This window comes from Flavobacterium sp. P3_A6 (assembly GCF_056403035.1).
In genome coordinates this window covers 115,344-173,014 of sequence record NZ_JBFUGG010000010.1, presented here as the reverse complement: position 1 = coordinate 173,014, position 57,671 = coordinate 115,344, and the positions used below count along the sequence as shown (strand labels likewise).

Genomic DNA, 57,671 nt, shown 5'->3' with positions numbered 1-57,671 from the left:
TATCATACTATTTTTCAAAAAAAAGTCACGCCAAAAAGCGTGACAAATATAAGTTATAATATACAATTCTGCTATACTGAACCTATAACATGTTTTAGATCCGAAATTTGGTTTTCCCACAATTGAGTAGCTTCTTCAATTTCTTCTTTACTAGCAAAATCAACAACCATTAAGGAAACGTCTTTAGTTAATTCGTCTACTAAAATATTCAATTCAAAAAAATATTCTGTATCCTTATTATTTTCGTCTACCCATTTAAATTTTACTTTTTCTMCAGACTTTTTTGATGCCAGTCTGGCTTTTTCCTGCGAATCATTCCAAATAAAAGTAAAAAACTCACCACGAGAATTTACGTTATCTGCAAACCATTCAGATAGGCCTGAGGGTGTTGAAATATACTGATACAACAATTGGGGGGAAGAATTTATGGGGAATTCGATTTCGTAACGGACTTTTAAATTCATTGAATACGTTTTTTTATTTGCGAAATATATAGATTATTACTCCAAAAAAAAAACCTTTTCAAAAAAAAATTTTTTATTGCTTTTTGCTTGGAAACTCTAATTATTGTTTTATATTTGCACCCGCATTCAGGGATAGGAAATATCCAGAATATGGCGAGGTAGCTCAGTTGGTTAGAGCGCAGGATTCATAACCCTGAGGTCACGGGTTCAACTCCCGTCTTCGCTACAAAAACAAACCCTTAAACAGCAATTGTTTAAGGGTTTTTTATTAGAAATGTGTCTAGTCCTAAAAAGCAATACACAAAAGGAAAACCATCAAGAAAGTCGCTACTTAAAGCGCGCCCAAAAGACTATTCGATGTCTGTCTAGTCCTGAAATATCGACTTCAAAACAGATCAAGAGTAAAAGAGATTCATTATACCATAATTTAATGGTTCTTTTAAGAGATTTTCATCACTATACAAATTAACAGTTCTATCTTTTTAACAATTACGCTATAATTCAAATTATACAAGTCTAACTTGCATTTTTTAGGACAATATCATTGATTAAATTATTTTATCCAAAAACTTCAAGTATATACTGTTGTATATTTCCACTCCAGATATTTTTTATTTATACGATTTTTTTTTTAGTTTTACTCTACACAAAATTGATTCACATATTAAGGACGTTTTTTTTGTCCTTTTGAAAGTCAAAAATTGCCTTATTTTGCATTTTTAATATACGTTCTTACACAAATCGTTCCATGTATCCATTGATCAAACTAACGATTAGATTACTATCCTTTTGGAATGCTCGTGCCGAACAGGCACAGCTCAAGTAATTCCTACCGTTACGGGTTCCAAGGACAGGAGAAAGATGACGAACTGAAAGGGGAAGGGAATTCTTTGAATTATACTTTTAGGATGCATGACCCGAGGATTGGTAGGTTTTTTGCAACTGATCCATTAGAAAAAAAATATCCTTTTTACTCTCCTTATCAATTTAGTGCAAACTCTCCTATTTTTACCGTAGAATTAGAAGGTTTAGAATCAGCAGAGCAAATTAATGAAACGGAAAAAGTAATAGCCGAACATAATCATTTTATTCTTCGAGCAATGGCAAGTTCTCCAAACTTTAGACCAAAACATTTGTGGCAGTTGGCCTTTGGACTTTCTGGTCGATATTCAGCTGGGCTTGGAGCAGTTGGAGAAGGTTTAGTAGCTCAAGGTTTAGAAGGTGCAGCAGTTGCGAAACATTCTTCGTGGGCTATTCCGTTTGTGAGTTTTAATGTGGGTAATGTAAAAGCTAATCCTACTGGAACTTGGGATGTCAAATTAACATTAAAAGCTAGACCGACAAATAGAAATGTTGCTAACGGAAGTAATCAAGGAGCATTAGTGTTAAATTTCGATGATTATAATGGAGATACTAGTTTTTTTGGAATAAGTTTACAGGATGGTCCAGTTAAGGAAATTGAGTTTGGAGGTAATCAGACAATAAATGTATTATATGAAACAGAGGCATTAGTGGAAGTTAAAACACTGGGGCAAAATAAGGCGACATTAACTAATTTTAAAAAAGGAGTAGACCAAGCTGTTAAAACAGCAATGTTGAATAAAAGTAATACAAATACTGTTAGTGTTTTGGCGATGGATTATGATTCTTATATGAAAATATATAAAGAGAATAAAACATCAGTTGAGAAACTATATAATACATTAACATCAAATGGGGCTTATCTATTGTTATTGAAAGATTTAACAAAAGATGCTAGACAAAATCTTAATACTCTTATTACCAAAGTAAAAAGTGAAGTTGATGGTTCGAAACCTGAAACACAAACTAAATAAATTATGAGTAAAAAAGTAATTTGGTTTTTTATACTGTTTGTAATATTAACAATAGGTATTTATAAATTGTTTAATTTTAATAAAATGAAAGCTGAATATATATATGTTATCGAAGATAATCCATCATTCATTGTTTTAAATTCTTCAAAAGTTAAAGATTTTGAGGAAATATTAAAAGAATCCAAAGAAATTGAGAAAAATATTTTTATAAAAAAATATTTAAACTTACTTAAGAGTAATATTAATCGAAACTGGGTTCTCACTCATTCTAAAACAATTAAAAGAAGATATGAATTAATAGGGTTAGATTCGTTTAATGAAGAAGAAGAGTTTTATTATGAACAATACGAAAGTATTGTTAAACGGGCTGAAAAGGTTATTAAGCTTAATGAAAAGATAGATGACGATGAGTTTGATTCATTTTTAGAATATATTCTTTTTCTTAAAAGTAATGGTATAGAAGAACATACTTGGTATATGAAACCAAGTTTCGATTATTCTATAAAATTCTATAATATGCTAATTCCAAAATCATATGATTATTTAATTAGCGAAGATTTTATTGATGATGATTCGAAATTGTCACTATACAATTTATTTAACGAAAATATTCCTGATGTTAGAGATTATATAAAAAATAATGATTTAGAAAATTTTGATTATCAACCCAAAAAACAATATTACTTATTGAAAAAGGGCTTCATTGATGAGACAATAAAAGAAATGGAGAAAAATTTTCATAAAATTAGTCTTATTGAAAATAAAGAAGAAAAAAAAATATTCGAGGATGATTACTATGAGTTTTTGAATATATTAAAAGCGGCATCTGGAGGAAAATTAATCGTATTAAATATTTTGTAAAGAATGGTATCCCCAGCTGGCTTGAGCATTAGGTAACACAGGCGCTAGCGCGATGCGTCCCGCTCGTGCACACAAACCCACTCTCCGAAGAGTCAATAAGTTGTCGTGTGGGCTACGCAAATGTCTCTGACTTTGCTTTTTTTTAAAAGTTCTTGAAAACGCCAAATAAAAGTCTCTCATTTTTCCGTGATGGTCTTTTATAGAAGTCGCTTGTGTTCTCAAAATAATAAAACACTAATAACAAAAAACAACAACTGGAATTCATTTTCTGGTTGTTGTTTAATTTTAATAACTTTCTAATTTACTATGTACTTTCTCGATTTCTTTATCCATGTAAGCTTGTGCGTAATGTACGTATCGATTAAATGAAGTGCTGGCACTGCTATGTCCGCTTATTTTTCGAACAAGGTGTTCTGGCATTCCCAAAATTAATAAGGTCGTTATAGCTGTTCTACGCATCATGTGAGAGCTCATTTTGTCACAAAATCGGTTTTTAGATGTGTCTGTCTTTTTGGTAAGACGTTGCGTTTTCCCCTGTTTTTCACGAGAAACCTCAATAGGAGTCGTGTATCCTGCCTGCTCACCTATTTGTTTTAGGCTTTTGTTAAAATTAAATAAACTGGTATTACCAAATAGTGTAACCTTATTGTTCTGAGATTGATACCGCTGAAAAATGGTGACTGCATAAGCTGAGAGTTTGATAAAACTGAATGTTTTTGTTTTTTTGGATTTGAGTTTCAAATACCATTCTCCCTCCATTTGTTCAAAATTTTTATTGGTTAGCAAAAAAATATCGGAATAACGCAATCCAGTGGTACAGCCAAAAACAAAAATATCCTTTATACGTTTGTGACTTGGTATCAATGAAGATTCAAACTCTTTATCGTGAATTAAGAACTTGAGCTGTTCAGGGGAAAGTACAAAAATCTCAATTTCTTCTTTGCGAACATAAAACAATCGTTGAAAATCTCCTGTAAAGATGTCCTTGTCATTTTTTAAGTAATTAAAAAACACTCGAATCACTTTTATATTTGCGCCCACATAATTGTCATGACATCCTTTTTTATATAGGAATTCCGTAAATTTTTGGTAGAATTTTTTCCAATAACTTTTTTCAGACTGCAGTTCTCGTCTGTCTAGTTTGGAAGCATCACAAATGCGCAATTCAAACTTAGTATCACTAGAAAACTGAATGAGATTGTTCATCACATAATAATAATTCTGTATGGAGTCTGGTTTTATCTTTTCACCGTTTTTTTTGAGCCGTTTCCCAGTTTCGGTTTCTTTTATAAATTGTTTGAACAAAGGAATTATAAGACTCGTTTTTTTCATGAAATGGTTTTGTTTCAAAAATACAATTTTAGTTGAGAAATGGTAGTTTTTATAATAGATAAACTACAACTTTTTAAATTTGTAGTTTTTGTTTTAAACATACACTATGTTGCTTATCGTTGCGACGACATATCCTCTCCATCTGTGTTTTTAACGGTTCTATAATTGAATTTGGCAAAAATGCTACGATGGGTGGATAAGGTGCTGAAAATCTATGATAAGTAGAATCCAGAAGCCTGTTATGTGTCCGAAAGCTTTATAAAGAGTGCTGAGTCATGATAAAAAAAATATTTTTGACATTTAAACATAAAAAAACGGCAACTAGAATTTATGTTCTAGTTGCCGTTTTTGTTTTATAGATTAGCTGGGTGGCTCTACTTTGCGGGCACAGATTGCAAATCTGCGCTATCGTTGTGCAGACATATCCGAGCCATCGGGGGCAAATGAAAAAAGAAGATAAAAACGTAGTTACCAAATTAATAGATGCTTTCATTTTAAAAGCTAATTTGCAACAGCAACTTTCTTAAAAACAAAAAAACAGGCAAATTGCCTGTTTTTTTATAACCTTTATTTTATTTGTTAAAATTTTCTAATAAACTTGTATTCCTTTTTTAAACTAGACTTTAAATCATATTTTAATAAAATAGAATCTAGTTTAATTTCATTAAGTTTATTTTTATCAAGCTCATATTTATGCAAAACATATTTATAAGTTGTGTCTGTGATTTCAGGAGTATCTGACATAATAATCTCTAATTTTTTTTTCTTTCTAATCCATAAAAGACTCAATGAAGTTCTAACATCATCAGCTAAAATATTTTCGTTTTTTAGATCGATAACATATGTTGAAAGTGTATTATTAACTCCTAAAATAGGCAAAACTAATATGCTATCATTATAGATATAATATCTCTCTAATTTAAGTTTTTTAGAGTCTAAAACACCAATCCCTTTTTCTGGAAAAACAATATCAGAATCATTAAAATATCTTACTGTAAAAGAATGCTCTTTTTCTTCAATTTTTAACTTATAATTCAATTTTAAAAAGTCATCCCCTGTTTTTTGTATTTTTAAATATGAGTTCAACTCTTTTTTGAAAATTGTATCAGATTCTAAATAAGGAGTCGAATTGTTAATTGTTTTTACAGTTGAATTGTTAATTGTTTTCACAGTTGAATTCGATTTGCCTTCAGTATTTTTTTGTTTACCATCACCACAACAATACAATGACAATAATAAAACAAAACCAAAATTATACACTCTCATAATTATTTATTTAGTTATATCCTTTTTTACTTCAATTAACCTATTATTCTCATTTTGTAATGTTTCTATTCTTAAATCATTAAAACTTTTAATTTGAGGTGATAATACTGAAGTTGAATTATTTTCAGGTTTCAGGTCTTTTTTTAATGTTGTAATCTCATTTTTGTTTTTCTCAATTTGATAGTCTATACTCGCTATTAATCTCTTTTTAAAAGAATTCATCTGACTAACTAGACCTTCTCCATATTTATTATTATTTACGGATTCATCAGCAGAAACATCATCAAAATTATATGCCCCGTGTCCTGTCTTATTTCTAGTTTTTTTATCTTCAATATATTTACCTGTATAGAAAGCTTTATTTATATCATCAGCTGTAAAATCTTCTTTTGTAATTAAATCAGCAATCCCTGTCCATTTCTTTAACTTTTTGCTAAAATAATCTTTAATTGATGCCTCATATCCTCCTGTACTAGAAAAATCTTTAATTCTACCATGATCGTTTTTAACTTTAAAATCAGAACAGGTGCTACAGGTCATCGTTCCAAATAGGTTATAATCTCCTCTTCTTATAGCGTCTTTACCATAGCCAGATTCAATACTTGCTTGAGCCATTATTAATAAGGCACCTTTGCCAGTAGCACCTTTTGATTTTGCAGCATCATAAATACTAAGAGCAGTTGTTGTCAAAAATTGATGATGCATAGGGTCGCCTGGTCCTTCACCATCAACGTCAATCAATCTAATAGGATTGTCAAATGCGTAAACATATGGTGACCATTCAGGAAATTGTTGCCATTTAGTATCCATTTTAAAAAATCTACCAATTCTTGGGTCGTACATTCTAGCACCAAAATCATAGCTGTTTCCCTCACCCTTTAATTCATTGTCAAGCTCCTGTCCTTGGAAGCCGTATCTATAGCTTTCTGAACTACCGTGTCTATTCGGTACGAGCATTCCAAAAGGGAAACCGCCTATACACTCTTTTGAATCAGGTTTTATTTTAAGAACGTGAGGCAAACATATACAAAAAAACCATCTGGATTATCTCCAAACGGTCATTTTTTTATAAGAATAAGGTTTTTTTCTGAAATATCAATTACAGCCAAATTTTTCCATTGGGTGATTGTATTCCAATTTCAATTTTAAATCATCGATACTTTTAAAATCATATCGTTGCACACTGGTTACATATCGGTAGCCTCCCAAATATTGCGCTTGTCTTAGTCCTAATTCCTTAATCCAAATTGACATTCTTGACTGTTTGAACTGTTTAAAGTCTTTGATATAGTGGAATTCCCTTTTTAGCCGTTTCATCATTCTGGACATTACAGCTTCCAATCCCGATGCATCGCCACAGCTGAAAAACAATCGATTGGTTTCAATTCCGTATTCAGATGCCAGTTTTGGTCTGACATCATAAAAGTATTGGGATAGATGCATCATTTGTTTAGGATTTAGGTTGATATACCGCTCGTTGGTGGTTAGCGTTTGACCAACATACAATCTGGCTTCCTCCAGTTTCAAATCTTCTAAATCCAGTATCTCAAATTCATTGCGCTGTAATCCTAAAAAGAGCATCATCCCCAGAATACATCTGTCTCGTTTCTGAACCAAAGTGTTGGCTGAGGTGTCCCGATAGATTGTTTCCAAAAATTCTTCATCAAGTAACTGCGTTGGAGTCTTACGCTCGTTTTTAGCTAAATGAACCAATAAAGCGGGGTTCGATTTCATCCCGATGGCTTGATTGAAATGAGTGATTGACGTTTTGTAAATCGCAATATTTTTACTGGAATCACCTTTTAATCTTCGATAGTTCAGAAAATCATAGGTTTGATTTAAAGACATCTTTTTGGCTTCGATGTTATTTGCTGAGAGCCAATCCAAATAACTGTTTATACAAGTCCTGTAACCTTTGAATGTGGTCAGAGTGTAGCCTAATTCGCTTACGATGTAGTTTTTAAACTTGACTATCAATTTTTCTTTATCCATAATATTCATTTTTTAAGTGGGTGTAAATCATTGTTGAATCGAGACATCTATGACCTAGAAACTTTGCCACGTCTTCAATTGTCATGTTTCGATGCAGGTGCGTAGCTATCGAGTGCCTGAGCAAATGACAGGTGACCGTTTTACCAAGGTTTGCTTTTTCCGATAGTCGTTCCATTACCTTGCCTATTGTACCGTTCCCCATTTGAGTGCCTCGCTCGGTAATAAGAAAACTTGTTAGTTCGCTGGTGGTATCGAGCATCATGTTTCGAACATTGAACAAATACTCTTCGATATTCTGCTGGACTCTCATTGACATTGGAATGTCTCTGGCTTGTTTAGTTTTGGATTTATCAATATGGATTCTGCCTTTATTCAAATCGATTTCGGATATTTCAAGCCCAAGCGCTTCTTTTCTTCGAAGTCCACATCCGTACAACAAACTAAGAACTGCTTTGTCCCGTATCCCCAGCAAACTGGAATCGCAGACATTGAACAGTACTTCAACTTCATTTTCCAGCAGGATTTCTTTGGGTTGCTTATCCGTGTTTTCAATCTTGATTTGGATACAGCTTTGACCGTGACCGATTTCATTGTGCTGGCTCATAACAAACTCAATAAACCTCAATACCGCTTCCCGATGTTTGAGTAGGTACGCTGGTGACATTGTTCCATCCTTGGTTTCCAGCGGTCTGTTTTTCAGATACTCAAAATACTCGTTTACCATTTTTTGATTAATCTGGCTGAGCTTCGTGATGCTGTTCTGTTCCAGATAATGCAGGAACTCGTTTATGCTGTTGGATTTGTTGTACACTTGGCTCTGTGATGCTCCCTGAGTCTGTAATCGGATGGTGAAGCGTTCCAAAGCTTCAATGAATGTGACAGTATGCAATTCAAGTTTTCTCATATTTTCTTTATATACATTATTTGAGTTTCTCAATATTTGACCTGAGTCCAGCAATCACAAGGCTTTAGCTAGTGAGAAACTTGTGATTTGCTTCTGGGATACTTGACTTACAATGCCAGTATCTCATTTTTGAACGTTTCGTACTGCTGTACCGTATGGCTCATATCATTCCAGCTGGTTACTTTATAGCTGTACCCGTCTCTTTGGTTTCCTCCTGTACGCTCCAACTTGCCATAATCGTACAGGATGTTGATGTGCCTTGCCAGACTTGACGGGCTGACCTTTAGTTTGGCTCGCATATCCTTGACCAGAAAATCAGCTTCTTTGTGGCTATCTGGAAAATCTTTGACCAGCCTTTTCTGGATTCTCCCCAGTGTACCCGCTACGTTGAAAGACAGTTCCTTTTCCTGTTTGAACCAGATTTCCCTGAACAGTTCCAAAGCCTGTAACATGTGTCGGGGCTGGACTTCAATCTGGCTTGCTCCATTTTTCTGGGTAACTGGTAACTGTTTTTGATGCAGTAGGGCGATGAGGTTCGTGATTCTTAAAAACTGGGTTATCAGTCTGGTATCATTGTTGAAAGTGGCTGAAACATTGAGTTGTTCCAGAAAAGGATTAACTACCGTCAAGCTCTTTATCTCTCTGAATACGCTCTGCAATTGCCTTTGACTGCTTAGTATCTCGTTTTCATCCAAAAGTCCCGCAAATCGCTTTATTTGGTTTGTCACGATGGCTTCTTTGATTTCGTGGGAGTTGGATATTGGCAAAGCCATCACTGTATCGCAGTTCATCAATTCGTGATAGCCTTTGGCGGTGGAACTGATAAAACTCAGGTTTCCGTTTACGGACTTATTGCTGGCTCTGTACGTTCCCTGCTCCGTGTTTTCCGTGACCAGCCTGTTAACTTTTCCTTGCAGAATCAATTCTGTAATGGCGGTGTTCTTTTTGCCCAGCGTGTCGATGCTCGGCAACAATAGTACTTTGTTTTTCCAGTAATTCTCGTTAGGGGCATAGTACAGCACGCTGTCCGATATTGACGTTTTGAATCGGGCTGTCTCTAGTGGCAGAATACTGGAAAAGCTTTTGATTATCTCGCTGGTCAGTTCCGCATTGCCCTGCAAGATTCCGTGCATTACACTTGGCTGTTTACTGCTTAGCGCAATTAGGAACAGTTCCACCGCTATTTTACCGCAGGGGATTCCTGCATCCTGCACAAGACTTTGAATGTCTTCCAATAACGTTTCGCTTTTGAGAATGCCGTCCACTTTCTTGATTTCCTTGGCTGGCAAAGCCGTTATCAGTGGTTTTTCTTCTCTATTGGTGATTTTGTCCTTGCGGTAGGTTTCCAATCTTTCAGTCAAATCATAGATAAAATCGGATATTTTGGTGGATTCCAATTTTAGTTTGATGCTTGCCTGCTTAACAAAATATTGAAGGTTGTTCTCATTGTATAAATCCACATTGTTGCGGTACACGTCCCCTGCACTCAGTTGAGGTCTTCTCGATACCTTCAACATCACTTGAAAACGGGTCAGGGCTAGGGTGTTGATACCTCCGATTACTTCGGCTTCGAGGTTTCCGTTTTGGTATTTGATAAAATCAGGGTTGGTCAAATCCAATCCGTAACCGTTCAGTAGGGGTTCTTCACCCTTAATTGTTGTTTTTGGGTCAAAATTGATTTTTATAAATCCTGTTTTTGAAGGTAATGCGTTGTTGCTTATGGCGTTATTGGTATTTTTCATGTTGTTTACTGCTTTAAAATTAGACATAGGAATAACTGTTCGGGTTTTATACCGAATTGATAATCTGAAAATATGTATTTGATATTTTGAGCTTGTTGTTTAGCTTTACAACCTGCCCTTTGTCCATTCTTTAGCTATTAGAATGGCGGAAAGATTCTTGCAATAATCTATTCCTTTTCTTTTGTTTGACAAAGGTAAGTGATATTTTCGAGACTTTTTTTTTGGTAACTTAATCACGTTATGTAAAACGACTTAACCTAAATGACTTAAGTCTTTCTGAAAAATAAAACGCTGGTTTTAAACTAGTTGACTTTTCGTGATTTTTTTAATTTGTTAAAATAATTAAAAATATTTAACATATTTTAATAAATAATTAACACAATTTCCTGCTTTGATTTTCAATTTTAATGCGTATGACATAACTCAATTAAGTTATGTAAAAATATTTGATAACTAAATCTATTTATGCAACCATTGCCGTTGCTCTGTTATATAATTGAAGAACTGTAGGAGCATAAAACTTATTACCGTGTCTAGTCTTGAAGTTCAGCTGGTTAAGATAGTCGGCAATTTGTCTGTAGCTCATTTCTTTCTCCTTGCAGTTGAGGATTATAGACTGAGCCTGACGATTTCGGTCATTATTCACTGCATTGTCTTTAATACGCTGTAAACCTTTGGCTCTGGCTTCACTGGTCAGATTTTGCGGATTACCCAATTTTACTCCTTTTTTCTTAAGTTCCGCAAGCGCAACCTTAGTTCTCAAACTGATGAGCTTAGCTTCCTGCTCCGCTAAGGCACTAAATATGTGTATGGTAAAATTGTTGGCTGATGGCATGTCGACCGCCAAAAATTCAATACCTGCATCCATAAGGGAGCTCACAAAGCTCACATTACGAGCTAAACGGTCTAATTTAGCTATGACCAATATTGCTCCCTCAGTTTTAGCTAATTCAATTGCTTTATGTATTTCAACACGCTCACGTTTATTTGTACCCGTTTCAATTTCGGTAAAACTCTTTACGATAGTTCCATCCTGTGAGGTCACATATTTTTCAACTGAACTTTTTTGTGCTGATAATCCTAATCCAGAGATTCCTTGCTCTTTTCTGCTAACCCTGAAATACGCTACAAATTTTTTCATGATAATATCGATTTTAAACCTTAAACGGTCGTTTGTGATTTATTACATGTCAAAAGTCCAGGTCTATTTTGAATTATCCTAGAAAAATCCTGGTTTTCCTGGGCTCACAGCTTTTTTGGGTCATTTTTTGGTCAAAAAAGCGAAGTGCCAGCCATTGTGTGTCTAATTTGGTCATAATGTTTATATTGCTTTGGTTTACAGGTACAAAAGTATTTTAAAGATTTTTTTTATTAACTATTGTGCATTTTAAAAGAAATGCAATAACACACACGCACCAACTGCATTTTTATGGTTTATGCGTGCGAAATATCTTATTTTTAATAAAATTACTTTCGTTCTTTGGATTGTATCAATCGTGAAAACTCTTCAAGTTCCTTATCGGTGAAGTTCTCCGCTCTGAATGTTAACGGGTATCTGACATTTTGGGTCTTAAGTACTTGTTTTAGTTGGGATAAGGTGATTCTGATTCTCATGTTCTCTTTTACTATAAATATCCGCTAAGAATGGAATCAGTTTTTTTGTCAGAAATATTTTCGGAAATATTTTACTCCATTTTTTAAACAGAATTTTTTTTCTTCAATTTTGGTAGCGCAGTTTACGGACATATCAGAGCTACGGGGAAGCAATGTGTACATTTTTGGGTATATAAGGCGGAGGTAACTAAGCTCGTGAGAATTAGTGTTTACAGGGGGTACGGGGGTCTGCGTGACCATGGAGAGGTCTATTGAAGTAGATTGCTCCGTTTTTAGACCCTCCACTTTTACAGGAGCATCTGTAGCCTTAGAGGAACACGATTAGGGGGTTAAGGTACTATAAGGTGCAGATAGGGGAAATCTCTCTCTCTTCCTTTCTCTATCATATATGTTACTTAATATGTGATAGAAGAATTAGGCCATAATCCTAGTACTATCAAGGGTTAACAGCATATTGTATCATGTTGGTTTATGCACAGTTTGCGCTATTGACCATGTTGATGAGGTTTAATCTTATCTCTCTATTCCCTCTATCATATATGTTACTTATTATAGATATGCAATAATACCAGTAATAGCAAGGGCTAAAGACGTATTTTGACCATGACGTTATGCGCAGTTTGCGCTATTGAAAAATGTGGGTCTGCAAAATAATATCAAATATCTTAAAAAATAGTTGTCCAAAACTATTGATTGTTATTCTAATTAGGATTATAATTGATAATAAGCAATAACTGAGAGAAAACTCACTAAATCCTTGGTTGCTGGCAGATAGCTTCTGTCAGCTTCTCTTACCAAGCCAATCCAAGAGAGACCATAATCTATCCATGTGATGGAACGAGAATAAGAGAATACCAAAATGACCCTTACAAATGATTACATTGCCTTTACTGGTGATACAGGAGACTTAGACGTGCTCCTAAACGATTACAAGCTGTCAGAATCAGCAATGCGTTTCCCAAACGTAAATTCTATCCTAATACCAAAGAAAGCCCAGTACAACCTACGAAAATACGTTTCTAAAGACTTGCTCAAAACGATTGATAGCGATATTGACATAGCAGTTGAAAAGTGTCTGGTGTTCCTATCCAACCTAGCCAGTACCTACTACACGGATTCCAAGTGGAAAGCCCTTAACGCTACGATACTGCACGACCAGACCAAAAATGCCGACAATACCTATATCTATTCGAAGATAATCAACGTGCTGACCACTGGAACAAGCACAGGAGCGTTTATTGAAGTTGATGGGAACTATCAGAAAGGTTTCGAGTCCAAAAAATTCCGATTAACCCAAACCTACCTAAAAGCTGGACTCGTTGAGTATATCATCAAGGATACTGGAATCATCCAAAACCGCAATAAGATATACTATAAGCAGTTCTGTGAAGCCTTGGCACATCCAATCTGTTCCAACCTCATTAGGATGTATGCTAAGATTGATTTGCCTACCAGCGAAGAGTTGTTGGTTATCGGCAAAAAACTGGTCAAGGAAGGTCGCACTACCAAAAAGGGCAAAATACTGACCGTACGTAACAAACACAAAGACCACTACTGGCTAGATGTAAAAAACAGAAGCTTTGTTGAGGATAATATCGAACTGTTTGAGTTCTTGACGGGTCGTGGCTTCATGATTCCCAGTGCTGGCGATATGCGTAGCGGTGGTCGTGTGGTGGACAGCTTTAGCCTTATGCCAGCTTGGATACGTGAGCAGATTACCATTGATGGAAAGAAACTCCCTGAGTTCGATTTTATCTGTTTACATCCAAATGAAATCATCAAGTTATATGATGGTTCTGCAAGCTACCTCACACATGAATCCGTGGCGGAATATACAGGTGTCGACCTAAAAACCGTTAAGATTAGACATCTAAGCTTTTTCAACATGAAATGGGATGACATGAGAAAATCTCAGCTATTTGGATACTATGCAACCAATGAACCTGATATGCTGGCTCGAATCTATAAGGACAAGAACGWACATGGTCATAAGATTACCTCTCAAAAAATGTTCAAGGTTGAAGTCGATATTATGAGCGCAGTTATCAGGGATTTGAACGCTAAAGGCATTTATGTGTTGTACGTGTATGATGCGCTGATGTGTGAAGAAAAAGATAGCAAATTGGTAGCTGAGACCATGAACCGAATAATCTTGGAGCATGGAGTTAAGACAAGCGTTAAAAATGATTGTTTAATAAATAATGTTGATTTGATTGAATCAAGGCATGAGCCGGCAACGGCTCAAGTTTCAAAATACACTCTTGATGAAATTGTAAGCTTATATGAAGTATTACCGTTATTATCTTTTGAAGTTGATGACACTTTGAAAATCATTTCTGGAATTGATAACTCCAACGTAGAAATGGCTGAGCTTGTGGATTATTTCAACAAACAGCATACTCAACAAAAGTATAATGATTATGATGGAGTACCGATAACAACATCAATAATTTCAAAATTAAATAGTTTGATAAAACCTTAAATAATCAAAATAAGCGTTAATCCTGCTCCGCAGGATCGACGCTTATTTATTTATATGATTGATTATTGCTTTCTTTTAGAATTAGGAATATCAATTCCTTTGAAGAACTCTTCTAAACTAACATCCAGTAGTTTGCAAACTTTTATTAGAGTTTTCAGCTCAAAGTTGGCTCCAGTTTCAAGTCTCCAATATGCGGAACGACTCATTTCTAATGCGAATGCGATGTGTTCGTAGTTAGAGTATCCTTTAGCTTTTCTTAGCTCTTTTAACCGCAATGCGATAGCTTGCAATTCTTCTATGCTTTCTTTTGGAGTTGAATCTTTCATACTCCAAATCTCAATATTTTGTCTGTTTTGAGGTACTCTATAGTAAAGTACACTATATATTAGAATTTTTATTTATGTTTGTGTAAATTTTAAAACAGATAACATGAAAAAAAAATTATTCTTTCTTCTTTTCCTAGCTATTGGACTAACAAACTGTGACAAAGCCATTGAATCACCAGAACAAGTTAAGGACTTCATTCAAGGAAAATGGCATGATGAAACTGTTCGCACGGGCGGTCTGATAACCTATTACAGATTTGAAATAACAGATACAGAAATAAGATGCTGGAAATCAAACCTGATTCTGTCTGATAATGGACGTGCATCAGATAACATAACAATCGATTGGGCTGAACAGACTCCTGTTCCTTTATCAATTGGAAGTGTCCAAATGCAAGCGGGAAGCTCAAGTAAATATGATAAAACAATCAGAACACTGGGAAATTGCAGTTACGGAACATATACTTTTGAATATAGCGAAGGTTTAGGAAATATGCTAGTTTTTAAGGATATTAATGCTGATGAAGATGATTACCATTCAGGTAAACTAGACAGAGGTTGGGAATATTGATTAAACAGCTAAACATTTTAATATTAAATTTAAACTCTTATGAAAAAAGTTTTATCGCTATTCTTAGCCAGCTTTCTATTTATCAATTGCTCAAATTCTGATGACTCTAATGATGATACCAACAACTCCGAAAAAACATCAGCAATAAATTTCAAATTAAACCAAATCGAGTACGAACAAAACTACTTGATGTCTGAAGTAAATTGGATAAAAAACGATAATACAACAACAAGTGCTAATGAGTTTGAAATAACTGCATCCCCAAAAGTAAAAGGAAAGGCTTTTGATATCTTAGAAATATTTAGTTTGACAATCAGGACAACTGATAATGTCTTAGTTGTAAATAAAACATACAATTTATACACAAAAAATATCTATTATTATTTACCTCTAAATGACTCCTCACTTTGTTATAAAGAAGTTGGTCTTTGGGATACAGATGAAACATCTGGAACAATAAAAATCACTAGTTTTGATGGGAAAACCTTAAAAGGGGAATTCAATATTAGTAACTTAACCAATGATAATGGTTTTCCATTAGGTTACTGTGACGGTACTAAAATAGTAGAAAAAAGATTCAATATCACAACAGGTACATTTACGGCTATTCCGTAATAATATCATTTCTTATTAACCAAAAGCCACTCCGTAATTGAAGTGGCTTTTTGGTTTGCTTTTGATTGTGGGTGCAAAATCAGTGTCAAAGCCCAGATTTTGGAAAGAATGAAAAATGGTGAGGAACTGATTTTTGTTGATGCGGTCATTGAATTTGACAAAAACGATACGATGCTGGATAAGGTGCTGAAAATATGCGATAAGCAGAATCCAGATGCCTGTTATGTGTCCGAAAGCTTTATAAAGAGTGCATGAACGTAGTGAGAGAGTACTAAAAATAAAAAACCACTCCGTTGATGGAATGGCTTTTGGCTTATTTTTATCATACTACAAAATGTCCTATCTAATTCAATTATTTTCGGAGAGAAGAGATGTTAATCATAACTGATTAATCCCCAAAGTTCAGATGTTTCACGATTTACAATTAAAACAGTGTTTTTATTTTTAAGAATCTGTAAATCTTTACCAAATATTTTCTCTTTTGGGCTAAAACTATTTTCAATATCATTTATCAAATATTTATCAGTTGATGTTTTATGAAATTCATTTGTTTTTAAAGTGTCAGCTTGTCTAAAATTGTATTTTTTTAAAAAGTAGTTGACATCCTTCTTTTTAAGAAGAATCTTGAAAACTAATTGAACTTCATAATCATCATAATACTCAAGAATTGTTGAATTAATTGGTATATTAATTTTAGAAATTTTATTGATTTCATCTAAATCAGCTTTTTTGTTTGTGCAACTGAAAGATAAAAGTGTAATTACTATATAAATATATATATTTGTTTTTTTCATATATAGATACAATTTTTATTTTTTTGATTAGTCTAATTTTTTAAGGAAATCAATAATCGGAGCAGATATTTTACGAGTATCAATTGTAGATTTATCTTTTCCTTCAAACCAGTCTATACTTTGGTCTGAGCTTTTTTCATTAACATCAAATGTAGGGCTTTCTATTTTAAATGACTTTCCAACAAGATATTTTCTACCTATTTCAGTTGCAGTTTCGCCACTTTTTGTTCTTCCTCCAGCAACTTTTTTATCAAAATTCCAAGTGTCCTTAAATTGCATTGTCCCATTAAATTCCCAGTCCCCTCCTTCTCCTCTTTTTAAGACACCTTCAAAAGTAACTGTAAACTGACCTAAAGTACCTTTGTTATTTGCTTTATCTAAGACACTAAGTTTTACTTGTTTTGACTCTCCCTTTTTTAAACTATTAAACTCTTGAGCAAAATTAGCAAATTCTTTATCATGGGTTTTTGGGTCTGTACCACCTGTTATTGAAACGGGAGACACGTGTAAATCTATTGCTTCTTGTGTAGAAAGATGTAATGTACCTCCATCTAATCCAGTATAAATATCAATAAATTTTTTAGGTAAATAATGCTTAAAGCCTAATTTAAAAGCAGCTCCAGATGCTTGAGCTTCCATAACTTTACTATCATTAGTAGCATGCAAGTATCCTGGGAAATATCCCCCTTTTGTATCAATTATTTTTCTGACTAATGCAGATTCTAATCCTTCTAATTCAACTGCATCAATAACCCTATTTTCGCTAAAGGCATACGGAGAATTCCATGGATATTTACTTTCAAGTGGGTCAGGTGCGAAGAAACGCCCAATCCTCGGGTCGTGCATCCTAAACGTATAATTCAGAGAGTTCCCTTCGCCTTTAAGCTCGTTGTCCATCTCCTGTCCTTGGAAGCCGTATCTATAGCTTTCTGAACTACCGTGTCTATTCGGCACGAGCATTCCAAAAGGATAGTAATCTGAATAGCTAAAAACGTCAGGTACAAAAGTACTAAAAGCAACCGTATTATTTGCTGACTCAACGGCTGTTGTAACATTGTCGAGAGTAAATACTTCTTCTAAACCATCTTTCTTTCTATTTCGTACCCATTGTATAGTACTCACAACACCTGCAGCTGTAAAAGTTATACTATTCCTGCCTGAAATTTTATCCGTTTTTTCATTGAGTATAGTCCCAAAATTGGATACTCTTACATTAATTTCTGGAGAAGTTATCAATTCCAAATCATAGCTTACTGTGTACTTCTTACCAGATTCAGTAAGCATTGCATACGACATTCCTTCTTGTATGTCGTCAACAGCCATTACTAATTTGTCTGTGTTAGTTGTAACTTTTGCTCCCGAGTTTGGGTTCCAACTATTGTCTACCCTGATGTTTTCCCAGCCTGTAAAGTCATACTGATTAAGTGTCGTTAGACTTGGTGCATTACCTTCGCCAACTAGTTTCCTGTCACTAATCACACTTAATACATTTCCTAAATGATTGGACAGCTCATAACGTTTGTCTCCTACAAAACGATAATACTCTTTAAATTCTCCAATTGCTGCTACCGTTCCTGAGCCTTGATCCAGTCCTTCGCAAAGATCCCCAACTCCATTATGATTTGCATCCGCTTGATCTGCATTTGAAATTGTACTGCAATTGTCGCACACATCTCCTATACCATCTTTATCAACATCACTTTGATCAAAATTAGCATTTAGTTTACAATTGTCACAACCCAAATCGCCTATTTTATCTCCATCACCCATACCATCATGATCTGCATCTACCTGCAATGGATTAGGATACTTACAATTGTCGCATACATCTCCAACTCCATCTCCATCTGTATCTTTTTGATCAGGATTATATGTGTTTCGACAATTATCATTCAAATCTTTTACGCCATCCAAATCTTTATCCCCTTCAGCAGAGCCACAATAGGTTTTAGCATATATTACGGTTCCTAATGCCATTTCGATACCCGTAGTAGCTTTCGCTTTTGTACCAGAACCTTCATCAAACAAGAAATTATTAACTTTAATATCTTCTGGTTCTTCTCCATTGTCAATCGTATATGAGAAATCACACATTTCTGCAGGAACTCCTAAAACTGATGCACCTAATTCATTTACTGATTTAGGCAAATCATTCCCTTTTTGGAAATCTTCATGTTTTGTATATGTTGGAAGTGCTATTTCCTTTAAATTATTATAAACATTCCCATTTATAATCAAACTAGGCACATATTTTTTAGTTGATGAATTTAAAGAAACCGTATATTTTATGTCCCATTCTTTTTCTGGAATAGAAGAATTTACATTACTCAAGATATATTGAGTAGTAACAATAGAAATATCCTTTATATAATGGTTCCTTTTCTTATTTCTATAGGAAACCCTATGTGTTTTTAGTTCGAAAATTGGTTTATAATTGTCTTTATCTGTTTTTACCACTTTAATACTGGCAGTACTTTGAGAATAGGAACCCCAAGCATGTTTTGCTCCAGGTATTTTCTCATATTGAGTTTGTATCTGGACAATTTTTCTTTCTTCTTTGTCTTTAAAAATTGCATCCTCAATTTTAAGATGTGTCGCAATTTCTATTTTTTGAGTTCTTTGAGGTACATCCGAAAATAAATTCAACTTCGAATTATCAGCTTTCCAGTTCGTACTATTTGCACCATTAAACTTCAAACCTGAAATTTCAGTCGACACTATTGCTTCTTTCTCCGAAATGCCACGAGCTGTACTGGCACTTAATTGATCTGCATTTCTGGCAAATGCAGCAAAAACGTCTTTTGAGATTACTTTACGGCCTTGTTCAATCCCCAAACGACTGCTGCCGTAGATATCTTGTTCAACAAGCGAATAGATGGAAGGCTGTCCTTTTGGTGTTTCCATTTCGTAAGTACTTAATACATTACCTTGGGCATCACGCTCATAATACGTTATTTTTGTATTCGTAGGAGTTACCACTGTTTTTGCGGTTCTGTTTCCTAAACCATCATATTCGAAACTAATCGTTGCATCCTTTTTAGTGACTTTATTTACTTTTCCGTCCACACGCCAATCAATCACTAAACCTTCTTTTATATCTTTGGTCAACTGCCCTATTTCATCATAAACATAATTATTAGGGGATTGATCATCAATATCCAGAGAGGTGTCATTAACATTATTGGAATCATTAGTAAATGTCCCATTTGGCACGGTATCATCTACATTTCCTAATCTATTTGATTGTAATCCATTTACCTTTAAATACTTATAGGATAGATTATCCATATCAACAATAGAACCATCTTTTTTAGGAGCAGTGCTTTGCAATGTCAGCAGATTGCCATTTCTATCGTAACTATAGTTTGATTTGTATGATGGAGTTGAACTTGCTAGCGATATAGCTTCACTATTCATGCTCTTAATACGATTGAGCTGATCGTAAGTATAATGATTAAACTGCGTTGCTAATGGTTTCATTTCTGTGTCTAACAATGAAGTAACCATCTCCTTGATATTTCCATTGTACAGGTTGGCATTACCTTCTTTTTTTCCTTCTTTACTAAGACTGAATACATTTGCAGTATTCGTAGCTGTAACTCTGGATTTATAATCTCCTGTATAATAATTTAAGGCAAAACCAAACGCATCTTTGGCCACGTTCAGTCCATCTTTACCAGCATCATAATTGGTATTCAATTGTTCTGAATTGACCCCTTTGAGCCAACCTTGCAAAGTATAAATGTAATCGAGTCCTTGTACTTTTTTGTCTCCAATTTCCACGCGTGCCAATGGCCCATGGTCATAATACAAATAATTGGCCTCTTTTTCCCAAATTATGTTGTCTTTACTGGTGTATACCTGATTAATTCTATTATCGGCATCATACTCATAACGGTGTATAAATTGATCTGTTTTAGTAGGCTGGTAGCTTACTTTGTTAACATTTCCGCTTATTAAATCATAATCATAAACTACTTTTTTCAGTTGTTGGTTTAAGGCGGTTAAATCTTTGTTATTATTGGTATGGTGAAGCAATTCTTTTACGTTTCCATGCACATCATAATCGTATAAAATAGCATTATCATAAGCAGACAAAAGCGTCTTGCTGGTCATTGCAGAAAAATACATCACTGCAGTAACTCTTTTCTGATTGTTATCAGATCCATAAGAGGTGAACCAACTCGTTGTATTGGCTAAAGGAGTATCATAAAGCGTTTTTGTTACTTGTTGAGCATTAGTTCCAATATTGTATGGAAATTTGTCTGCAATAGCATCAACAGGAACCTCTTTTGCATCAACAGGAACTGGTACAACATTACCATATACCAATCTTCCATTATCATTAATGCTTACAGCTGCAGTCGCTTTTATTTGACCTGCTTCGGTAATTCGACCTAACTCATCATAACGGGTATAACTGAATTGAGTCCCTGCTTTTTGTTTTGCATTTTGAGACGCTACAATTCTTCCCAAAGCATCATACGCAAATTGTGTCTCTCCACCATCTGGTGTTTTTTGCCATACCAACTGATTCAACGAGTTATAACGGTATTGTGTTTGTAAAGTATTTGCTGGAACAACAGCGACCCCATCAACCAGAGTCAAATCGTCTTTCTCAGCATTATTTGCTCGAACCGTATTTATAGTAGCATCAGAGTTGGGAGCTAATCTATGAACTCCTTCCGGGGGAACTGTTTGTATTAAATTCCCCGCTTGATCATAATAATACAAAGTATATTGATACTCTTTGTCTAAAGCCGTTTCTGTCAACGTTTCAGTTATTCCTTCTAGTGCTTCTTTCAAATAATTTTGAATAAATTCTTCTTTTTTATTTGCATAAAATGAATCTTCCAATTGTTGTTTATTGGATGCTTTTACTGAAGCGGCATATAATTCACAAGGAGTTAATGTACTAGGATTTTCAACCTCTAAACTAAAACTTGGAATCATCATAGATGGCACACATTCTTTATTCTCTAAAACATATTTATCTGCAAATTGTGACCAAGTCAAAGCTTCTTCAGTTGGTGTTTTAGTCTGAGTCTCCAGATAATTAAAATAATAATTAACTACTAATTGAGTTTTGCTGTTTCCATAATGCAGCTTAGTAGAACCAAATTCGCTAATGGTTAAAAATAATGGGTTTTTAATACTTGAAATTCCCAACTTGTTCAAATAATAATTATAATCATCGCTGATGTATCCATAATTAGCTTCACAGAAAAAGATTCCGTCTTTTTCTAAATTAGTCGGAATTTCATAATCAGAAACCTGTGCTTTCATATTTAACTTGAAAGCTGCCCATTTATCACCACATACAATAGGAGCGACTGTTGGCGGAATACAAATATCTGAACAACTAGACGTCGCCTTTGAAGTTGGTGTCACATTACGCAAAGTAAGTAACTTCCCAGAAGCAGATTTTTTGCTCATAAAAGAAGAAGGAGAAATATTATCCTGATAATCTATTTTTCCATCTTGAGAAATAGCAACATAAATATCCCCAGATCCAGCCAAAGCATTCTTAGCTGTTAATTTTGGAGGATAAACTTCCGAGGCAAATTGACAGTAAGGCACAGCAATAGCTCTTGCTTCATATTTATTTATTTCTACAAAAGTATAGTGTGATATTGCACTACCTGTTTGATTTACAATTTTGCCTTGGTTATCAGTAAAATTAATAACAAAACTTAAATCACTTATTACATCAATATAATTAATTTTTTTTGCGTTCTTTAAATTCACATCATAAAAATTGATGAAATTTTTATTGTTCACACTTCCTGAATTTTCATCAAAAGTAATACTCATTAAACCATTTTCTATAACTACAGAATAGCGATCCACAACAACGCTTTTCAAATTATTCACTCTATAACGAGTTCTTTCTGCTTGAAAATGAGATACTAACCTAGATTGGTCGACAAAATTTTTGATTGGAGAATAATCTGAAATAGAACCTGCTTTATAGAAATCCCCATCTTCATTTATCGTGTAATTTTGATTCCCTAAAACGTCATTCAAAATATCCTTAACTCTATCTTCATACGCAAGCTCTTCATTTGCCACTACATCACATGAAATAATGCGCGTGTAAGGAGGATTTGCATCACATGGTTCATTATTTGGATTTGGAATTGTAGGACAAGTGTCGCACAAATCAAAAATACCATCACCGTCAGTATCTACAGTACCACAATTTCCTGGATTTCCTGAGCCTCCTGGACCACAAATATCTCCATATCCATCTCCATTATAATCTGTTTCACCACAAGGCGAACAACAAGTGAAATACAATGGCATATTTCCATTACCCGAATTTATAATACCCGTTTTTTGGCTATTTCTAAAAAAAGATGTTTTAATTTTTATACTGAGCAGAGTATTATTATTCCCAGATTCTAACCCATTAATAAATACACTTTTTATTATATCTCTTCCTAAACTGTATGATCCAAGATTGATTGAAACTCGTTTAACATCATTTACTGTAATAGAAACTCCTTCAGCAGTGTTATGCCATTTTACTATATCTCCTTGTTTAATTCCAAAATATTCATACAAATACCCATTTACAAAAGTATCATCGCTTGAAATATTCAAATCTGCACTTTTCAAAGTAGTGTTGGATTGTAAATGAAGTACTAATTGATTGAATGCATCACTGAATTTTTGCTTTTTATCACATGGAGCAACTACTAGTGAAGAACAGTCTGAAATATTTGCTTTTGTAATTCCATCAATAAGTATTTCTTCGGGAGTAGTACAACTTGACACGCTTCCTTTTCTATTTATAATAGCAACAATTCGAAATCTATATGTTTTTAGAGTACTATTATAAGAGCCTGGTACTGCATAGAAATTTTTAAATCCTATGACATCAGCCCATTTGGGAGCAGTAACATTTACTCCGCAGGGGTTTTGATAGTTAGACAAATTTTTGGCAAAACTTAATTCAATCGGGCTAGAAATATCATTTCCATTCTGAGTAAAAACAATATTCAGTTTACCGCCAACTTCACGTGTTGCAATTTGTGGGATATTTACCGATGATTCTAAATTAAAACCTGGGTTTAATTGAGCATTAAATATACTTTGAGTTAAAAAGGGCATACTCGATGTATTAAAACCAGTAATCAACAACCCTTTATCCTGAATAGAAGTATCTACCAAACCTTTTAGGAAATTTTCCAAATCGAATGCTATAGGACATCTTCCTGTTTCAATATACATTTTGGACTCCATGCTTGCTTTAGTTTCAGCCAAGAATTCCATGTCGCCTATAGATGAATCATATCCAAAATCTGCAGGGACAAAACGTTTTACTTTATCAATATACAAACCTGATGTTACATTAGAACATGCCAATTCTATACCTGTACTCGCAGGGATTGTAGCCGGTACGGTTGGATTCTCGGGAATTAAATCAATAAGTGCTGTCAGTCTCTCATAATTGTTTGGAGAACCTACCGCAGTATATTTTTTGAATAAGGTAACAAAAGTATCTTTACTCTCTGCGTTCCCAATACAATCATTATAATTATTATTTTTACTGGCATAAATATGAGCAAAAACAGTGCGGGTTTTTTCTTTTAAAGCTGTATAATAGGATCTGAAATTAGACCATATTCTTTGTTTTATATTTAAATCGGCATTATTTCCATTCTGCCCAAGTTGGTTAATTATATCTAACAATTGAGGATTTGTTGCATTAGAAAAAGCAACATACGCGGATTGTGGAGCAATTCCATTAGAAAAAACAGCAAAATAATAAGCAGCCTGCAGCATATTTAGTTTTTTCCCAGAAGGAAGAGCCATGCCGTCAAAATTAACTTCTAATGCTTCTTTCATTAAAGCTTTTCGAACAGCATAATCTGCTAATGTTTCTTTGTCGTTTTTAGAATTATAAAATGGATCGCTGTTGTTGGCGTTGCTATCAATATTTAGCAGTTGAGCTATTGTACCTCCATTTTTATTAAATATAGTATTATCAATAGCTTTTGTATTATCATCATAAAACTCTTTATTACGCAATTGCTCATCAAATCCATCAGAATTTAATCCATCACCATTTGATTTATCACATAAACTCGAATTGTAAACATAATATTGATACTCTGGATGATACTGCACTAGTGATTTAGCCCAATCAGAATCAGGCCCCCATCTAGCAATAAATTGAGCAACGTCCCGCAAATATTTTGGTTCTACCTTATAATCATTAGGGTCATCACTCTCTGGATCATGATCCAATGCTGTCAAAATAACGCCATCCAGAGCAGGCTCATAAACATTCAATTCAGGATGATCAACATTTTCGCTGATTAGTTTTACTCTAATTTTTGAGACAGAGCCATCTTTTTCTTTATATGATGTATCAAAAGGTTTTTTCCAATTATAATTAGAAATAATTTCTGTTACATTTTGTTTTGTATCCTCATCGAAATAGGTATTTGTTGTATAACCTCCATACAGCAGTTGATTGTTTTCGTTAAAAAGACTTAAAGGATCTATAATTTTCTCTGTAGTAACATCGGTATCACCAACTTGATCTCCATCTTCAGTTTCAATCCCTTCCACAGAACCATACTGACCATGCGGGCTAACATCTCCTAACAACATATCCAAATTAAGATTACAGACATTTATGGGTTGCTCGCATAAATCTCTACAGTCTGTTAGTAAGCTTCTGAATTCAGCTTTGAAATGTTTTTCATAATTAGGGCGTTCCGAATTTTCTAGTTCAAAAACCGTCAGCATATTTTTTTCAACATATCTAGCTTCTGCTTTCACAATATAAGATTCTCTTGCTGCAGTATTTCCAAGTTTATTTACTTCGGCAGAAAGCAACAATTGAAAAGCAGTGCAGTCTTCTGGAGTTAGATTATTACAAACCAACGATTGTTCACAACTTTTACAAGTTACGTTACAATCTGTCATAGTTATATCTGATTCAAGTGAAGATAAATCCGGCAAACATTTTGTGTCTTTTTTTAATTCCACAATATAATCCTCCGCATACTTCTCTAAAACATCATGGTCAACACGAAGATCTTTGCTCAAAGGATATGAACCAACCTTTAAAAAATTCGCTCCGTCTTTGGCATTAAACACTTTATTTTTAAAACTTAATTCAGCTGCACTAGTACCACTTAAACTAAAAGCTCCAATTTTTGAAAGCAATGGATTATTGCCTGTGAGCAACTCCAAAGCACAATCATTTTTTAAACTGATAGACCAGTCATATACGAAAGGATAAAACTTACTGTTTAGACAAGTATCTGTATAAGCCCCCTTAGTTTTTACAAAAGAATATTCAAATTTAATATCCCCTTCTTTAACCACTGTAATAGGAGTACTTAACTTTATCCCATCTTCAACAACACCATTATCTCCAGACACATACCTATCATTATTCGATAATAAGTCAGTAGTCGTCATGACGTGCAAGGTTTGATTCTTTTCATCATCAAGTGACACCAAACTCCCTTTAATATTATTGTCACCAGCAAGAGCTGTTGCAATAGTTCTTCCTTGTGGATCAAGATAACTCACACTCACTTGTCCATTAGGATCAATCACCGTATTTTTTTTGTAATGTGAATAATCACCTACTTTATAACCAAAAAGACGGTTTAATTCTTCCTGTTTAGGATGAGCATAAAAATATTGCATTTCATGTCCTGACCCAATTTGATGATCTGGCCCTACCCCTCCCTTGCTTTTAATTCTTCCTGTATTATCAGGTGTGTAAACAACTTGAGAAAATGGATATCCGATAGCATCTGGAACAAAATCCTGGTAATTATCAAGTTTACTATTGTTGGGAGAATAATATTTACCCGCCCCTGCTGCATTAGACATTTTAGGAACTGGAATTGGATTACAATCTTTTACACTCGCATTATCCCAGTCAAAATCTTTATGAGAATATATTGAACCCGCTTCATTGGTATTTAAATCATTATAAAAACGTATTGCAGAAGATTCAATAGGCGCTGGCAATACTTCAATAGCAGCTCTACCTTGATTATCATAGATTACCTCTCCTACAATTGCTTTATTGTTTGAATTTACTTTGGTAACCGTTTGACGATTGCGCAAAGACCCGTCAAAATAACTTACCACTTCTTTTTTCTTTCCATCTTCGGCAAAAGAAGCTTGATATTGCCAATTCTTATTGCCTCCTTCGTGGGCTTTGTCAATTTCTACACTATATGGCCAATCACTAACTAAAGTGTATTTATCTGAAATTCCAGACGACCAAACTCCATAATAATTCTTTGATGAATCATCTAGAAATCGTCCAACGGGCCTAATTCTATAAACCAAATAACCATTAGAATAAACTAAAGGAATTCTATAGGTAGTTCCTTTAGTTTGTATTCTTGTACTGTTTTGCTTAAAATCCTGATCCGTTAAGGCAATTTCATTGGGCAATAATTTACCCCCTTCTTTTTTATAATTATCTATCCAAGTCCATTCCAATTCATACTCAACTGCAGGAGCTTTGGTATCTTTTGTCCAATTAATCACTAATTCTTCGGCTCCGTCACTAACTTTAGACACAACAACTTCATTAGTGCCACTATACTTTACCAGTTTATAACTTATAGGCAATACAGATGAGTTTGAACCGCTCAATTGTAAATTATAATAGCGTTCCGTATTAAATTTTAATGCCAAATAGGCCGTTGAAACTGGTACTGACTTCGAATATGTTATGGATACTACTTTAACATCTGCTTTATGAATTCCAGGAAGTTTATAGACAACATAATCATTGAGCTCTAGACTTTTTGTACTATTGTTATGTTCAATGGTTAGTATAACTGATTTTGACCCTAAGCCATTCCCACTATTATCATAAGAAGTGACACTTAATTCTACTTTACAAGAATAAATATCACTATAACCTGGCGCTTTTATATCAATATCATTAAATCCAAAATGAATCGTCACTGCTGGATTAACAGAGGTAAATGTTTTTTGATCGTTTAAATTCGAAAATTTAGGATCTTTTATATGTAAAACTGGTAAGCTAATAAGTTGAGCCCCCTCTTTTCGATCTCCCAAAAATTCTTCTTGTTGTCCAAAAGCAAACAATGAAAAAAATGTAAATACAAATACTACTAAACGTTTGTTGATATACATATATCTATCTTTTATTTTAATTATTGGAATTATTTCTTTGGTCGACAATCTCATACTTCTTTAACCGTTGAGACAAAACAATTCCGTCTTTTCCTAAAGCGGTAAAATAGGTGCTATTTTTAAAAACCGAAGCATTTATAGCATTTCTATTATAATTTGCATAAACTATCTCTAATCGAGGATAGTGCACATCTGGCTTTCTAAAATCCTGCGAAAAATTAGTAGCTGTATTGTAATAAAAAACTTGTTTTTGTAAAAAATAAGTTTTAGACACCCTGACAATGATTTTCGAATAGGGAAGACTCGAAAAAGGCTTTGCTGCCATTGTTATTTCCCAATATGACTTGTAATCAATGAATTTTTCAATTTTGCACAATTCCAGTAAAGGCTTCATATCAAAATCGCCATAATAAGTGGGGATAGGTTTAGAAATTTCTATAGCTTTTTCTGAATGACTAATCTTAAGATTTACCGATTTTGAATTCAGTATTTCTGTGTCTCCAATTTTCATATAGATTTCATTTTGGCTGTTTTTATAAAAACTTCCTTTATAGCTTTCCTCAATTTTTTTAGAATCAAAATCTTTATACAAAACATATTTTGATTGATACTGAAGCGGTTTGGCCACGCTGTATTGCTGTCCTAATTTTTTAAAAACGGCACTCACTGTTTGTGAATGGCCAAAACAACAATGAAATATCAGCCAAACGAAGATCATTTTTTTGCAAAACATACCCTTACTCTTTTGTGTTAATAAAGTTTCCTGAACGTGTTTCCTGAATTGTCTTAATACCTTTGGCAGTCTCTTTTTTCACACGAACTAACCCGCCTTCATTATCATACTCATAAAAAGTACTGTAATTATTTTCGTCCAGTTCCGACATTAGTTTAAAAGTTTCAGGATCGTAAACAAATGATTTAACACTTCCTTTTAGTGGATGAATTCTAATATCATCAAAATACACTGGTATACTAGCGCTTTTATTTTCCAAAGTGAAACCAATTGTAATCGCATTGGTTGGAACTTTAATTTTTTTCACAATTCTTTGCCATCCATCTATAATCTCTCCTGACGGAACAGCAATTTCTGTAGCAATAATTTGCGCTGGCACATCTAATGCTTCTTTTTGTCTATAAAACACAATATTAATTGCAGAATTCATATAAGACTTAACTTGAACAAAGGATTCCTCTTTAACCCATGCACTCAACAAGTATTCATGATCAGGCTCTGGCTTAAAAGAGAAACAATCATCACAAAAATCCTTAATAGCCGAATCACCACAAACAATATCACTATCGGCTAGTTTGTCTGAAATATAGGTTTCATCCGAAGCCAATAAATTAAAATTATCATGACCAAAATAAGTCGCCGTTTTAAAATCACTTATACTTGATACCGGAAATTCAGTCTCAGTAAATCCTAATAGATATTGTAAAGACTTGGTCAATCTGGCGGCTACTTTTGCAGTCAAACTTCTTTTTTGCAATGCAGTATTATAATTAGGATCTTCATTACGATCCATAATCTTAGCAGTTGATGGCTTGTCTACATAAAACCCATTTTCAATACCAACAACATACAAATGAGGTAAATCAGAACTGCTGCCTTTAGCATTGTTAAATTTCTTCATAGTTGCTTGAAGAGTTCCTGCATTTGCTGATTGACAACCATCAGTAATCATAATAACTGCATTGGGTTTCAGCGTATAACTTAATGCCTTATCCAATCCGCTATTCCAATAGTCTGATCCAGCACTAACCCCTGTTTGTCCATTTCGCATGCCCAAATCGTCAATCCATGTATATAATCTGTTCAACACTAATGGATCGGTAGAAGCTTTAATTGGCTCAATAAAATCGGCCCTCGTATTAGCATCACTATCAGACATTCCTGTTAACGAAATGTATATATTAGACCCAATTTTCTCATTAGTAATGGCTTGTTGATACACAAATCCTTTTAATTGTTTCTTTATTTTATTCATTTCTTTCAAATCTATAGAACCAGATTCGTCAAGAACAAGTGCCACATGAGATACACAAGATAATTCCTTAACACAGAAATCAATATTCCTTACAAATCCATTAGTAAGGTCAATTTTCCCATCGCTAAAAAAAGTACTAATTGGTGTTTTTGTACCTGCATCTGTATACTGGCTTAAATCAATATCTACAATAGAGCCTGAAACTGGTTTTGGTAATTGTACATCATTTTCTAAACTAGTCTCTGAAAATGAAAAACTTATTGTGCTGCTCGTATTGATAAAATTATAGATCATTGGTTTTAAATCTATCGTATAAGGAGCTAATGCCGCTAGCTCTTTTTGCGCATACGTATTAGCATCACTTCCAGCAGGAATGTCTTTTAATTTATTAACCAAAGTCAAAAACAGTTTTTTTAGTACTGGAGTATTTATATTTTTCTTTGTACAAGATTCAACGTCTTCACAATTTGACGATACATCATCATACCCTTTTTGCAAGAAATCACTAAGCACTTTTTTAAACCCTGCATTGGCAATATCCGCTTTCGAAAATTGAACAAAATCAGAATTTAAAATCGAATTTGTCGCTGCATAATTAATAGGTGTTGAACCCATAATTTCAGTTAAAAATTCTATTGGTGAAATGTTTACTTTTCTATTGACTAACCCAACTCGTTTTACATAGCTGAACTTTCCTTCGTTCACCAAAACAAAAAATACTTTTTTGGCTTTACCGGAAGACAATAAATCTTTATAAGCGCTTTTAGCTCCATCTAATGAAGATGTATTGTTATCTTCGGAAATAATGAAGAACGAAACATCAAGATCATCTTTTTTTAGTGAACTGTTTTTCAAAATACCACTGTTAATCAAAGTGGAAAAAGTATTACTGTAACTGTTATCTTGAATTCTTATAACTGTTGGTGTATTATTCGAAATCTCATTGGCAGTTCCTACTTTGTACACATCACCTGGACTAACTGTAATTTCCTTATTGACCATAACTGCATTTACCCCTTTATTGGTCATGTCAAATGTGGTAGCAAACAATTTCTTATTGCTATTGGCTTTCAAGAAATCTACTACGCCATTGGCGATATTCATTCTGGAATCTAAGTTTAAAACTAAGCCGCCGAAACCTTTGCCAATATCTGGAATTTTAAAATTGAAATTGAAATGAACCATACAATTCGTAGGAGCACAAGATTCTATAGTTACGTTTTTGGTAAATGTTTCAAAACATTGCGTAACAGTATCCGTAGCGACCATCTTAATGACATAATCACCGGGCATAGCAAACGACACATTGTAAAGACTCGAAGCACTGGCCGTTGAAGAATTTACAACAACACCGGAAGCATTGGTACTAGTCCAAACATAACTTAAGTTGGGAGCTGTTGTTTCGAATGAAAAAGAAATGTTTTCATTTAAACATTTTTTTTCTGGTACTATGGTCATTTCCTGAGTGAACGTAGCCTCACAACCATCAGCACCAGTAACAACTAAGTTTACAGTATATTTACCATCTGTAGAAAAAACAAACGAATGTGTTCCAACAGTAGTAGTGGTACTGTTCACTGTTTGACCTGCCGTATCTATGATTGTCCATTTATATTTTACCGCTTCACCAGTGACCACGGTCCCAGCTGTCTGCTCAAACGAAAATTTTGCGGTTTCACCAACAACAACTTGCACAGCAGGCACTTGTAATGTCCCGGTTTTTGGAGTGCAATTGGGCACTGTTAAATGGATTGGGTTTCTTTCTAATATAAGCGCTATTTGTGGATTAGTGGAAACACAATAATAATCCCCTGCATTTATAGCTGATAAATTGGAAATAGTATATTGTCTAGCTGTTGCTCCAGTAATTATTTGTCCGTTCTTATACCACTGAAAAGTATCAACATTTGGAATATATCTGTCATCCTCACACATTGTTAATGTTACAGTGCTTCCTGAAACTCCAGCAACTGTTTTTTCTAAATCTGTTTTTCCCTGAGGAGAATAATAAAAGGTAGAAATTTGTGATTTATATAAAGGATATTCCGCAGCAAAATCTATAAAACGGAATTTATTATTATTTAAAAGTAATTGACTTAATGAAGTTGCTTTTGTTAAATCGGGAACATCCCCTTCGAATTGATTTCCATTACACCATAAAACCTTAAGATTTGTTAATTTACTTATTGTTATAGGAATACTTTCCAAATGATTATTACTAACCAAAAATTGCTCAAGGTTTAGCAAACTCCCTAATTCAACAGGAATAGATCCATTTAAATAATTATCATTTAACCATATATCACGTAAATTAGGTAAACTAAATAAGCCTAAAGGCAATTTACCCGTAATTTTATTTGACATCAATAACAAACTTGTTAATTTTGTTAATTTTGATAAATCGGGGATTTCGCCAGTAATATTACAATTATAAAGAGCAATAGTTTCTAAATTAACTGAATTGCTGATCCAGGAAGGCATACTAGAACTATTAAAAAAATTACCTCCTAAATATAAAGTTTTTAGATTGGTTAATTCTGACAAGTCTGGAATAATTCCATTTAAATTTGAAAAAGGTATAGATATATATTGCAAACTTTTCATTTGACTAAAAGAAGAAGGAATAGCTGTATTACTAAAATTGTTATAATTCAAACTTATCCCTAATAAACCAGTTAGAGCCGATAGATCAGGAATATTTCCGATTAATCCATTATTATTAAGATTTATTGAAACTACTTTTCCATTACTTACCGTTATCCCAAACCATGTTGAAACATCTGAATCGGGATTATTAATATCCCAACCCGTTTTATTAATCCAATCAGCTCCACCTGTACTGTTATATAAAGCTATTAGTGAATTCCTTTCAGCCGATGGAATATCAATACGATTTGTTGAATTTTTTACACTTTTATTTGATTTTAATTTTTGCAAAAAATCATCTTCATTTTTTTTTATTTTAAAGTATTGCGTTTTGTATAAATCGCGCATCAACATTATCTCATGCAAAATATCTTGATCAGCAACACCATGTTCTCTAAATGATTTAGTCACACGAGCAACATCAAAACCTATTTCTTGATCGCTCAAATTCTGTGCAAAAGTTACCAATGAACAAAGTACCATACAAAAAGTAAGGATCCAGTATTTCTTTATTTTAAAACCGTTTACCATAATTAATTTCTCTTTATAGGTATGTTATTTTTTATATTATAAATTTTAACAGATACTAATTTCTGTTTATGCAATTTTATGTTAATCCATTTTGGTTCCAAAAATCATAATTAAAGCAGACTTCAACAGTGATGCTGCTTAATTTTATTCTGCCAAAAAAATACATTCTCCTTTTTAGACAATACCTCTTTTTATTCAGAAACACAAGGTGTCGCACCTGAATGATTGAATATACTGGATGCTATAATTTCGACACACGGAGCATTATAACCAGACTCTGTTCTAGTTAAAGTGTATGTTTGTTTAACTCCATTACCATCAATATAAATTACATAATCAGTACCTGAATGACCAAGCGGATGCACCGCTTGATACCAATACGATTTTGTTGGAATTGGCGTAGGGTTTGGTGATGGCGTTGGTGTAGCTCCAGAACCTATTTTAATAACTCCCGTTATAGGAGTACAGGCTGGGAGTACTGTTGTGAAAGTCTCAAAAGGAGTTACACAGCCTTTATCATCTTTAACGTTCAATATTATTCGATATCTTCCTGCAGCAGTAAAGGATTGTGTTGGTATAGCAGTTGTAGCTCTAGCTAATTCTGTAGTATTGTCTAAATTATAAAAAATCCAATCGTAAGTTACATTTGTTGCAGCTGTTTCTAGAGAGAAACTCGCATTTACATTTGCGTTTAGAACTTGTGGAGTAGATTTTAGGATTCCATCTATAGGAGTACAATCTGTTGGACAAAAATCGATATATCTAACTTCTGATTCTTGGCGACATTCCTTTGGACTAACTGCTGCTGTCGCATTTTTCCCACCATTATCTACCCTACAGGAAATAAAATAATCATTAGCCGATATATATTGACTCAAATCAATAAAAATATCATAATCCAATCTATTCAATATTTCCTCATCAGTTAGATTAGCATAACCAGATATACCCCAATAAAAGTCAAGATGAATATCCGATAATCTATCTGAGGAAAAAGAAAAATCAATTGTTTCCGAATAAGGCCGAGCAGAATTTCCTATATTTTTTGAATAATTATAATTATAAATATTATCCCCTATAACTTTTGTTATATATGGTTTGAGTGCTAAAAACTCAGGAGAAGTTGGACTTGTATTGATTTGCGTATCTGTTTCACCTTTTATAGATCTTATAAGAAGACTTTTTATTAAATTATTCAGTAAAGTTTTAACCTCTGCTGATTTTGGATTCAATTCTGTACAACTATTGCCAATTAGACAACCTACCTCTTTTGTGTAATTTATTTTGCATCCTGTAATAGTATTTGTAGTTTCTAATTCTACTCTATAATAACCAGGAATCGTAAAAACTGAGGAAAATGTGGCATTTGTCCCTGTGAGTATCAATTCCCCGCTAGGATTTAATAAACGCCACTTATAGGTAAGATTCGCACTAAAATCCTGTCCACCGAAAGTAAGATTAAAGTCTTTTGATTCGTTTATTTTTACAAAATAAGTAGCACTTCCATTATATTCCTCTGATGCTCCAATCCAACCTACTTCATTCTCAGTAAAAACACATATATCAACAACTTTATAGTCTCTTATGTAATTTGTAGTACAACCGTTAGGATCCTTGATTTCCAAATTAATTGTATAATCTCCTATTTCAGTTGGTGTCACAGCAAAATTCTCTTCATTACCAGAAAAAACTATACCTCCGTTTAATTTAACTAAATCCCATTTGTAAGTAAAACCAGTAGTAGTATAAGATGAACCACGATTAAGAGAAAGAACTGTTGCAGTATTAACTAAGAGTTTTTCACTATTAGTAGGGTTTCTTATATACCCATCACGATCTGAAATAGGAACGATACAAGGAGTAGCCTCTCTGGTTTTTAAATCTCTTTCAAAAGAAGAACACCCCATAGCGTCTGTAACGCGCAAAGTCACTTTATAATCTCCAGCAATTGTGACTGTAATAGGAAATATGACCTGATTACCAGAAGCAACTAATAAATTATTGAAGTCAAATAAATTCCATTGATAGGATAAACTTGTATTTCCTGACGAACTGTAAAATGACAAATTGGTCACTTTATTAAGTACGACACCTGATATATCACCATAAGGATATGGAGTATTTATACTGCCATTACGGTTTGGGGAATAGGAGTCAACACAATTATTAATCACATTCACCACTTTATCAAACTTCGTTGTACATCCATTAGCCTCGGTAACCTCTAATCTTGCTAAATAACTTCCAGCTACACTATACGATTGTGATGCCACTGCAGTAGTTTGAGCGTCATCTTTTACAGTAGTCCCGCTTGCATCGTTATAGAATGTCCATTTATAAGTTAAACCTGTAGCTGTAGTCTCTAGAGAAAATACAGTACTGGCACTGACAGCTGGACTCTCAGCTGATGCTTTAAGAGTTCCTGTTACTGGAGTGCAATTAATTACCTCTAAATGTATAGGGTTTCTTTCTAAAATTAGATTTCGATTAGCTCCATAATAACCATTTACCGATGGATCTGTTATTTGAGGATTTTTTGATAAACAATAATAGTCGCCAGCATCAAGTGTGGCAGGGTTTGATATCAAAAATCTACGTGAAGTAGCTCCTGAAATAATTTTCCCTAGTGGATAAACACCTTTATACCATTGAAATGTATCATTATTTGTAAATCTATCATCAGTACACATAGTCAAAGTTACAGAGACACCTGAATAAGCTTTTACAGTTACTTCACTATCAATTTTTGCCTGAGGAGCATACTCAAAAAAAGTAGTGAATTTAGATTTAAATGTAGCATAATGATCGGCAAAATCAATGAACCGAAACTTATTATTACTAAATGAAAAATTTGATAAGGATCGTAGTAAAGTTAAATCTGGGAATTTACCTTCTAATAGATTATTATTTATACCAAAATTAGTCATACTTGATAGGTTAACTAATTCCGAAGGAATAGATCCAGTTAATTGGTTATCTGATAATATCAAAAAAGCAATTTTAGACAGTTGTCCCATTTCAGGAGGAATAGTGCCTGTTAACTGATTATTATTTAGATGCAACTTTGTAATATTTACTAATTGTCCAATTTCATTTGGTATACTACCAGTTAATTGGTTTCTCTGAAGGTCTAATTCCGTTAGATTTACTAATTTTCCTATTTGAATGGGTATACCCCCAGATAATTTATTTTGACTTAGTGATAAAGATGTTAAATTTAGTAATTGACATATTTCTATTGGCAAAGGTCCGCTAAGTTGATTCGAATATAAACTTAAAGCTTTTAGTTTCGACAACTGTCCAAGTTGAGAAGGAATACTACCCGATAAATATTGATTATAACCCAAACTAATATTTTCTATATTAGTTAATTGACCAAACTCTAAAGGTATATTTCCACTTAGTTGATTACCATTTAAACCTAAAGATTTAAGACTTATTAATTGACCTAGTTGAGCTGGTATCGAACCAATTAATTTATTATAGCTCAACATTAGTGTCTCTAATTTATTCAATTGACCAACCTCTAAAGGTATATTTCCTGTTAATTGATTGAAATATAAATATAAACTCTTTAAATCAGGTAATTGTCCAATTTGAAATGGAATTTTTCCAGATAGTTGATTATTATCTAGATAAATAAATTGCAATTTACTTAAATTACCAATTTCTGATGGGATTTCATTACTCAAAGTATTATTTCGTATCCCTAAAGAATTCAGTTTTAACAATTGACCTATTTCAACAGGAATACCACCTGTTAAAAAATTAGAAGATAATTGCAAAGAAACTAAATCAGATAATAATCCAATTTCAACAGGCATACTACCCGTTAGCTTGTTATTATTTAAATCGAGCGAAACAAGTTTTGTTAATTGACCAATTTGTGGAGGTATTGTACCCGTTAAATTGTTAGAATAAAAATTAATTTGAGAAACATGTCCATTAGTTACAGAAACCCCAAACCATGTTGACACGTCAGAGCTAGGATTGGTAACATCCCAAACTTTATTATTACCAATAGTATTCGTCCAATTTGCTCCCCCTGTACTATTATAAAAAGCAATAAGTGCATCCCGCTCTGTTTGCGGTATATCAACAAATGCCACTTTTTCAGTATTTGAAACATGCTTTTTATTCATTTTAGCAATTTGCTCAGCTGTAATTTTTTGCAAAATACCATCTTCAATTTTCTTAATCTCTACATACTGCTGAGCCTGCATCACCCGCATCATAGCAATCTCACGAGCGAGGTCTTGGTCTTTTACCCCATGTTCTTTTAGCATAACAGTGGTGCGAGTAACATCAAACCCTATCTCTCTATCATTAAGTTCCTGAGAAAATCCAGCCGTGGTAATAAAAAAACTTATAATACTAAAAACTAATGTATATTTTAATTTCATCTTGGTCTTATTCTTATTTAGTGGTTACTCCTGCTGTGCTGCAGCTAACAACCTGTTTTTTTAGTACTGCTTTTTTGCTCGGTTCTATTTTTAAGCTTTTCCTTCCGGTGTGGGATTGCTTGTTAGAGACACTTACTTCATTGACTTTTAGCTGCGCTTTAAAGTCAAAATGAGAATCCTTCAAACATGCAATGGAGTCATAATCCTCAAAACCATCAGAAGCTAATTCACTGTATTTGGTGTTGGAAGCAACAGCTACTGGGAAGCGATTGTTGTACCCATACAAAGCAGACGAATAGCGGTTCAAAGCATCCTTATTTTCTACCTCTTGCCCGTAAGGATTGTATTGGGTAACTTGAGAAGCAAACGTCCATCGTTTATAATTATCAACCGTAATTCCCCATTTGCCTCCCGTAAGTATATAAAATGGCGCAAAATCGGCAAAATATCCTGTTTTACGAGGTGTCGGATCAACAGTGTAGTTTCTTCCTGTTAKGTATGCATAGGACTTATTGGCTCTCCAGTTCCCTAGTATGTTATAGAGATACGGGTTATAGGAACGTGCGATAATATCCTCCTGCTCGTCCAGACTGTTGTCTTTTTCGTATTCAAATTGCAGTTTACCATCTTTTCCAAAAAACATTCTAGGCAAATTACATTCGCATTGTGAAGGCCACATATCATTATATTCTATCGCAGAAGCATTCACGATTCTATCGCTTGCAGAAGTAGAAAAGAAAGGATTCCCTCCTATATTTTCTTTTACTTTGGTTATTTTATTATTGGCATCATAATCATATAAAGGATTTCGCATAGAAGTTACGCTCGCCATAGAAGCCATTTGCATGTTGCGGTGTCCAGAACGAATAACTTTTATTGTTCCTGTATTAATACTATTCCACTTAACCAGTAATCCATCTTTGTCCAACAACTGGAAATTTGATTCTTTTACTTTTACAACCCACGCTTTAAATGCATTTTTGGTTCTGCCATCAGCCCCAATTCCGCTTATATACACTTCGTCTCCATCGATCAAATAATCAGAAGCCTTGTAGATTCCAGTAAATTGATATTGATTGTTTCCCGTTTTGGCAACAGCCCACTCCAAACCACTGTTCTTAGCTGCCTGACTCATTCCATCATAGCTCCAATAAGCAGGGAAATTAAAATTAAAGTATTTGTCATTGTATTCATTCACCGTTTCGGTCAACAATACATCACCCGTTTCAGCATCCCAAGCCAGGTTTTTGGTAGATACTTTTGATCCCAGATCATAAGCTATTTTCTCCGAAAGAATGCCTGAAGTGTGAATAACCTTTGTGGTCACTGCAGTACGTATCTCACTTTCGTCACTAGAATAACTTGGTAAGGGTATAGGAATTACCACAATTATAAAAGTAAAAGGTAAAATTGCAGTATTATAATGGATTCCGAGAGTAGAACTATTGGACTTACAATCTCTAAAATCATTAATCACATCATAGTCAACACCTACCAATTTAGACTCTATAACGCCTTTAGAATTTACAGTTTGTATAGTATTGTTTAACAATCCATTGTTTTTACTTTCTGTGTTAGAAATCTTATTATAATTATAGACAACTCCAGATATTGCATCTTTTTGTCCTTCACCATACACCCATTGGTTTTTCATTTTACCATCCATATCATTGGTATGAATAGAAAATCCTTGTGAATATGTCAAATTACTTTTTACCTTTAATTTTAAAAAATTAGACAAAGCACTAGATTGTTTAAAACCTCCAGACAAAATTGTTCTATCAACAATCGTTGGAAAATCATCCGCCGTATAAAATTCGGTCACAACTGTACCTGTCGCATGTTTTTTTATAATTAATGGATTTGTAGCATTTTCAACATTATTTCTTGGTAAATTACTAACTGTTACCCTACTATAAGTGATTTTTGGTGAAGGAAAAAACGATTCCCCAAACGGTTCCTCCACATAATTATCATTTTCTGGACCTAACAATAAATCTCTTTTCTTTTTTTCATAAAAGGGTTTTACAAAAGGGTTTTCTTTACAACCTAAAGGTTCATAGGTTGCAACTCCTGAAGAATTTTCTGTAGGATTTCCTTCTTTATCAACTGTATTATACGAATACTTTTGTCCATAAAATTGTTTGTAATTGGTATTATTCTCATGACCTGTCATCACATCCCATTGGTCATGAATGCTTATGTCTTTTACTCTACTGCCACCTCCCAGTTTCTTGGAATCTGGTTGCATTAAACGAATCCATGACTTACCGCTTATAAATCTACTGGCAATTCCTGTTTGTTTTAATTTACCATTTGGACTCTTAAAAATATCGAGTAAAGTAGGTAACCAACCAACCATTTGAACAACAATTCCTTTTAAATTATTAGTATCTTCTTGGTTGTCCATACTATAAACAAGTCTGTTTAAATTATGCCTTCCAAAATTCCACCCCGCTTTGGATATTGGATTTTCTTCTGCTTTACCATTAAAACCATCTTCTTTCGGTACATATTCAAGAGGTATAGCCACATATTGTTTTCCATTTATTTCACTAAAAACATAATCCTCCATTTTTTTATTAATCTTCATATACCCCGTAACATAATCGTATTTATCGGTTCCATCAATCCCTGGCAAAGGATTTGGATTTGTCATATTGAGTAAAAACCTAAAATAAAGAAGATTACCATCATCCCCTATCGTTTTCAAATACTGATCGTAAAAAATGTCTGCAATAGAACGGTTGCTATTAGATGACTTATCTACAATTTTATGATCTAATTCTACATAAACATAATTACCTAATTTTTTTATAACACTATTATTTGCATCACTAATGTTAGCTGCGACAAGTCCATTTTTATCACCACTACCTACAACTTTAAACATTTGCATAGCGTCTTTATTCTGCACCTTTCCATAATCATCCGATTCATAATTTAATTCCATTTGTCCACCCGATGGTAAATGAATGGATTTTAAAAGCCAAGCTGAAGAATATTGATCTGCTTTTACTCTATCTTTTTGGTCTACAAAAGGATATTCTGTATTCGTTAATGCAGCCGTAGTAGCGGAACCTGTTTCAGGATTTACTGGTTTGTAATTTCCCCAAACATCATAAGCCTTCATGTCATAATCAGGATTGAATCCGTAATTAAAAACATAAGGAGTGAATTTCCCCATGTTCGAATTTTTATAGGTAAAATAAACTTTACTAAGAGTTAATTTTCCTTGTTGTCCTTTAAATTCAACATTCTTTCCTTTATTTATATTATTATCAATCCCTTGACATAAACTGTAATTGTATTCAAAATGTGCTACTTTTATTGGAGTAGCTTTATCTCCTTTAGACAAATACTCTGGTTTTGAATACAATGAGATGCTGTCTAGTTTATACATTTTTGAATCGTCTCCTCTTCCCCCATTTTCATCTTTCACACCATAACCATCATTTCTTTCTGAAAGATGAAAAACAGCAATATGGGTTTTGGTGACAATCTTTTTGATGTATAACATCTCTTTTTCACCATATAAATAATTTCCTTTATTGTCTTTTTTACTGGAACGCAATCCTTCATCATAATTAGCAGAATCTTTAACGAAAGGGATTCTCCATTTATAAATATTAGTCTTTGTCTTATTATCATATTCAAACTTGGTATAGGTTCCCAAATCATCATCTGAGGGTCCATCACCTTTTAAATCCTGGTAATCTGATGATAAAACTGAAGTCAATAAATAAGTATGAGCATATGCAGGAGTAGTAACCCTATTGAAATATTGGTCTCCCTCTTGACTATTTTTAATCGAATTATCTTTTTCAGGGTTATATTTCACCAATCCCTTTTTATAATCTACAACAGGTGTACTTCCTACATCAAAAGTTGCTTCTTTTTTTATCGAATTATAAGCGGCTCTGCCATAAATATAGCGTTCGCCGCCTTCTTTTGTGATTCGTATTTCGGCAGTATGATTGTCTTTGGCAAAATCACTAAACTGTGTTTTAAAACCATACTTTTTAGCTTCAGCTTTTGTTAATTTTTCTATAGATTGATTTCTTGACAATCTTTCCTTTCTAACTATCTGGCGTTCATTTGCAATAACCGCTTGATTTGTAGAATAATTTGAATTTGTTTGGGTATCAAATCCACTGCCAACTATACCAAGCTTAATAGGATTATAATTCCCTAATTCTTTATTAAATAAACTTAATTCCTTATCCGTATGAAAACCTCCAATGTTCTTAAAAAAAACTTTTTCATAATCAGGTCTATTATCTTTTCTTTTTTCTTTAAATCGTCCTAGTGCAGGATTAGAGTTTTCCCATAGTTTAGTATAACTTTTACCAATTGTTGCCGTTGCATCAAAGCCATTATGGGATCCGGTTCCGATACCAATCTCAATTCCAAGAGTTCCGCCAGAACTCCCATCAGTTACCTCATTGTCATACACATATCCTACTTGTGATTTATAAGGACGAAACATCCCTGAAACTCCTTGCCCTTGTATGCTGTATATATCATACGTGTTATTTGTAATTGGCAAAGAAGTAGTATTTTTATTGAATGACCTGTCTTTTTCTCTATTAAAATCTAATATATCCGACTTCCCAGCATTATAGGTGTTTTCAAAACCATAGCCTTTTTCTATTTTGTATTTCTCAGAGTCCTTAATTCCTTGGCTAGTCCTAAATCCTGAAAAATTAAAACTCGGTTCAATTCCCCAAATTTGTCCGCCAAATGAAAGGCTAAACATATAATTATTTGAGACCATACCTACCCGCTTTGTTGGAGTAAATGAGGCATCTAAAAAGGATAAAGATCCAGACATGCCAGAAACTCCACTTTTATCTGCTTCCCACTTTGACTTGACGGATCCGCCTGCGTCCTTCTTTTTAACAGTATAAGACAAAGTCATACTTTCAACGCCTTTTCTACTATTGTAACTTACGCCTGTACTAATACCTAAATCGTTATTTCGGGTAGTATTTTTATTGTTCTTATTACTAAAAGACAAAGTAGGAGAAACGGTAACCCCTTCTGCAGCAGAAGATTCAAGATCCATCCCTACTCTTAAACTATTTCCAATCTGAGCACTTAAACCACCATTTACGGCAGCCGTAAAACCATCATAGTTATTATATTTAATCCCCATTCCAATATTAGCTTTTAACTCTTTTAGACCCGTAAAACCAACATAAAAACTCGTATTAGATCCAACGGTCACATTAGGCTTCATGTTATTTTCATAAATCATTTCATCACCATTAAAATCATCCGGTAATCCTCTAAGCTGTCTTGAAATTTGACCCACGTTAAGATCCCATCCCAATCCTACCCATGAAGCTTCTTGATCCATAGATACACCAGAACTATAGGCTAGATTTAAAGGATATCCGCCAACATCCATAATAGGAATATTGTAATTAAAATCGCCACTAGCCAAGTCCACCATATCTGAGGTGCCAATAGGAGTGAATGATTCAAACTCTGGTTGCGAAGGTCCTCCGGTCAGTGCATAAATTTGCATTGGCTGGAATGTTTCTAAAAGAATCATAATCGCTAAATAAATAGCAACTGTTTTTTTAAACTTACTTTTTTTCACTTGTTGAATCATAAGGCTATAGGGGTAAAAGGATCTTTGAATTTAAATTTTAATGTTCCCTTTCTAAAAAGGTAATCATTGTAAATCAATTGTATTTTATCGTTGGGGTCTATTCCTGAAAAGAATAATAGTACTTTTTGAAAAGGAGCGATTTTATAATTACGCTCAAAATTTACACCAGAACAGAGGATTGTATCTTTTTTTGAAGTCACCACATAGAAATCTTTATCAAGGCCAAAAGACATATACTTTACAGCAGCGGTATAATCCATTCCTGTAAAATCTTTGCCTAACAAATCTTTCTCCTCATCTTGCTGGAAGGTAAACTCGATAACACGCTCTCTTTTATTTTCTTCATAAAGGGAATCGATGTGCTGCAGATTTTCAATTCCTTGATCTTTTAATAAAAAATATTGAATGGGAACTTCCGTTGCAGTAAAACCAATATCATCTACCACCTGTGTATAGGAACGGGATTTCCATCCTATTTTTTCAAGGTTGAAATAGTGATCTCTAATTTCGGAATCTTGTTGATTGTTTTTTGGTTCTTTTTTACAAGAGACCAGAAGAAAAATAAATAAAACAAAAAATAACACACTACAAACCTTCATACTTTTTGTTTAAATAGGTAAGAAGATCATTTGTAACATCAATTTTTTCATCTGCAAACAGCACCGTTTGCCTGTTATCAGCACCAACTACTAACTGATAGTTTTTATCTTTGGAAAATTCAGCAGTGTAACTTTTTATTCTTGACCAAATTTTTACCGTTTGCTCAGAAGCAAAAGTTTGATTGAACTGTTCCAATTCTTCTTTTCCTTGAATAAATTGCTGCATCAACTCTTTTTTTTCTGAAACAGTAATTGTAGGAGATTGTAAATTGGAATATAAATTATCTAAAATTGATTTTCTGGAATTAAATTCTTTTTCACCTGCCCTCTTCATTTCTTTGGTCATTATAAAACCATCAAATAATTTTACAGTATCAACATAAACAATTTCTCTACTAGACTTAAAGAAATAGCAAACAAAAAAAATAGTCAACACACTTATTAATAAGCAGTTGACTACAAATAGCGGATTTAATTTATTTTTAAGCACAAATAACTTGTTAATTTTTTAAGTGCAAAAGTAATCTGTTTTTACAATATAACAACTTTTCTTTCATTTAAAAGAGCGTAAAAATGAAAAAATTATTTTTAATATAAACTATCGCAATTATATTCAATATAATCATTAAAAAAACAACAATACTTCAATAAAATAAATTAACAAGAATTTGATTTGTCAAAAAAGTAAGCAAATAGCTCATCTTAAGTGTTTTGAACAATATTATTTTCCAAATTCAAAAAATTATATGGATCCACAAAACAGTTTAGAGACCTTCACAGCACTTTTTAAATTGTGAAAGCTTTATTTGTATACCAAATAAAATGAGTTATTTTCGCCATTCAATTATTTAACTAATGAACCGATTCCTACATTTTATTATAATTTTTATCGTATTTTTTAAAACTTATTCACAAGATTCTGCTCATTGGAAATCAGTAAATAAAGCAACTGATTTTTCTAACCAAAAACTTGGCGATAATTCTGATTTAGACCACAAATTACTTTTTTCTTTGAATGAAATCAGCTTTAAGCAAACATTGAATAATCTTCAACAGAAATCAAACAAAAATGCAGTGACAAAAATTTCAATTCCTAACAGCAATGGATTATTAGAATTGTTTGCTATAAAAGAATCCTCAAATTTCTCACCAGAATTACAAGATGAATTTCCAGATATTCGAGCCTATTCTGGAACTGGAATTACTGATCCGAATGCTTCAATTAGTTTTAGTGTATCTCCTAACGGAATTCAAAGCATGGTTTTAAGAGGTGATAGTTGTTCAGAATTTATCGATCTTTTAGATAAAGACAAATCAATTTATATTCTATCGACTTCAAAAAACAGAAACAAAGGAGATTTGCCTTTGACCTGCAGAACTGCTGATGTTGTATTGAATAGAGAATTAACAAAAAAAACCGGTCAATTGAAGTCAAATACCGGTATTTTTAAAACTATACGTTTAGCGTTATCCTGCACAGGTGAGTACGCAAATTATTTTGGTGGAACTGCAGCTGGTGCTTTAGCAGGAATGAATGCTACAATGACACGGGTAAATGCTGTTTTCAATAAAGATTTATCATTAAAATTAGAAATAATTTCCAATAATAATCTGATCATTTATACCAACGCTTCTACCGATCCGTATTCTGATGAAGCACAAGGATTAAAAACTATTTCTGGCTGCACTGGTGATTGCCCAGGAACTTGGAATAAAGAAGTGCAAAAAACTATTACAGATGTAATTGGAGAGGGAAATTACGATATAGGCCATCTATTTGCTGCTTCCGGAGGCGGAGGGGATGCGGGCTGTATTGGGTGTGTTTGCAGTCCATTAGCAAACACAAACTCAACACCTGTTTTCATTACAGGTAAAGGGAGTGGGTATACTTCACCAGCAGATTCAAAACCAGAAGGAAGCACTTTTGATATTGATTATGTTGCACATGAAATGGGACACCAAATAGGTGCCAATCATATTTTTTCATACGATATTGAAGATACAAATGTAAGTGTTGAACCTGGTAGCGGTTCAACTATTATGGGATATGCGGGAATTACAGATTATAATGTTCAAAGCCATTCAGATAGTTATTTTGGGTATGCTAGCATTTTGCAAATTCAGGAGAATCTAGCAAAAATATCTTGCCCAATAAATACTGTTTTAACAAATCAAACACCAACAATTAATGCTGGTATGGATTACATTATTCCTAAAAGCACGCCTTTTGTTTTGAAAGGAACTGGTTCAGATCCAAATAACAATACCCTGTCTTATTGTTGGGAGCAATATGATTCTGCCACCGATCAAAAAGGTTCTAATAGCATTGCATATCCCACAAAAACCAATGGCCCTCTTTTTAGATCTATCTTACCAAGCAGTTCGCCTAACCGATATATGCCGGCTTTAGATAAAGTTCTTGCAGGTCAATTAACAACAACTTGGGAATCGGTTTCTTCTATAAACAGAACATTAAACTTCACTTTAACAGGAAGAAATAATGCTCCTCTGGGTTTAGCACAAACCAATACTGATGCTATGGCAGTAACAGTAACAGCTAGTGCTGGCCCTTTTACAATAACGTCACAAAACAATCCTGACACCAATTGGACATCTGGTACTGCTGAAACTATAAACTGGACCGTAAACAATACTAATACTTTACCCGGTTCGGCCAGTGTTAATATCAAACTTTCAACCGATGGCGGACTAACTTTCCCCCTAATTTTAGTATCCAATACACCAAATGACGGTTCTGAACAAATCACAGTGCCAAATATTAGCGCAACAGATTGCAGGATTTTAATAGAACCAACAGCAAATATTTATTATGCGGTGAATAGTCAATCTTTTTCAATTACAAATTCAACCGCTTCTTCTTGTAATAAATATACTTTTGCCACACCTTTTTCAATCCCAGAGTCAGAGACATATAGTTCATTAACGATTGATGTGCCATCATCAACAAAAAACATAGCCAATGTTAATCTTGAAATAAAACTAACCCACCCTTATCTTCCTGATATTCAAATAGAATTAATTAACCCTCAGGGAATAGTTGTAAAATTGTTTGACAGTTTTTGCGGAGCTTCAAACAATAAGTTAATTTTAAATTATGACGATTCAGGAACTGCCCTTTCTTGCACTAAAACAACTTTACAGACAGTAATTCCTGCTCAACCACTAGCCGCTTTTAATAACTTTAATCCCGAAGGTAAATGGATATTAAGAGTAAGAGATGCATTTCCCGGAGATAATGGGGTGTTAGAATCTGCGTCATTAACAATCTGCACAAAGTCAAATTCTTTAGCAGGAACAAATTTTGAAATCGATGATTTTAATCTGTATCCAAATCCAAATAAAGGAAGTTTTAATATTCAATTTAACAACACAAGCACAAATGATATAAAAATTTCTATTTATGATTTAGTAGGAAGGCTGATTTTTGATAGAAAATACAAAAGTGAACTAAATTTTAATCAGAATATAGAATTGGGTAAAATTCGAACTGGTATTTATATAGTGAAATTAACTGATGGAGATAAAAAAACTGTGAAAAAATTAATAATTGAATAATGATTGTAATCACTCAAAATTATGATGTCTTAAAATGATAGAAAAAATAAACATTTTTAAAATTAATTGTATTTTATAAAATTAGTTTTAAGATAAATCTAAGTATCCTTTGAAATAAAAATAATTGAAAATAAAATAATATTTAGACTACAATAATTTTTGAAAAATAATTTATAAAATATTACCTTGTGCCCATTATTAAACTTAATCTGCTTTGAAAACAAAACTGTTATTATCTCTACTTTACTTTTTTATTGCGTTATTACTAGTTTCATTTTCAGACCCTTATTCAATAAAACGAATCAGTGATCAAGATTTTAGATATGAATTCTATGTTACTGATAAAACAATAACACCAAAACCTAACAAAGTGTATTATTGGTTTAAAGGTGGTGCAATTCATAGTGCTCAAGGTGGTTCCGGAGGAAATTTACTAAATGATGTGTTTTTAAAAACCTACCATAGTAATCAAATCGCCGAAAAAGGAAACTTCAAAAATGGTCTAAAAATGGGGATTTGGAAAACATGGTATCCCAATGGCTCAATAGAAAGCACTCAAAAATGGAGCAAAGGACTACGAACAGGCAGGTATTACAAATATGATAAAAATGGACTTGTTGCAGAAACTGGTTTTTATAAAAACGACAAAAAACAAGGAAAATGGTATGATTTTGAAAAAAAAGACACTGTTAGCTATAGTCGTGGAATCCCAACTGTAAAAAAACGAAAATTATCGAAATTAGATAAATTAAACTTAAAACTTCAAGAGTTAAAAGACGAACAAAATAAAAAAACAGCAATCAAATCTAAAAAAAACAAAATAGCTGTCGCAAAAAAAGCCGAAAGAGATTTTGTAAAAGCACAAGAATTAGCATTAGAAAATGAAAAAACTAATGCAAGGCTTCGCAGAAAAGAGGCCAAAGAAGCTAAAATTGTTGCAAGAAAGACAGCCAAAGCCAATAAAAAAGCACAAAAAGAAGCAAAAGAAAAGGAAAAAGCTATAGAAATATCAAATAAAGAAGCTAATATAAACTCTGGCGCTACGCCTAAAAAAGAAAATTTCTTTAATCGCTATTATAATAAATTATTTAAAAAGAAAACAAACAAATAAGATATGGTTAAGGCTCACAGTTTACTATATGCCATTTACATTTGCTTGATTGTTTCAATAATTTGCGGAGCTCTGTTATTTTTTTCGAATTTATACGGACAGCTCAATTTATACTATAATCTTCAAGAAGAATTATACATCAATAATCAATCAATAGTTAATCTTGCATTAGAGAATAAAGAGACATTACAAGAACCAATTCAAGATGAAAAATCAGGCATTATAGGAAACTATTCAATAAAATCCTATGGCCTGTTAAATCTTCTGTTAGTAACATCCGAGACAAATAAAGACACAGTTCAGTCAGCACATTTTATTGGACAATATACCAAAGATAAAATAGCATTGTTTTTGACCAATTTTTCTAAATCACTTACTTATACTGGTACAGTAAAATTAATTGGAGACAGATCACTCCCTTCAACTTATATCGAAACTGCTTATATCAACAATAAACCCAATCAACTTATAATTGATGGAAAAAACACTATTTCGGAAAATCAACTTCCAGAGATTAATCCTGATTTTAAGAAAATATTCTACGGAATACGAGCTGAGAAAACAAATTTATCCGATGTAGAAAAGCCAAAAGATTCATTATACTTTAATTCTTTTTTTAATACAACTAAAGAAATCTATCTAAACTCAATTGTTTCGAATGTGATTTTTAAAGGCAATTTTATTTTACGCTCCAAAGATTCCTTGCATATTAAAAAAAATACCGTTTTAGAAGATGTAATATTGATCGCACCAAAAATAACATTTGAATCTGGATTTAAAGGTACAGTTCAAGCATTTGCCTCAGAAAGAATAGAATTAGAACAAAATGTTATATTAAATTACCCTTCTGTCGTATGTATTTATAATAACTCCAGTGATGACAGTAAAATAAAAATAAAAAAAGAGTGCAAAATAACCGGTGCTGTTGTTTTATTTGGCAATACAAACGAAATGATAGACAAAAACAGTATAGAGATAGATGAAGAAGGCTTGTTATTTGGAAACATTTATTGCAGTGGCAAATTATTTTTAAAAAGCAAAGTTTATGGTTCTGTTTATACCAATAAATTATTTTACAAAACAGAATCTGCTTCCTATGACAACATGGTTTCGGATATAGAAATTAATGCTAAAAAATGGCCAGACTATTTTATTTCAATTCCAATATTTGAATCAAAAAATGCATCTCATGGCATCATTAAAAAAGTATTATAGCCTAAAAGCAAATTCTATATTGGAATCAGTCATTGCTTTGACTATTATTTCAATTTGTTTTTATTTCACAATTATGATTTTTGCAACAGTTTTTACACCAAGAACATCTGCAAAATTCTATAATACCCAAAATAAAGTAAATGAATTATTCTTTTTAACACAAATAAAAAATGACTCATTACTAAATGAAAATGAAGAGGAAAATTTATCAGTTGAAGAGGAATACATTAATGAAAACTTAAAAAAAACAACCATCCGTTTTAAAGACAGCACACAGTTTGGGCTTGAAAAAAGTTTTTATATTCAAAATAGTCATGAATAACAAAAAAATGACACCTGCTTTTTCTATAGTAGAGGCTATTGTTGGCATGGCCATAACGGCTATCATAATGAGCATAATCTTTGTCGTTTTTTCTATTGTAACGGAAAGAATGATGGATTATAAAAATCAAAATGAATTAATCTGCGACTTAAATAGGTTAACATATAGTGTCAACAAAGATATTTTTGAAAATGAAAAAATGAATATCATAGACAATGAAATTACATTTAAAAGCTATTCTGGGGAAAACATAAAATACAGTTTTCTGGAAGATTATGCTTTGAGAAATAATGAAATATTTATAGATACATTCAAAATAAAGCTAAATCAAATACATATTGACACAGTGAAAAGTAAATCTGAACAATTTGTTTTTCAAAAATTAAAATTCAATATAGAAATAAATGAAAACAAAATGGACTTGAAATTCTACAAACGCATTTATGCAAATGAATTATTATTAAAAGAAAATAACGAAAAATGAGTCTTGATTTAAGCACATATAAACCTGCAAAATCTGAAAAAAAACCAATTAAAATTGAAAATATTAATCTTCAGTTTTCAAAATCCCTTTCAGACAAACAAAAAGAAGTATTTTACCGGGAGTTGAGTATGCTTTTAAAATCTGGAGTCGATTTTAAAAAAGCATTAGAAATATTAGGCAACCAGTCTTCCAATAAATTTGAAAAAGAAATAATCATTGAATTAAAAAACAAAGTTGTAGAAGGAAGAAGTATCTATGAATCAATAAAAGAAACAAATCAGTTTTCCCCATACGAGTATTACAGCATCCAAATAGGAGAAGAAACTAGAAAACTAGAAGAAGTTTTAGCCGAATTACAAAAATATTTCAACAGAAAAATTCAGATGAAAAGGCAAATCATCTCTGTGTTGACATATCCTGCAATTGTAATGCTGGTTACTTTTTTAGTGCTTTATTTCATGCTCAATAAAGTAGTTCCAATGTTCAGTTCTGTTTTTAGGCAATTTGGAAGTGAATTACCAAAAAGCACTCAGATTATTATAAAGTTATCAAATCATTCAGGAGCAATTTTCACAGTTATATTAGCTGTTATAATTGGGCTGCTAGCCACACATACACTATTAAAAAAAGATCAAAATTACAGAGCATTTACAACAAAAATAATTTTGAGAACTCCATATTTTGGAAATTTAATTCGGAAAATTTATATTTCCCGCTTTTGTCAAGCCATGAATTTACTAATTACTTCTAAAACAACGTTAATAAATTCTTTGACATTGACCGCAAAAATGATAGGCTTTTATCCTATTGAAGTTGCTATTGAGGAAATAAAAGAAGACATAACAAGAGGTGCTTCCTTACATGAGAGTTTAAAAAAGCACAATGTATTCGAGAACAAAATGATTTCTATGGTTGAAGTAGCTGAACAAGTAAATCAGCTTGAAACTATGTTCGAAAGATTAACAGAACAATATAATGAAGAAATTAGCCATCAGACCAAGATGATAGGTGTCATTTTAGAACCTATGATAATTATAGTAATTGGAGTCATTGTGGGGGTTATAATGGTTTCGATGTATGCCCCAATGTTTGACTTAAGTAAAATAATAAATAAATAACAAAAATTTCATTACAATTTGTATTTTTGCCAACATTTAAATTAACAATTTTTAACGAATAAAATAAGATAAAGATGTTAGATAACATTAAGAAATATTTTCAAAATACTAAAACAACAATGGTTAAGGCCTATTCTCTGACCGAAATTTTAATAGTATTGTGCATCATCGGAATACTGTTATTAATGGTATTGCCAAATCAAACATCAGTGATTGGTCAAGCAAAAGCTATTGAAGCTCAAGCAATGCTAAATCAAGTCTATGGCCTAGAAAAAAGTCATTTCTATAGACATTCAAAATATTCAAGCAATCTAGAAGAACTTGGTTTCGAACCAGAACTCACAGTAGATGAAGGCGGTCAAGCGGTATATAAAATTGAAATTGTAGAAGCTTCTAACGATTCTTTCTTGGCACGTGCAACAGCAACTTCAGATTTGGATGGTGATGGTACCTTTAATACATGGGAAATAGACAGTAAGAAAATGTTAACAGAAGTAACAAAAGAATAAATTGGAAATAATTTTTACAGGTTTATTACTTTGTCTACTAATTGTATTTTTTCAAGATTGGAAATACCGTGCAATTCATGTGGTTTTGCCTTTACTGATTTTCTTGTCATCTTATTTTATAATAAGACTGGAAAATAAACTTTCAAATAAAATTATGCTCCTAAACATATGCTTTTTTCTAATAACTCTAAGCATATTAATCATCTATATGAGTTTAAAAAACAAACACTTTTTAAATCCTTTTCAAAACTATTTTGGATTAGGTGATTTGTTATTTTATATCTGTATTGCCCCATTATTTAATCTTAAAAACTACATTCTATATTTTATACTTTCAATGTTTTTTGCCATTTGTCTGCAATTTACATTGAGAAAAAAAATGAAACACGATACGGTTCCTCTAGCTGGATTTTCGGCGTTATTTTTATTCCTAATTCTTGCGATGGATAGTTTATTAAGCATCCCAAAAATCTCTTTAATATAAATGCAAACTATAATTGTTCATCCAGAAAATCAGCATATTTTGTCCAACGACCTAGCAAATCAGTATAGGGTATTGCCAAAAACTGTGTCTGATTCCAATTTAGAACTTTATATAGATGAATCAAATAACAATCTGGATACCAAGGAAGAATTAGAACTTTTTATTGGAAAAAATATATCCTTAATCTCGTTTGATTCATCAGAAATTGAAAAAGCATTATCAATTTATTATCGCAAAGAACGACAAACGAGTTCAAGTAAATCTATTAATGTTGATAAAGGTGATTTCCTTGAAAATTTACTGGGAGAAGCAAAATCTCTAAAATGCAGTGATATACATTTTGAAATTTATGAAGATTCATCTAGAATTCGGTTTAGAATTGATGGCCAATTAATTGAGCGATATAAAGTTGAAAGAGACAATTATCTTGAATTAGTTAATAAAGTAAAGATAAAAGCTAAGCTAAATATTACCGAAAAACGCTTACCTCAAGACGGAAGAATTACAAACGATTCATTTGACATAAGGGTCTCCATTTTACCAACATTATTTGGAGAGAAAATAGTTATGCGTTTGTTAGGACAAGATGCATCAAATATTGACTTGAATACTCTTGGGCTTCAGCAAGAAGAATTACAGAATTATCTAGAAGCTGTAAAAAAACCAAACGGAATTATTTTAATAAGCGGACCAACCGGCTCTGGAAAAACAACAACCCTCTATGCTACTCTAAGATTACTCAATGACAATAAAAGAAACATTGTTACTGTAGAAGATCCAATTGAATATACTCTAAAAGGAATTAATCAGGTTCAATTAAAAGAAGACATCGGGCTTACTTTTTCGACTGCCTTAAAATCATTTTTGCGTCAAGATCCAGATGTAATCATGCTTGGAGAAATTCGGGATTCAGAAACTGCTTTAATGGCAATTAGAGCATCTTTAACTGGACACCTTGTACTATCGACCATCCATACTAATTCAGCGATAGGAACCATCTCAAGATTAATCGACATGGGTGTTCCATCTTATCTCATATCCGAAACTTTAAACCTTTCTGTAGCTCAACGGTTGATAAGAAAACTGTGTGATGATTGTAAGAAAGAAGTTGAATGCAATAAAAGTGATTTCCCTAGTAATTTCCAATTTCCTTATGAAATATCTAACTATTATAAGGCTGTAGGCTGTAACAAATGTTATCATACCGGATACAAAGGCCGCACAGCTATTTATGAAGTTTTACCAATCGAAAACACCATTGTTGAAGCCATAAAAAACAATACAATATCAAAACAATTTAATACTAATGGTGACCATAAATCATTGTCAGAAAAGGCATTTGATATCTTATCAAAAGGAGAAACAGCACTAGAAGAAATTTATTCTATTTTAATAAACATATAATGTTCAAACAAATTATTTACGTTCTAATTGGTTTATTTTTCACAAATACTATTATTGCGCAACAAGATATAAATGAATTAGTCAAAAATTTTGATGCAATGTCAGCACAAAATAAAGGGCTTGACGAATCAATAAAAATAGATATAAATGGACTTACACTTCATGACTTCATTTCAACTATCGCAGAAGATCATCAATTAAATGTTGATGTTGACCAAAGTTTAAATCAAATGGTATCCAATAATTTTTTTGATGTAAAAGTTAAAGACGTATTTATACATTTAGTTCAAAAATATGACCTTGAAGTAACTTTTAGAAACAATATTATCATTTTCAACAAAAGAATAGAAAGAATTATAGTCCCAAAAAAAACTGCTAAAATAATCGATGTCACATATAATCCTCTAAATGATTTCTTATCTGTTAAACTAGAAAATGACACTTTATCATCCGTTATTAAAACAATTATAGACAAAACAAGTAAGAATTTAGTTTTGGCACCAGCGATAAGAAACATAACGGTTTCTGCCTATATATTAAATCGGCCATTTGATCAAGTTATACAAATGATTGCAAAGTCAAATAATCTATTAGCTGCAAAGGATGATGATGGAATTTATTATATTGAAAAAAACAACACAGAATCAACAGCAAATTTAACAAGTAACAATTCTAATTTAAAAGCCAAACAACCGAAAGCTCCTGTTGGGCTTCCTGGCTATTTCGATGTTTTAACTAATAAAAATGGGTTATTATCTGTAAAAGCATATGCTGCTGATGTAGCTGATCTAGTAACAGAATCAGCGGAGAAATTAAAAATTAATTATTTTTTTTATAACAAACCTGAAAATGAAAAAATCACGCTTTCTGTAGAAAATATAACATTTGATGATCTTTTAGAACAAATTCTCGAAGGGAAAAAATATACATTCAAAAAACAAGGTGAATTTTATTTAATAGGGGAGCAAATTACAGAAGGATTAAGAGTGACTGAACTAATACAGATGGAAAATAGATCTATAGAACTAGTTCTTGGTTCCTTGCCGAAAGTTTTTTCGGATAAATTGGAGATAAAAGAATTTACAGAATTAAACGGGTTAATAGTTTCCGGATCAAAAAATTCCGTTGATGAATTAAAATTATACATAAAACAAATAGACAAAGTTGTTCCTATGGTTCAAATTGAGGTAATTATTGTTCAGTATAATAAATCATATTCTATCCAAACTGGAATGAAGGCTGGAATAGACAAATTAAATAAAGTAGTTACCAGTGGCACAATATTTCCGACTACAGATGTTGTAGTAAATTCAACTTCTGTAAATAGTTTAATTGATGCCTTTAACGGTTTTGGAATTTTCAAATTAGGGAAAGTGGCAGAATCATTTTACGCCAATTTAAAACTACTTGAAAACAATTCTATAATTAATGTAGAATCAACGCCAAAAATAGCAACAATAAGCGGTCATGAAGCAAAATTATCTATTGGTGAAACCAGCTATTATTTTGAACAGACTAATCGATTAATTAACAATAATATTGGAAACGATGTTTTAAATTCTGGTGTTTGGAAATCTACAGATGCCAATCTAAGTCTATCGATAAAACCTTTTGTGTCAACTGATGAAAATGTAACTTTAACCATTGTTGTCGAAAAAAGTTCTTTTTTAGCTAGAGCTGGTGAAGATGCTCCTCCAGGAAAAGCCACGCAAAAATTTGAATCTCTAGTTAGAGTAAAAAATAACGAAATGATTTTATTAGGAGGTTTGGATGAATTAAAGAAAGAGAATTCAGGAACTGGTACTCCATTAATTTCTAGAATACCAGTTATTAAATGGTTATTCAGTAGTCGCCAAAAAGGAAAAAGTACGTCAAAATTACATCTATTTATTAAACCAACAGTGGTATATTAATGATTACAATTTTATCTAAAATAATAAAAATTAACGAATTACACGTTATAGGAATTATTAAAAAAGAAAACGAAGAGTTTTATCATGTCCTAACAGTTAAAAAAAAAGGAACTAAAGTTACTATAGTTTCTATGGCTTCATTTACTGAATTTGAAGACCTTAAAAAAAACGTAGATCAAAATTTACCGTTACTGTTGTTTATTGATGGAAAGGGCGTGTTAAACAAGGCTATTGATTTTAACAATGAAGCTGATGTAACTTGGTATAAAAACATTGATTTAAACACTATATATTATACAAGCTTAAAAGGCTTAAACATTGATTTTATAAGCTTTAGCAGAAAAAATATTATAAACGATATTCTCTCAAAATTCAAAAAAAATAATTTTCAGATAATTGATATTTATTTAGGATCATTTATTTCAGCAATACTGATAAATTCAATAAAAAAAGAAGTAATACTTTCAAATGATTTACTATTAGAATTCAAAAACGACAAACTACATAAATTTGTAAAACAAACTGATTTTACAAAAAAAGAGAATTACATTATTGGAACCGAAACTATCACTAGCACATACTTGCCTTTATATGCTACAATAATTGATTTTTTTATAAAATCTAAGGAAATTTCTAAAACAAAAATAGAAACTTCAAATACAGACGAAATTATATACAAGAAAGCTTTTAAATATTTTGGAATCTCAATTCTAGTTGGTTTCTTGATTTCGCTTTTGATAAGTTTCTTTTTAATTCAGTATTATACATCAAAAAATACAGCTCTTACTATTCAAAATATATATACCGATAAAAATTATCAGCAAACATTGGCTTTAGAAAAACAAAAAGAAAATAAACAAAAAATACTGCTAGAATCAGGATTCTCTTCATCAAAGTTTTTATCTTTCTATTCTTATGAAATAATTAAAATAGTTCCGCAAGATGTCTCTTTAACCGTTTTAGAAATAACTCCATTAACCAAAGAAACCAAAACAAACCAAAAATTAATTTTTGAATCTAATACCATAAATGTAAGAGGAGAAACTTTTAATGAATCTTCATTTAACACTTGGATGGAAAGTTTAAAAAAAATGAATTGGTTAGAAAATTTTGAAATTATCAGTTTGAAAAAAGACAAAAAAAACAAATCTCAATTTGAAGTAAAAATCTCAATAAAAAATGTTTGAAAAATATTCCTATAAGAAAAAATTTTTAGCGTTACTAGTTTTGACTTTTATAATTGCGATAACAGCGTACAAAAGGTCATTTAGTGCATTAATACAAGTAATAAAAGAGCATAATGCTTTATCAAAAAAAATTGAAGATGTAAACCAAAAAGCAGAAAATTCAAGTATTTTAATTAAAGAAGTTGCTTATTTAGATAGGTTAATTGGCAAAGGGGGAGTCCCTAAAGAGGCAATACAGCAAGAAATTGTAAACTTTACAACAAAAAGACATCCTAAAGTGTCTATTAATATTTTAGAGCCTATACATCTTTTTCAAGATGAAAACCACACTATTATAACAAATCAACTAGATGTTACTGGCAACATTAATCAATTATTACAATTAGGGTACGATTTTGAAAAAAATTTTAGTGATTCAAGAATTGTAAATATGCATTTCTATGTCTCAAAAAAAAATAACAAAACAGATCTTTTACATTTTAAAATTATATTTCAAAACTATGAAAAAAATAAATAGAGTTTCAATAATAGCAATTGCATTAATTTTGTTTTCTTGTGATGATGTATTGGAAAAAGACATAACAAATGATATGATAGAAATTATAT

At 32.6% G+C, this 57,671-nt stretch carries 36 protein-coding genes, 1 tRNA gene and 1 pseudogene (2 of these 38 cut by a window edge); 20 read left to right on the top strand and 18 right to left on the bottom strand.

The window, feature by feature from the left end:
* On the bottom strand, positions 1 to 6 hold the start of the coding sequence (locus AC1DVP_RS12215) for an aminotransferase class IV (protein ID WP_477183749.1). The gene continues 834 nt to the left of window position 1, outside the view; 6 of the gene's 840 nt are visible here — the first part of the coding sequence; its start codon is at positions 4 to 6; its stop codon lies beyond the left edge, outside the window.
* A gap of 65 nt (positions 7 to 71) precedes the next feature.
* Positions 72 to 464 carry an START-like domain-containing protein gene (locus tag AC1DVP_RS12210; protein WP_477183748.1) on the bottom strand — a complete coding sequence of 131 codons (393 nt, stop codon included), beginning with the start codon at positions 462 to 464 and terminating at the stop codon, positions 72 to 74.
* Positions 465 to 616: 152 nt separating this feature from the next.
* On the opposite strand from AC1DVP_RS12210, the gene AC1DVP_RS12205 reads away from it, so the two are divergent.
* The 3 genes and pseudogenes from AC1DVP_RS12205 (at position 617) to AC1DVP_RS12195 (ending at position 3,160) form a co-directional block, all read left to right on the top strand.
* Positions 617 to 690, top strand: a tRNA-Met gene (locus AC1DVP_RS12205).
* Positions 691 to 1,255: 565 nt separating this feature from the next.
* Positions 1,256 to 2,299: pseudogene (locus tag AC1DVP_RS12200) on the top strand (RHS repeat domain-containing protein); the annotation flags it as partial.
* 3 nt (positions 2,300 to 2,302) lie between these two features.
* A complete protein-coding gene (locus AC1DVP_RS12195) occupies positions 2,303 to 3,160 on the top strand; it encodes a hypothetical protein (RefSeq protein WP_477183747.1) in 858 nt (285 codons plus the stop codon).
* 285 nt (positions 3,161 to 3,445) lie between these two features.
* Here AC1DVP_RS12195 and AC1DVP_RS12190 read toward each other — a convergent pair whose 3' ends face one another.
* From AC1DVP_RS12190 to AC1DVP_RS12160, 7 genes are all read right to left on the bottom strand, one after another.
* Positions 3,446 to 4,492: a tyrosine-type recombinase/integrase gene (locus AC1DVP_RS12190; RefSeq protein WP_477183746.1), complete on the bottom strand. Its 1,047-nt coding sequence runs from the start codon at positions 4,490 to 4,492 to the stop codon at positions 3,446 to 3,448.
* A 579-nt stretch (positions 4,493 to 5,071) separates the two neighbouring features.
* Positions 5,072 to 5,758 (bottom strand): hypothetical protein, encoded by a 687-nt coding sequence (locus AC1DVP_RS12185; RefSeq protein WP_477183745.1) that lies wholly within the window; start codon positions 5,756 to 5,758, stop codon positions 5,072 to 5,074.
* Positions 5,759 to 5,764: 6 nt separating this feature from the next.
* The gene (locus tag AC1DVP_RS12180) at positions 5,765 to 6,778 is read right to left on the bottom strand and encodes an RHS repeat domain-containing protein (protein ID WP_477183744.1); all 1,014 of its coding nucleotides are present in this window, start codon (positions 6,776 to 6,778) and stop codon (positions 5,765 to 5,767) included.
* A gap of 75 nt (positions 6,779 to 6,853) precedes the next feature.
* A complete protein-coding gene (locus AC1DVP_RS12175; RefSeq protein WP_477183743.1) occupies positions 6,854 to 7,750 on the bottom strand; it encodes a tyrosine-type recombinase/integrase in 897 nt (298 codons plus the stop codon).
* Positions 7,743 to 8,654 (bottom strand): tyrosine-type recombinase/integrase, encoded by a 912-nt coding sequence (locus tag AC1DVP_RS12170; protein WP_477183742.1) that lies wholly within the window; start codon positions 8,652 to 8,654, stop codon positions 7,743 to 7,745. Before AC1DVP_RS12170 ends, AC1DVP_RS12175 begins: the two co-directional genes overlap by 8 nt.
* Before the next feature lie 107 nt (positions 8,655 to 8,761).
* Complete coding sequence (locus tag AC1DVP_RS12165; protein WP_477183741.1) at positions 8,762 to 10,396, bottom strand: hypothetical protein; 1,635 nt, start codon at positions 10,394 to 10,396, stop codon at positions 8,762 to 8,764.
* 463 nt (positions 10,397 to 10,859) lie between these two features.
* Positions 10,860 to 11,537, bottom strand: coding sequence for a recombinase family protein (locus AC1DVP_RS12160; protein WP_477183740.1), 678 nt, complete (start codon positions 11,535 to 11,537; stop codon positions 10,860 to 10,862).
* 1,332 nt (positions 11,538 to 12,869) lie between these two features.
* On the opposite strand from AC1DVP_RS12160, the gene AC1DVP_RS12155 reads away from it, so the two are divergent.
* Positions 12,870 to 14,492 (top strand): hypothetical protein, encoded by a 1,623-nt coding sequence (locus AC1DVP_RS12155; protein ID WP_477183739.1) that lies wholly within the window; start codon positions 12,870 to 12,872, stop codon positions 14,490 to 14,492.
* Between the two features lie 62 nt (positions 14,493 to 14,554).
* Here AC1DVP_RS12155 and AC1DVP_RS12150 read toward each other — a convergent pair whose 3' ends face one another.
* On the bottom strand, positions 14,555 to 14,818 hold the full coding sequence (locus AC1DVP_RS12150; protein ID WP_477183738.1) for a helix-turn-helix domain-containing protein: 264 nt from the start codon (positions 14,816 to 14,818) through the stop codon (positions 14,555 to 14,557).
* Between the two features lie 103 nt (positions 14,819 to 14,921).
* On the opposite strand from AC1DVP_RS12150, the gene AC1DVP_RS12145 reads away from it, so the two are divergent.
* The 3 genes from AC1DVP_RS12145 to AC1DVP_RS12135 all read left to right on the top strand — a co-directional run bounded on the left by AC1DVP_RS12145 (position 14,922) and on the right by AC1DVP_RS12135 (position 16,259).
* Positions 14,922 to 15,389 (top strand): hypothetical protein, encoded by a 468-nt coding sequence (locus AC1DVP_RS12145; protein ID WP_477183737.1) that lies wholly within the window; start codon positions 14,922 to 14,924, stop codon positions 15,387 to 15,389.
* A gap of 39 nt (positions 15,390 to 15,428) precedes the next feature.
* The gene (locus AC1DVP_RS12140; protein ID WP_477183736.1) at positions 15,429 to 16,004 is read left to right on the top strand and encodes a hypothetical protein; all 576 of its coding nucleotides are present in this window, start codon (positions 15,429 to 15,431) and stop codon (positions 16,002 to 16,004) included.
* Positions 16,005 to 16,112: 108 nt separating this feature from the next.
* A complete protein-coding gene (locus AC1DVP_RS12135; protein WP_477183735.1) occupies positions 16,113 to 16,259 on the top strand; it encodes a hypothetical protein in 147 nt (48 codons plus the stop codon).
* Positions 16,260 to 16,378: 119 nt separating this feature from the next.
* On the opposite strand, the gene AC1DVP_RS12130 is transcribed toward AC1DVP_RS12135, so the two are convergent.
* The 8 genes from AC1DVP_RS12130 to AC1DVP_RS12095 all read right to left on the bottom strand — a co-directional run bounded on the left by AC1DVP_RS12130 (position 16,379) and on the right by AC1DVP_RS12095 (position 44,178).
* A complete protein-coding gene (locus tag AC1DVP_RS12130) occupies positions 16,379 to 16,798 on the bottom strand; it encodes a hypothetical protein (protein ID WP_477183734.1) in 420 nt (139 codons plus the stop codon).
* A gap of 27 nt (positions 16,799 to 16,825) precedes the next feature.
* Entirely contained in the window at positions 16,826 to 27,955 is an 11,130-nt protein-coding gene (locus tag AC1DVP_RS12125; protein ID WP_477183733.1) for a DUF6443 domain-containing protein, read from the bottom strand.
* A 16-nt stretch (positions 27,956 to 27,971) separates the two neighbouring features.
* The gene (locus AC1DVP_RS12120) at positions 27,972 to 28,688 is read right to left on the bottom strand and encodes a LolA3 family protein (protein WP_477183732.1); all 717 of its coding nucleotides are present in this window, start codon (positions 28,686 to 28,688) and stop codon (positions 27,972 to 27,974) included.
* Positions 28,689 to 28,692: 4 nt separating this feature from the next.
* Positions 28,693 to 33,120, bottom strand: a complete 4,428-nt coding sequence (locus tag AC1DVP_RS12115; RefSeq protein WP_477183731.1) for a leucine-rich repeat domain-containing protein — start codon at positions 33,118 to 33,120, stop codon at positions 28,693 to 28,695.
* Between the two features lie 191 nt (positions 33,121 to 33,311).
* Complete coding sequence (locus tag AC1DVP_RS12110) at positions 33,312 to 37,523, bottom strand: hypothetical protein (protein ID WP_477183730.1); 4,212 nt, start codon at positions 37,521 to 37,523, stop codon at positions 33,312 to 33,314.
* 13 nt (positions 37,524 to 37,536) lie between these two features.
* Entirely contained in the window at positions 37,537 to 43,131 is a 5,595-nt protein-coding gene (locus AC1DVP_RS12105; RefSeq protein WP_477183729.1) for a hypothetical protein, read from the bottom strand.
* Positions 43,132 to 43,139: 8 nt separating this feature from the next.
* Positions 43,140 to 43,742 (bottom strand): hypothetical protein, encoded by a 603-nt coding sequence (locus AC1DVP_RS12100; RefSeq protein WP_477183728.1) that lies wholly within the window; start codon positions 43,740 to 43,742, stop codon positions 43,140 to 43,142.
* Positions 43,729 to 44,178: an OmpH/Skp family outer membrane protein gene (locus AC1DVP_RS12095; RefSeq protein WP_477183760.1), complete on the bottom strand. Its 450-nt coding sequence runs from the start codon at positions 44,176 to 44,178 to the stop codon at positions 43,729 to 43,731. Before AC1DVP_RS12095 ends, AC1DVP_RS12100 begins: the two co-directional genes overlap by 14 nt.
* Before the next feature lie 419 nt (positions 44,179 to 44,597).
* Between AC1DVP_RS12095 and AC1DVP_RS12090 the strand changes: the two genes are divergently transcribed.
* The 13 genes from AC1DVP_RS12090 to AC1DVP_RS12030 all read left to right on the top strand — a co-directional run.
* Positions 44,598 to 47,318, top strand: coding sequence for a zinc-dependent metalloprotease (locus AC1DVP_RS12090; RefSeq protein WP_477183727.1), 2,721 nt, complete (start codon positions 44,598 to 44,600; stop codon positions 47,316 to 47,318).
* Positions 47,319 to 47,532: 214 nt separating this feature from the next.
* On the top strand, positions 47,533 to 48,429 hold the full coding sequence (locus tag AC1DVP_RS12085; RefSeq protein ID WP_477183726.1) for a toxin-antitoxin system YwqK family antitoxin: 897 nt from the start codon (positions 47,533 to 47,535) through the stop codon (positions 48,427 to 48,429).
* Positions 48,430 to 48,432: 3 nt separating this feature from the next.
* Entirely contained in the window at positions 48,433 to 49,644 is a 1,212-nt protein-coding gene (locus tag AC1DVP_RS12080) for a hypothetical protein (RefSeq protein ID WP_477183725.1), read from the top strand.
* A complete protein-coding gene (locus AC1DVP_RS12075; protein ID WP_477183724.1) occupies positions 49,619 to 49,966 on the top strand; it encodes a hypothetical protein in 348 nt (115 codons plus the stop codon). Before AC1DVP_RS12080 ends, AC1DVP_RS12075 begins: the two co-directional genes overlap by 26 nt.
* Entirely contained in the window at positions 49,959 to 50,450 is a 492-nt protein-coding gene (locus AC1DVP_RS12070) for a PulJ/GspJ family protein (RefSeq protein WP_477183723.1), read from the top strand. The genes AC1DVP_RS12075 and AC1DVP_RS12070 overlap by 8 nt, the downstream gene beginning before the upstream one ends.
* The gene (locus AC1DVP_RS12065) at positions 50,447 to 51,568 is read left to right on the top strand and encodes a type II secretion system F family protein (protein WP_477183722.1); all 1,122 of its coding nucleotides are present in this window, start codon (positions 50,447 to 50,449) and stop codon (positions 51,566 to 51,568) included. The genes AC1DVP_RS12070 and AC1DVP_RS12065 overlap by 4 nt, the downstream gene beginning before the upstream one ends.
* Positions 51,569 to 51,642: 74 nt before the next feature.
* Positions 51,643 to 52,077, top strand: coding sequence for a type IV pilin protein (locus tag AC1DVP_RS12060; RefSeq protein ID WP_477183721.1), 435 nt, complete (start codon positions 51,643 to 51,645; stop codon positions 52,075 to 52,077).
* A 1-nt stretch (position 52,078) separates the two neighbouring features.
* Complete coding sequence (locus AC1DVP_RS12055) at positions 52,079 to 52,561, top strand: prepilin peptidase (RefSeq protein ID WP_477183720.1); 483 nt, start codon at positions 52,079 to 52,081, stop codon at positions 52,559 to 52,561.
* Positions 52,562 to 53,965, top strand: a complete 1,404-nt coding sequence (locus AC1DVP_RS12050; protein ID WP_477183719.1) for a GspE/PulE family protein — start codon at positions 52,562 to 52,564, stop codon at positions 53,963 to 53,965.
* Complete coding sequence (locus tag AC1DVP_RS12045) at positions 53,965 to 55,878, top strand: type II secretion system protein GspD (RefSeq protein ID WP_477183718.1); 1,914 nt, start codon at positions 53,965 to 53,967, stop codon at positions 55,876 to 55,878. Before AC1DVP_RS12050 ends, AC1DVP_RS12045 begins: the two co-directional genes overlap by 1 nt.
* Positions 55,878 to 57,065: a PilN domain-containing protein gene (locus tag AC1DVP_RS12040; RefSeq protein ID WP_477183717.1), complete on the top strand. Its 1,188-nt coding sequence runs from the start codon at positions 55,878 to 55,880 to the stop codon at positions 57,063 to 57,065. The genes AC1DVP_RS12045 and AC1DVP_RS12040 overlap by 1 nt, the downstream gene beginning before the upstream one ends.
* A complete protein-coding gene (locus tag AC1DVP_RS12035) occupies positions 57,058 to 57,582 on the top strand; it encodes a hypothetical protein (protein ID WP_477183716.1) in 525 nt (174 codons plus the stop codon). The genes AC1DVP_RS12040 and AC1DVP_RS12035 overlap by 8 nt, the downstream gene beginning before the upstream one ends.
* Positions 57,566 to 57,671, top strand: the 5' end (the start) of a protein-coding gene (locus AC1DVP_RS12030) for a hypothetical protein (protein ID WP_477183715.1). 851 nt of this gene lie beyond the right edge of the window; the window shows 106 of its 957 coding nt (coding positions 1–106); its start codon is at positions 57,566 to 57,568; its stop codon lies beyond the right edge, outside the window. The genes AC1DVP_RS12035 and AC1DVP_RS12030 overlap by 17 nt, the downstream gene beginning before the upstream one ends.

Coding starts and splice junctions, on each gene's coding strand:
- AC1DVP_RS12145 (WP_477183737.1), top strand. CDS start 14,922: ATGAAAAAAAAATTATTCTTTCTTCTTTTCCTAGCTATTGGACTAACA.
- AC1DVP_RS12130 (WP_477183734.1), bottom strand. CDS start 16,798: ATGAAAAAAACAAATATATATATTTATATAGTAATTACACTTTTATCT.
- AC1DVP_RS12045 (WP_477183718.1), top strand. CDS start 53,965: ATGTTCAAACAAATTATTTACGTTCTAATTGGTTTATTTTTCACAAAT.
- AC1DVP_RS12170 (WP_477183742.1), bottom strand. CDS start 8,654: ATGAGAAAACTTGAATTGCATACTGTCACATTCATTGAAGCTTTGGAA.
- AC1DVP_RS12060 (WP_477183721.1), top strand. CDS start 51,643: ATGTTAGATAACATTAAGAAATATTTTCAAAATACTAAAACAACAATG.
- AC1DVP_RS12050 (WP_477183719.1), top strand. CDS start 52,562: ATGCAAACTATAATTGTTCATCCAGAAAATCAGCATATTTTGTCCAAC.
- AC1DVP_RS12125 (WP_477183733.1), bottom strand. CDS start 27,955: ATGTATATCAACAAACGTTTAGTAGTATTTGTATTTACATTTTTTTCA.
- AC1DVP_RS12100 (WP_477183728.1), bottom strand. CDS start 43,742: ATGAAGGTTTGTAGTGTGTTATTTTTTGTTTTATTTATTTTTCTTCTG.
- AC1DVP_RS12160 (WP_477183740.1), bottom strand. CDS start 11,537: ATGAAAAAATTTGTAGCGTATTTCAGGGTTAGCAGAAAAGAGCAAGGA.
- AC1DVP_RS12075 (WP_477183724.1), top strand. CDS start 49,619: ATGGCATCATTAAAAAAGTATTATAGCCTAAAAGCAAATTCTATATTG.
- AC1DVP_RS12035 (WP_477183716.1), top strand. CDS start 57,058: ATGTTTGAAAAATATTCCTATAAGAAAAAATTTTTAGCGTTACTAGTT.
- AC1DVP_RS12040 (WP_477183717.1), top strand. CDS start 55,878: ATGATTACAATTTTATCTAAAATAATAAAAATTAACGAATTACACGTT.
- AC1DVP_RS12120 (WP_477183732.1), bottom strand. CDS start 28,688: ATGTTTTGCAAAAAAATGATCTTCGTTTGGCTGATATTTCATTGTTGT.
- AC1DVP_RS12065 (WP_477183722.1), top strand. CDS start 50,447: ATGAGTCTTGATTTAAGCACATATAAACCTGCAAAATCTGAAAAAAAA.
- AC1DVP_RS12185 (WP_477183745.1), bottom strand. CDS start 5,758: ATGAGAGTGTATAATTTTGGTTTTGTTTTATTATTGTCATTGTATTGT.
- AC1DVP_RS12140 (WP_477183736.1), top strand. CDS start 15,429: ATGAAAAAAGTTTTATCGCTATTCTTAGCCAGCTTTCTATTTATCAAT.
- AC1DVP_RS12175 (WP_477183743.1), bottom strand. CDS start 7,750: ATGGATAAAGAAAAATTGATAGTCAAGTTTAAAAACTACATCGTAAGC.
- AC1DVP_RS12115 (WP_477183731.1), bottom strand. CDS start 33,120: ATGGTAAACGGTTTTAAAATAAAGAAATACTGGATCCTTACTTTTTGT.
- AC1DVP_RS12150 (WP_477183738.1), bottom strand. CDS start 14,818: ATGAAAGATTCAACTCCAAAAGAAAGCATAGAAGAATTGCAAGCTATC.
- AC1DVP_RS12165 (WP_477183741.1), bottom strand. CDS start 10,396: ATGAAAAATACCAATAACGCCATAAGCAACAACGCATTACCTTCAAAA.
- AC1DVP_RS12070 (WP_477183723.1), top strand. CDS start 49,959: ATGAATAACAAAAAAATGACACCTGCTTTTTCTATAGTAGAGGCTATT.
- AC1DVP_RS12190 (WP_477183746.1), bottom strand. CDS start 4,492: ATGAAAAAAACGAGTCTTATAATTCCTTTGTTCAAACAATTTATAAAA.
- AC1DVP_RS12110 (WP_477183730.1), bottom strand. CDS start 37,523: ATGAAATTAAAATATACATTAGTTTTTAGTATTATAAGTTTTTTTATT.
- AC1DVP_RS12195 (WP_477183747.1), top strand. CDS start 2,303: ATGAGTAAAAAAGTAATTTGGTTTTTTATACTGTTTGTAATATTAACA.
- AC1DVP_RS12090 (WP_477183727.1), top strand. CDS start 44,598: ATGAACCGATTCCTACATTTTATTATAATTTTTATCGTATTTTTTAAA.
- AC1DVP_RS12080 (WP_477183725.1), top strand. CDS start 48,433: ATGGTTAAGGCTCACAGTTTACTATATGCCATTTACATTTGCTTGATT.
- AC1DVP_RS12135 (WP_477183735.1), top strand. CDS start 16,113: ATGAAAAATGGTGAGGAACTGATTTTTGTTGATGCGGTCATTGAATTT.